This is a genomic window from Pseudomonas sp. GW-45, from assembly GCF_056896675.1.
This window is the reverse complement of record NZ_CM167674.1, coordinates 57672-115342: the sequence shown is the minus strand read 5'-3', so window position 1 is coordinate 115342 and position 57671 is coordinate 57672. Positions and strand designations below refer to the sequence as shown.

General features: G+C 56.9%; 55 protein-coding genes and 1 tRNA gene (1 of these 56 only partly in view). 25 read left to right on the top strand and 31 right to left on the bottom strand.

Annotation, left to right across the window (positions count from 1 at the left end; translation table 11 throughout):
• Nucleotides 1-237: 237 nt before the first annotated feature.
• From AC1XYH_RS00510 to AC1XYH_RS00465, 10 genes are all read right to left on the bottom strand, one after another.
• A complete protein-coding gene (locus AC1XYH_RS00510; RefSeq protein WP_483324728.1) occupies nt 238-1434 on the bottom strand; it encodes a methyltransferase in 1197 nt (398 codons plus the stop codon).
• An 11-nt stretch (nt 1435-1445) separates the two neighbouring features.
• Nucleotides 1446-2150 (bottom strand): ABC transporter permease, encoded by a 705-nt coding sequence (locus tag AC1XYH_RS00505; RefSeq protein WP_483324727.1) that lies wholly within the window; start codon nt 2148-2150, stop codon nt 1446-1448.
• Entirely contained in the window at nt 2147-2839 is a 693-nt protein-coding gene (locus AC1XYH_RS00500; RefSeq protein ID WP_483324726.1) for an ABC transporter permease, read from the bottom strand. Before AC1XYH_RS00500 ends, AC1XYH_RS00505 begins: the two co-directional genes overlap by 4 nt.
• A gap of 42 nt (nt 2840-2881) precedes the next feature.
• Nucleotides 2882-3631: an ABC transporter substrate-binding protein gene (locus AC1XYH_RS00495; RefSeq protein ID WP_483324725.1), complete on the bottom strand. Its 750-nt coding sequence runs from the start codon at nt 3629-3631 to the stop codon at nt 2882-2884.
• A 10-nt stretch (nt 3632-3641) separates the two neighbouring features.
• Complete coding sequence (locus AC1XYH_RS00490) at nt 3642-4409, bottom strand: ABC transporter ATP-binding protein (RefSeq protein WP_483324724.1); 768 nt, start codon at nt 4407-4409, stop codon at nt 3642-3644.
• Between the two features lie 264 nt (nt 4410-4673).
• Nucleotides 4674-4749 (bottom strand) — tRNA-Phe (locus AC1XYH_RS00485).
• Between the two features lie 89 nt (nt 4750-4838).
• Nucleotides 4839-5111 (bottom strand): oxidative damage protection protein, encoded by a 273-nt coding sequence (locus AC1XYH_RS00480; RefSeq protein ID WP_483324723.1) that lies wholly within the window; start codon nt 5109-5111, stop codon nt 4839-4841.
• A gap of 11 nt (nt 5112-5122) precedes the next feature.
• Nucleotides 5123-6181, bottom strand: a complete 1059-nt coding sequence (gene mutY, locus AC1XYH_RS00475) for an A/G-specific adenine glycosylase (protein WP_483324722.1) — start codon at nt 6179-6181, stop codon at nt 5123-5125.
• Nucleotides 6178-8340 (bottom strand): AsmA family protein, encoded by a 2163-nt coding sequence (locus tag AC1XYH_RS00470; protein ID WP_483324721.1) that lies wholly within the window; start codon nt 8338-8340, stop codon nt 6178-6180. Before AC1XYH_RS00470 ends, mutY begins: the two co-directional genes overlap by 4 nt.
• A gap of 68 nt (nt 8341-8408) precedes the next feature.
• The gene (locus AC1XYH_RS00465; RefSeq protein WP_483324720.1) at nt 8409-9518 is read right to left on the bottom strand and encodes an NAD(P)/FAD-dependent oxidoreductase; all 1110 of its coding nucleotides are present in this window, start codon (nt 9516-9518) and stop codon (nt 8409-8411) included.
• A 196-nt stretch (nt 9519-9714) separates the two neighbouring features.
• Here AC1XYH_RS00465 and hisB point away from each other — a divergent pair, with 196 nt between their 5' ends.
• The 4 genes from hisB to hisF are packed head-to-tail and all read left to right on the top strand — an operon-like array spanning nt 9715 to nt 12552.
• Nucleotides 9715-10308: an imidazoleglycerol-phosphate dehydratase HisB gene (gene hisB, locus AC1XYH_RS00460; RefSeq protein WP_483324719.1), complete on the top strand. Its 594-nt coding sequence runs from the start codon at nt 9715-9717 to the stop codon at nt 10306-10308.
• 3 nt (nt 10309-10311) lie between these two features.
• A complete protein-coding gene (gene hisH, locus AC1XYH_RS00455) occupies nt 10312-10953 on the top strand; it encodes an imidazole glycerol phosphate synthase subunit HisH (RefSeq protein WP_483324718.1) in 642 nt (213 codons plus the stop codon).
• Between the two features lie 52 nt (nt 10954-11005).
• The gene (hisA, locus tag AC1XYH_RS00450) at nt 11006-11746 is read left to right on the top strand and encodes a 1-(5-phosphoribosyl)-5-[(5-phosphoribosylamino)methylideneamino]imidazole-4-carboxamide isomerase (RefSeq protein WP_483324717.1); all 741 of its coding nucleotides are present in this window, start codon (nt 11006-11008) and stop codon (nt 11744-11746) included.
• A 32-nt stretch (nt 11747-11778) separates the two neighbouring features.
• Nucleotides 11779-12552, top strand: coding sequence for an imidazole glycerol phosphate synthase subunit HisF (gene hisF / locus AC1XYH_RS00445; RefSeq protein WP_483324716.1), 774 nt, complete (start codon nt 11779-11781; stop codon nt 12550-12552).
• A gap of 14 nt (nt 12553-12566) precedes the next feature.
• On the opposite strand, the gene AC1XYH_RS00440 is transcribed toward hisF, so the two are convergent.
• The 4 genes from AC1XYH_RS00440 to gpmI all read right to left on the bottom strand — a co-directional run bounded on the left by AC1XYH_RS00440 (nt 12567) and on the right by gpmI (nt 17706).
• Nucleotides 12567-13511 carry a divergent polysaccharide deacetylase family protein gene (locus AC1XYH_RS00440; protein ID WP_483324715.1) on the bottom strand — a complete coding sequence of 315 codons (945 nt, stop codon included), beginning with the start codon at nt 13509-13511 and terminating at the stop codon, nt 12567-12569.
• A gap of 27 nt (nt 13512-13538) precedes the next feature.
• A complete protein-coding gene (locus AC1XYH_RS00435) occupies nt 13539-14819 on the bottom strand; it encodes a S41 family peptidase (protein WP_483324714.1) in 1281 nt (426 codons plus the stop codon).
• A gap of 68 nt (nt 14820-14887) precedes the next feature.
• A complete protein-coding gene (locus AC1XYH_RS00430) occupies nt 14888-16138 on the bottom strand; it encodes a murein hydrolase activator EnvC family protein (protein ID WP_483324713.1) in 1251 nt (416 codons plus the stop codon).
• Nucleotides 16139-16170: 32 nt separating this feature from the next.
• On the bottom strand, nt 16171-17706 hold the full coding sequence (gene gpmI / locus AC1XYH_RS00425) for a 2,3-bisphosphoglycerate-independent phosphoglycerate mutase (protein ID WP_483324712.1): 1536 nt from the start codon (nt 17704-17706) through the stop codon (nt 16171-16173).
• A gap of 246 nt (nt 17707-17952) precedes the next feature.
• Between gpmI and AC1XYH_RS00420 the strand changes: the two genes are divergently transcribed.
• The 7 genes from AC1XYH_RS00420 (at nt 17953) to AC1XYH_RS00390 (ending at nt 21527) form a co-directional block, all read left to right on the top strand.
• Nucleotides 17953-18375, top strand: coding sequence for a rhodanese-like domain-containing protein (locus tag AC1XYH_RS00420; protein WP_483324711.1), 423 nt, complete (start codon nt 17953-17955; stop codon nt 18373-18375).
• A 1-nt stretch (nt 18376) separates the two neighbouring features.
• Nucleotides 18377-18634, top strand: a complete 258-nt coding sequence (gene grxC / locus AC1XYH_RS00415; protein ID WP_483324710.1) for a glutaredoxin 3 — start codon at nt 18377-18379, stop codon at nt 18632-18634.
• A gap of 61 nt (nt 18635-18695) precedes the next feature.
• On the top strand, nt 18696-19184 hold the full coding sequence (gene secB / locus AC1XYH_RS00410) for a protein-export chaperone SecB (protein ID WP_483324709.1): 489 nt from the start codon (nt 18696-18698) through the stop codon (nt 19182-19184).
• Between the two features lie 170 nt (nt 19185-19354).
• On the top strand, nt 19355-19864 hold the full coding sequence (locus AC1XYH_RS00405; protein ID WP_483324708.1) for a disulfide bond formation protein B: 510 nt from the start codon (nt 19355-19357) through the stop codon (nt 19862-19864).
• 18 nt (nt 19865-19882) lie between these two features.
• Entirely contained in the window at nt 19883-20404 is a 522-nt protein-coding gene (locus tag AC1XYH_RS00400; RefSeq protein WP_483324707.1) for a DUF3833 domain-containing protein, read from the top strand.
• A gap of 93 nt (nt 20405-20497) precedes the next feature.
• Nucleotides 20498-20971: a sigma D regulator gene (gene rsd, locus AC1XYH_RS00395; RefSeq protein WP_483324706.1), complete on the top strand. Its 474-nt coding sequence runs from the start codon at nt 20498-20500 to the stop codon at nt 20969-20971.
• Nucleotides 20972-20987: 16 nt separating this feature from the next.
• Nucleotides 20988-21527 (top strand): hypothetical protein, encoded by a 540-nt coding sequence (locus tag AC1XYH_RS00390; RefSeq protein WP_483324705.1) that lies wholly within the window; start codon nt 20988-20990, stop codon nt 21525-21527.
• Here the strand turns inward: AC1XYH_RS00390 and AC1XYH_RS00385 are convergent.
• Entirely contained in the window at nt 21508-22002 is a 495-nt protein-coding gene (locus AC1XYH_RS00385) for a TIGR02444 family protein (RefSeq protein ID WP_483324704.1), read from the bottom strand. The genes AC1XYH_RS00390 and AC1XYH_RS00385 overlap by 20 nt on opposite strands.
• A gap of 51 nt (nt 22003-22053) precedes the next feature.
• Here AC1XYH_RS00385 and AC1XYH_RS00380 point away from each other — a divergent pair, with 51 nt between their 5' ends.
• Both AC1XYH_RS00380 and AC1XYH_RS00375 read left to right on the top strand, forming a co-directional pair.
• Nucleotides 22054-23964: an ATP-binding cassette domain-containing protein gene (locus AC1XYH_RS00380; RefSeq protein ID WP_483324703.1), complete on the top strand. Its 1911-nt coding sequence runs from the start codon at nt 22054-22056 to the stop codon at nt 23962-23964.
• Between the two features lie 19 nt (nt 23965-23983).
• A complete protein-coding gene (locus AC1XYH_RS00375) occupies nt 23984-24433 on the top strand; it encodes a YaiI/YqxD family protein (protein ID WP_483324702.1) in 450 nt (149 codons plus the stop codon).
• Here the strand turns inward: AC1XYH_RS00375 and AC1XYH_RS00370 are convergent.
• Both AC1XYH_RS00370 and AC1XYH_RS00365 read right to left on the bottom strand, forming a co-directional pair.
• Nucleotides 24430-25941 (bottom strand): methyl-accepting chemotaxis protein, encoded by a 1512-nt coding sequence (locus tag AC1XYH_RS00370; protein ID WP_483324701.1) that lies wholly within the window; start codon nt 25939-25941, stop codon nt 24430-24432. The genes AC1XYH_RS00375 and AC1XYH_RS00370 overlap by 4 nt on opposite strands.
• Nucleotides 25907-26506 (bottom strand): DUF6436 domain-containing protein, encoded by a 600-nt coding sequence (locus AC1XYH_RS00365; protein ID WP_483324700.1) that lies wholly within the window; start codon nt 26504-26506, stop codon nt 25907-25909. The genes AC1XYH_RS00370 and AC1XYH_RS00365 overlap by 35 nt, the downstream gene beginning before the upstream one ends.
• Before the next feature lie 384 nt (nt 26507-26890).
• On the opposite strand from AC1XYH_RS00365, the gene AC1XYH_RS00360 reads away from it, so the two are divergent.
• From AC1XYH_RS00360 to ppk1, 3 genes are all read left to right on the top strand, one after another.
• Entirely contained in the window at nt 26891-28123 is a 1233-nt protein-coding gene (locus tag AC1XYH_RS00360; protein WP_483324699.1) for a GGDEF domain-containing protein, read from the top strand.
• Between the two features lie 107 nt (nt 28124-28230).
• Nucleotides 28231-29199, top strand: coding sequence for a porphobilinogen synthase (gene hemB, locus AC1XYH_RS00355; protein ID WP_483326426.1), 969 nt, complete (start codon nt 28231-28233; stop codon nt 29197-29199).
• Nucleotides 29200-29210: 11 nt separating this feature from the next.
• Entirely contained in the window at nt 29211-31430 is a 2220-nt protein-coding gene (ppk1, locus tag AC1XYH_RS00350) for a polyphosphate kinase 1 (protein WP_483324698.1), read from the top strand.
• On the opposite strand, the gene ppx is transcribed toward ppk1, so the two are convergent.
• The gene (ppx, locus tag AC1XYH_RS00345) at nt 31409-32914 is read right to left on the bottom strand and encodes an exopolyphosphatase (RefSeq protein ID WP_483324697.1); all 1506 of its coding nucleotides are present in this window, start codon (nt 32912-32914) and stop codon (nt 31409-31411) included. The genes ppk1 and ppx overlap by 22 nt on opposite strands.
• Before the next feature lie 162 nt (nt 32915-33076).
• Between ppx and trxA the strand changes: the two genes are divergently transcribed.
• The 4 genes from trxA to AC1XYH_RS00325 all read left to right on the top strand — a co-directional run bounded on the left by trxA (nt 33077) and on the right by AC1XYH_RS00325 (nt 37534).
• Nucleotides 33077-33403, top strand: coding sequence for a thioredoxin TrxA (gene trxA / locus AC1XYH_RS00340; protein WP_335608179.1), 327 nt, complete (start codon nt 33077-33079; stop codon nt 33401-33403).
• A 210-nt stretch (nt 33404-33613) separates the two neighbouring features.
• Nucleotides 33614-34879: a transcription termination factor Rho gene (gene rho, locus AC1XYH_RS00335; RefSeq protein ID WP_483324696.1), complete on the top strand. Its 1266-nt coding sequence runs from the start codon at nt 33614-33616 to the stop codon at nt 34877-34879.
• A gap of 173 nt (nt 34880-35052) precedes the next feature.
• On the top strand, nt 35053-36519 hold the full coding sequence (gene ubiD / locus AC1XYH_RS00330) for a 4-hydroxy-3-polyprenylbenzoate decarboxylase (RefSeq protein WP_483324695.1): 1467 nt from the start codon (nt 35053-35055) through the stop codon (nt 36517-36519).
• Nucleotides 36520-36550: 31 nt separating this feature from the next.
• Nucleotides 36551-37534 carry a 2Fe-2S iron-sulfur cluster-binding protein gene (locus AC1XYH_RS00325; RefSeq protein WP_483324694.1) on the top strand — a complete coding sequence of 328 codons (984 nt, stop codon included), beginning with the start codon at nt 36551-36553 and terminating at the stop codon, nt 37532-37534.
• Here the strand turns inward: AC1XYH_RS00325 and AC1XYH_RS00320 are convergent, their stop codons facing one another.
• From AC1XYH_RS00320 to AC1XYH_RS00295, 6 genes are all read right to left on the bottom strand, one after another.
• Nucleotides 37535-38767, bottom strand: coding sequence for a heme biosynthesis HemY N-terminal domain-containing protein (locus AC1XYH_RS00320; protein ID WP_483324693.1), 1233 nt, complete (start codon nt 38765-38767; stop codon nt 37535-37537).
• A complete protein-coding gene (locus AC1XYH_RS00315) occupies nt 38760-39986 on the bottom strand; it encodes a uroporphyrinogen-III C-methyltransferase (protein ID WP_483324692.1) in 1227 nt (408 codons plus the stop codon). Before AC1XYH_RS00315 ends, AC1XYH_RS00320 begins: the two co-directional genes overlap by 8 nt.
• An 11-nt stretch (nt 39987-39997) precedes the next feature.
• Nucleotides 39998-40759, bottom strand: coding sequence for a uroporphyrinogen-III synthase (locus AC1XYH_RS00310; RefSeq protein ID WP_483324691.1), 762 nt, complete (start codon nt 40757-40759; stop codon nt 39998-40000).
• On the bottom strand, nt 40756-41694 hold the full coding sequence (hemC, locus tag AC1XYH_RS00305; protein ID WP_483324690.1) for a hydroxymethylbilane synthase: 939 nt from the start codon (nt 41692-41694) through the stop codon (nt 40756-40758). The genes AC1XYH_RS00310 and hemC overlap by 4 nt, the downstream gene beginning before the upstream one ends.
• A gap of 78 nt (nt 41695-41772) precedes the next feature.
• A complete protein-coding gene (locus AC1XYH_RS00300; RefSeq protein ID WP_483324689.1) occupies nt 41773-42522 on the bottom strand; it encodes a LytR/AlgR family response regulator transcription factor in 750 nt (249 codons plus the stop codon).
• 24 nt (nt 42523-42546) lie between these two features.
• Complete coding sequence (locus AC1XYH_RS00295) at nt 42547-43608, bottom strand: sensor histidine kinase (RefSeq protein WP_483324688.1); 1062 nt, start codon at nt 43606-43608, stop codon at nt 42547-42549.
• 87 nt (nt 43609-43695) lie between these two features.
• On the opposite strand from AC1XYH_RS00295, the gene argH reads away from it, so the two are divergent.
• Entirely contained in the window at nt 43696-45090 is a 1395-nt protein-coding gene (gene argH / locus AC1XYH_RS00290) for an argininosuccinate lyase (RefSeq protein WP_483324687.1), read from the top strand.
• Between the two features lie 101 nt (nt 45091-45191).
• Here argH and AC1XYH_RS00285 read toward each other — a convergent pair whose 3' ends face one another.
• From AC1XYH_RS00285 to AC1XYH_RS00255, 7 genes are all read right to left on the bottom strand, one after another.
• Entirely contained in the window at nt 45192-46559 is a 1368-nt protein-coding gene (locus AC1XYH_RS00285) for a hypothetical protein (protein ID WP_483324686.1), read from the bottom strand.
• Between the two features lie 141 nt (nt 46560-46700).
• Nucleotides 46701-47801, bottom strand: coding sequence for an agmatine deiminase (aguA, locus tag AC1XYH_RS00280; RefSeq protein WP_483324685.1), 1101 nt, complete (start codon nt 47799-47801; stop codon nt 46701-46703).
• Nucleotides 47802-47807: 6 nt separating this feature from the next.
• Nucleotides 47808-48686: an N-carbamoylputrescine amidase gene (gene aguB / locus AC1XYH_RS00275; protein WP_483324684.1), complete on the bottom strand. Its 879-nt coding sequence runs from the start codon at nt 48684-48686 to the stop codon at nt 47808-47810.
• A gap of 179 nt (nt 48687-48865) precedes the next feature.
• The gene (locus tag AC1XYH_RS00270) at nt 48866-49639 is read right to left on the bottom strand and encodes a M90 family metallopeptidase (RefSeq protein ID WP_483324683.1); all 774 of its coding nucleotides are present in this window, start codon (nt 49637-49639) and stop codon (nt 48866-48868) included.
• Complete coding sequence (locus tag AC1XYH_RS00265) at nt 49636-50268, bottom strand: TetR/AcrR family transcriptional regulator (protein WP_483324682.1); 633 nt, start codon at nt 50266-50268, stop codon at nt 49636-49638. Before AC1XYH_RS00265 ends, AC1XYH_RS00270 begins: the two co-directional genes overlap by 4 nt.
• Before the next feature lie 11 nt (nt 50269-50279).
• Nucleotides 50280-51560, bottom strand: coding sequence for an NAD(P)/FAD-dependent oxidoreductase (locus AC1XYH_RS00260; protein ID WP_483324681.1), 1281 nt, complete (start codon nt 51558-51560; stop codon nt 50280-50282).
• Nucleotides 51561-51629: 69 nt separating this feature from the next.
• Entirely contained in the window at nt 51630-53036 is a 1407-nt protein-coding gene (locus AC1XYH_RS00255; protein WP_483324680.1) for a glutamine synthetase family protein, read from the bottom strand.
• A gap of 286 nt (nt 53037-53322) precedes the next feature.
• Between AC1XYH_RS00255 and AC1XYH_RS00250 the strand changes: the two genes are divergently transcribed.
• The 4 genes from AC1XYH_RS00250 to AC1XYH_RS00235 form a co-directional block, all read left to right on the top strand.
• Nucleotides 53323-54078 (top strand): gamma-glutamyl-gamma-aminobutyrate hydrolase family protein, encoded by a 756-nt coding sequence (locus AC1XYH_RS00250; protein ID WP_483326425.1) that lies wholly within the window; start codon nt 53323-53325, stop codon nt 54076-54078.
• A gap of 7 nt (nt 54079-54085) precedes the next feature.
• Nucleotides 54086-55432, top strand: coding sequence for a glutamine synthetase family protein (locus AC1XYH_RS00245; protein WP_483324679.1), 1347 nt, complete (start codon nt 54086-54088; stop codon nt 55430-55432).
• Nucleotides 55433-55500: 68 nt separating this feature from the next.
• Entirely contained in the window at nt 55501-56874 is a 1374-nt protein-coding gene (locus tag AC1XYH_RS00240) for an aspartate aminotransferase family protein (RefSeq protein WP_483324678.1), read from the top strand.
• A 108-nt stretch (nt 56875-56982) separates the two neighbouring features.
• Nucleotides 56983-57671, top strand: the 5' portion of a protein-coding gene (locus AC1XYH_RS00235) for a polyamine ABC transporter substrate-binding protein (protein WP_483326424.1). Its footprint extends 406 nt past the window's final position; the window shows 689 of its 1095 coding nt (coding positions 1-689); its start codon is at nt 56983-56985; its stop codon lies off the right edge, out of view.

Genomic DNA, 57671 nt, shown 5'->3' with positions numbered 1-57671 from the left:
CATGACTTTTCTTTAATCACTTGACGAAGCGCTCTTAACCTGTTGTTTTTCCGCACTTATCAACTGTGATCAATTTTCATACGAATCTCGCAAGACCGCGTCAACATTGGCTTTCACCGAGTTACCACCGTGTCATCAACATAGTTATGCACAGAGGGCGTGGATAAGTTAAATCACACCTATTCTGTGGATAAGTCTGTGCACTACCCGTTTATAGTCTGGTGATGACTTGGGGGTCTACTTTTCCGCCAAGAGCAGCAAATTGCGTGGTGTAAGGCTTGTAGCGCAGAATTCCCCAAGCTGGACTCGATAACCGGCCTCTTGCAGATAGAGCGCTCGATCAAGCAGCAACCAGATTTCCAACGGCCGGCGAAAAAGCCCGCGTAGTAATTCAAGGTTGCGCACTTGCGCCAGTCGTTGCCAAGACCGGCCTTCCAATTGCGACCAGCTCGCGGGGTCAATTAGCTGCAGCTGGTGATGCGCGGCTAAGCTGCGACAGAATTCGGTGAAGCCTTGTGCTGTGCCGCCTAGTGGTTTCGATGGCGTCGGCAAGTATTCATTCACCCCGCGTGCTTCGCGCTGCCAAAGATCGAACCCCAAGCGCCAAGCCATTGAGCGATCACGCTGCTCTCGCTCTCTGCGCCCAGCCGTTACCGTCTCTTGCAGCGGCAATGCTAGATCGTCTTTGCTCAGCTGCAACGTCGCCTTGTGGCCCGCCTCAGAAAGTGGCTGATAATGCTCTGAGTCAATTCGGTTGTAACAGCAAGGCGATAGAGCCAGCTGAAGGCAGCCGCTGGCCACCGCGTGCTGCAACAAGCTGATGTGCAACTGGCCGCAGGCGTGCAGCGCCACCAGACTGTCGCGGCTATTGAGATGCAACACGGTGTTGTGAGACAGCACATCCGTCGTTAGATGGCGCGCATCAATGGCTAGCGCATAACTCAACGCTGCACCAGACAGGTTAAGTGCGGGGTTATGCTCCAAGCACGTCAGTGGCTGCCCACCCTGCCACGCCAACAGACGGCCCAAGTGGCCTTTGCCGGCACACCAATCCACCCAGTGCGTGGCCGGCTGTTCAAGACGCGCAATCGAGACGCCAGCAAATGCAGTGATCTGCTGCCATTTGCGGCCAGGGATGTGGCGATACAAGGGTTCGGGAAACTGCTCAGCAGAGTCGGTCCGCCAGCGTGGCAGTTGGCTGAAGTGCTGCGACTCCACCGCTAGTTGAGCAAAAGGTGCTGGGGCGGCCAGTAGCTGCGGCTGGTGATGTGCAGTCTCGGCCTCTGCCAATGTGCGCTGTCGCAACCAACTCGCCAGTTCTGGCCAGTCGGCCTCCCACGCCAGTGTCAGCTGGGTAAAAGGCTTGGGGCGCCAGAGTGACTGGTGGTGATGCAGCCAGTGATCGAGCTCGGCAAAACGCTGCGCGAAGCTCACGCAGGCGTCACTCAGCGCGATTGCCGACTGGCATCAACCTTGAGCCAGCGTTCAACAAGACGGAATAGCTGCGTGAACAGCAACGTGATGATCAGATACATGACGCCCGCTACCATAAAGAACAACTCGTACTCATAGGTACGCGAGTTAATAGTGCGGATCACACCCATGATATCCATCATGGTCACGGTGTAGACCACTGCACTGGCCTTGAGCATCAGAATCACTTCATTGCCGTAGGCCGGCAAACCGATACGAATCGCCCGGGGCAAGATAATGTGCTGCAATGCCTGACGCTTGGACATACCGAGCGCACGCGCCGCTTCCACTTCACCCGGCGGAACCGCTTGAATCGCGCCACGCAGAATCTCGGCAATATAAGCCGCTGTGTGCATGGTCATAGTGATTAACGCACACCAGAATGGCTCACGCAGATAAGGCCAGAGGAAACTGTCGCGTACCGCCTGAAACTGCGAAATACCGTAATACACCAGAAACAACTGCAGCAGCAGCGGCGTGCCGCGAAAGAAGAAGATATAGCTGTAGGGCAAAGCCCGGATATACCAGTGCCGTGACGCACGTGCCAGTCCCAGCGGGATGGCCACGAATAGCCCGATCAGTACTGCTAGTCCAACTAACTGCAGGGTAACCAGGGTGCCATCCCACAACTGCGGCAGAAAACGCTCAATCAGCTCCCACTTCTCGGCCAAAATCATAGCTCCGTCCTTACAAAGCCACGATTGGCGCGATTTTCAAACCAGTGCAGCGCGCCCATGATAAAGATCGTCAAAAACAGGTAAATCCCGGCGGCCAGCAAATAGAAGGTAAAGGGCTCCTTGGTTGCATTGGCGGCGGACTGCGCCTTGCGCATGATTTCATCAAGCGTGATCAGTGACACCAGCGCGGTATCCTTGAGCAATATCAGATACAAATTACCGAGACCCGGCAGCGCCACACGCCAAAGCTGCGGCAAGGTGATGCGATAAAAAATGCGCCAATTGGATAACCCGAGCGCCAGCCCAGCCTCTTTTTGACCGGTTGGAATCGCCAGCAGAGCACCGCGAAACACCTCGGTTGCGTAGGCACCGAAACACAACGCCAATGCCAGAGTACCGGCGACGAAAGGGGTAAGCGAAAAGCGTGGATAACCAAAATAGGCACCCAGCGCGTTAAACGCCGATACCGTACCGAAGTAAATCATCAGCACCCAGACGGTTTCCGGAATACCGCGAACAACCGAGGTGTAGAAACCACCCAGACCGCGCGCGAAAACATTATTGGAAACCTTGGCTGAGGCGCCGAGCAGGCCAAATACCAGGCCTACAGATACCGCGGCAAGGGACAAACGAATAGTCATCCAGGTCCCTTCGAGCAGGGCTGGACCGAAACCTTGTAAATCAGGCATGGGCATAGTTCCAGGCCGGGCTCCGCAGAGCCCGGCTGGTCATCAGTAAATGCTGAAAGGGAAGTACTTGGCGTTGATGTTCTCGTAGCTACCATTGTCGATAATGGCTTGCAGCGCAGTATTCAAGCGCTCACGCAACGGGTCATCTTTGCGCACGGCGATACCGATCTGATCATTATCAAACACCGGCTCACCCTTAAACTCAAAGTTGGCGCCCGCGTCGCTCTGCAGCCACTCGTATTGCACGAAATTATCTGCCAGAACGCCATCAATACGACCGGAGTTCATGTCGAGGTAAGCGTTCTCCTGAGTGTCATACAGGCGGATTTCAATGACGTCAGCCATATTATCTTCCAACCACTGACCAGCGATGGTGGCTCGCTGAGCGCCGATAGTCTTGCCTTTGAGGCTTGCTTCGTCGGTCTTGAAGTCAGATTTCTTCGGCGCTACAAACTGCAGCTTGTTGGTGTAGTAGGGGTTAGTGAAATCCACCGCCTGCTTGCGCTCGTCGGTAATCGACATGGAAGCGACCAGGAAGTCGAACTTGTTGTTGTTCAGCGCGGGGATGATGCCATCCCAGTCAGACGTCACAACAGTACAATCGACTTTCATTTCTTCGCACAGTGCATGGGCGATATCGAGGTCAAAACCCACAACTTCACCGCTGCTGTCTATCAGGTTGAACGGAGGGTAAGCACCTTCGGTACCGATGCGCAGCGTTTCGGCGAAAGCCGGAGCACTCATAAACAACGCCGTGGCAGTTGCCAGCAAAACCTTCTTGTACTGTTTCATGGACCTACTCCTATTTATGGCTTGACATGAACTGTCGGCAGCGTTCGGAACCGGGGTTATCGAACACTTTTTCCGGGGTACCAATTTCTTCGACCATCCCCTGATGCAGAAACACGACTTGGCTGGACACTTGCCGAGCAAAGCCCATTTCATGGGTTACCAACAGCATAGTACGCCCTTCATCTGCCAGCGCTCGAATCACCGTCAATACCTCGTGGACCATTTCAGGGTCCAGCGCCGAGGTGGGCTCATCAAACAAAATCACCCGTGGCTGCATGGCCAACGTGCGAGCAATGGCAGCACGCTGCTGCTGACCGCCAGAGAGCTGGGCAGGAAAGGCGTGGCGCTTGTCGGCAATACCCACTTTTTCCAAAAAAGCTTCTGCCGACTCAACAGCTTCCGCTTTGGATTGGCCCAGCACACGGCGCGGAGCTTCGATGATGTTGTCGATAATGCTCATGTGCGGCCACAGGTTGAAGTTCTGAAAAACAAAACCTACCCGTGCACGCAAACGATTAATTTGTTTATTGTCGGCAGCAACCAACTCGCCGTGGCGACCGGGCTTGAGCTTGAGCTCTTCGCCAGCAACCAAAATCTGGCCTTGATGCGGGTTTTCCAGCAAGTTGATGCAACGCAGTAGCGTGCTCTTGCCGGACCCGGAAGAGCCGAGAATAGAGATGACGTCGCCATCGTTGGCGACCAGGTCAACGCCCTTGAGTACTTCAAGGTCGCCGTACCGTTTGTGCAGGTTGCGCACTTCTAGAGCGGGCGAAGTCACGTATCGTTATCCACTAGGCGTTTAGCCGTCAGGTGTATTACCACCACATTTGTGATGCGGCAGCCGGGACACAGATCCTTCTGCAGACGTCCGGTCGTCATATTCTGGCAAAACTAGCACAGCTGAACTGCATGACCAAGAACCCTGTTTCGGTCACGGCGCTGTAATTACAGGCAAGACTCTTGCCAACGGCCGGGCTAGACAGCTTGCAACCACCAGAAACAAAAAAGCCCGCTGGGGTTGCCAGCGGGCTTTCGAAATAAGTGGTGCCCAGAGACGGAATCGAACCGCCGACACGAGGATTTTCAATCCTCTGCTCTACCGACTGAGCTATCTGGGCATCAAGGGCCGCTATTAAACGGTTTAAGCCTTTTTGTGTCAAGCGCCTGTCGAAAAATATTTTCTACTTATCAGCCGCTTACCCAAACATCATGCGCTCGGGGGTACGTATCCCTCGGCTTGAGCATAATCCTCACCCGCCAAAAACTTATCCATTTCAGCCTGGATAAAGCGTCGATCCTCGGGGTCCATCATGTTCAGGCGACGCTCATTAATCAGCATCGTCTGGTGCGCCTGCCAATCATCCCAGGCCCGCTTGGACACATCCTGAAAAATCGCCTCGCCCTTGGGGCCGGGATAGGGTGGCCGATCGAGGCCGGGCAGCTCTTCTTTATATTTGCGGCACATCACCATGCGTGTCATCGCGGACTCCTTCAAGCAGGGGTTGGAACGTAAGCCTCAATCAACTTCAGCAGCTTTTTAACCGGCGCCGCCAGACCAATGCGGCCAGGTTGGCGCAGGTTATACCAGACCTGGCCTTCTTCGGCCACGCCGGTGCCCGCAGCGACTCGCAGCAAGAGCGGCTGAATATCCAGATGAAAGTGACTGAAAGTGTGCCGCAGAGCCGGCAATGGCTCGCGGCTTTCAATGCGTAGCGCCTGGCTCAACAGCCAACTTTCAAGCTCGGCTTCGCTTTCCAGCTGCGGCGGGCACCAAAGCCCACCCCAAAGCCCGCTGGGTGGCCTGCGCTGCAGCCAGACCTCGCCTTCCTCGTTCATCAGCAAGGGCATCACGCATTGGCGCACCGGCACTACCTTGCGCGGCTTGGAAGTTGGGAATCTGGTCGGCTCGCCCAACAGGCGAGCCTCGCACCCATCCTTGACCGGGCACAGCAGACAGGACGGCTTACTGCGCGTACAAAGCGTAGCCCCCAAATCCATCATCGCCTGAGTGTAGTGCTGCACCCTGTTTTGGGGCGTGTAACGCTCAGCCATGCGCCACAAGCGGTCATGCACTTTCTTCTCGCCTGGCCACCCCTCAACCGCGCCAAAGCGTGCCAATACCCGCTTTACGTTGCCATCCAGAATAGGCGCCCAGATCCCCATACTCAGCGAGGCAACCGCACCGGCAGTCGAGCGACCGATGCCCGGCAACGCCATCAAGCCCTCAATACTGCGCGGAAATTCGCCCGCATGTTCGGCCACCACGTGTTTGGCAGCCTTATGCAGGTTACGCGCCCGACTGTAATAGCCCAGCCCCGTCCAAAGGTGTAAAACCTCGTCGTCACTGGCTGCGGCCAAGGCTTGCACGTCCGGCAAAGCCTCCATAAAACGCTCGAAGTAGGGTATTACCGTGGCAACTTGCGTCTGCTGCAACATGATTTCGGATACCCATACGCGGTAGGGTGTCATACCCTGCTGCCAAGGCAAATCTTTACGCCCGTGCAGGTCATACCAGCCCAGCACACGCTGGGCAAATCCATCCGAATTCAATTGGAAAACAACCCCTTAAGCGCATCACGCAACTCAGGTGCCTTGTCGCCCAGTTTCTCGTCGATACGTTCTTCCAATTTGCGCTTGGCTTCGTTGCCGAGCAGCTGACCAGCCACCTTGGTGACGCCTTCGGTATCCACACCACAGCTACTCGCCGCATTATGCAAGTAACCCTGACAACGCACCGGCCACTCGACGCCCACGTAACGCTCGTTGACCTGGCATGCCTCATCCGGCATATCGCTCTTGTCGCCTTCCAGCAGCAAGCCGATACGGTAATCCAGCCGCTGCTCCGGCAAGTTGACTTCACCGTTACCCTTGGCTGCGATGCCCGGCAAATCAGCCACCAAGTCACGATTACTGATCTGGCCATTACTGATGGTGAAACTGCCATTGAGCTGCTCGAATGGCGTGTCTTCGCTACCGTGCTCTCCGCTTAGCGATTTGCGATTGGCCAACGCGATAGCGCGGCACAACTGCTGCTCCAGGTTAACGCCCAACAGCGCACCGTCTTCGACCTGGAATTTGGCGTTACCGCCGAGGGTATTCATCCAACGGCGCATGCTGTTACCGCGCATACTCAGATCCATAGTCAGATCCAGGTCGCCCCGCACCTGAGCCGACACGTCGTAAGCTTGCTGCGCGACTAGCGAATCGATGCCTTTGATTTGGCTGCTCAGAGTCACTTTGACTGGTGTCTGCCGGGTATCGATCTCGCCCTTGCTGGTAAAGGTGCCAGAGAACACGCCGCCGTCCAGCTGCTTGAGCTGAATGCGTCCGTCGCGCGCACTGACCACCGCCTTGAAAGCTTTGATGTCCTGACCCGTCAGCGTTACCTGTTGCAACTCCAGACTGCCGTCCACATCAAGCGTGGCTAAGCGTTCCAGCGGCAGCACGGACTCATCGCTCCACTCTTGCGGTGCTGCTGTTGATTTGCTGCCACCCGTCTGCTGCGGTGCGGTGCCATCTTTCTCGTCGACCGGGGGCAAGTAGTTGTCCAAATTAAGACTGTCGCCAGCCAGCTTGAAGCGCAACGCTTGGCGCTCAAAGTCCGCCAACCCCAACTGCCCTTTCAAGGTTGCACCATCAACTACCAGATTGAGATCGTTCAGCATCAGGCTGGAAGCAGAGCCAGCCAAGGTGGTTGAAAACGACACCTGCGACAACCCACCAGGATCGGCCATTTCCGGCAGCGCCTGACCCAGATCACGCAACAAATCGCGCGCATCAAAGTCAGCTACATTCAACTGTCCGGTAAATTTGGGCTCTGCATCCAGCGCCGTAGCCTTCAAGGTACCCGTGGCTTTCATATCGCCCAAGGACATACGCAGCTGGTTCAGCTCCGCGACTTGCGCGGTCAGGTCCAACAGACCGTCGCCCTGCAGCTGCAGATTGACTGCGCGCCCTGAGAACGGCTCGCCGCTGGCATCGACTTTCATGTCCAGCCCATCAAATTGATAGCGCTTGAGGCCCAGATCAAACTGGGCAACGGTTTTGAGATCCAGCCGCACCCGCAGGGCGGGCTTGTCGGTGGTCAGCATACCGAGAAAGCTCACATCAAAGGGCTCCCCTTCAATCAGGGCACCGGTGGTCAGGTTGGCTTGATCCAGCGTAAGCACCTGGCCGCTCTGACGATCTTCATAACGCACACTGGCGTTAGTGATCTGCACGCTTTCAACGGCAAAATCCATTTGCTTGTCTTTGGTGGAAGGCGCTGGCTTGGCTTCATCGCCGGAGTCTTTGTCGGCAGCCGTTTTCTGCGGGCCGATATTGGCCCAGTTGCCAGCGCCATCGTCGCCCTTGACCAACTGTAGATGCACGTCATCCAGAATCACATCACTCATACGCAGCTGGCGGCGCAGTAGCGGCAGTACTTTAACGCCTAAACCCAGCGAGCCAACTTGTGCGAGCGGCAGATCAGGTTCTTCAGTTGGCGCAACGCCAACATCTTTTAATTCAATCCCCAGCCAGGGAAATAGCGACCAGCCGATGTCACCGTCCAGGGTCAGCTCAATATTGGCTTGCTCACGAGCCGCCTGCTGAATGTCTTCTTTATAGTCATTCGGATCGAACATCCGAGTGAGGAAAAACAGCACGCCGATAGCCAGCACCACAATGCCGCACACTACCAACCCTAGTACCTTGGCAAAGGCTTTCATCACTTCTCCTTTTGATTCCGACGAAATCGCTCTCGCGGGATAACGCAATATTAACGTCCGCTTTGGTTTCAGCCCGCATCCAGCATCTGCTGCACTTGTTCAGCTATCGCCAAGCTGGCAGTGAGCCCCGGCGACTCTGTGCCGAACAGGCTAATCAAGCCGGCCACACCATGTATTGTCTGATCTTGGAGGACGAAATCCATGGCCGGTTCCCCCGCCCTGCTCAGCTTAGCCCGAACACCAGCATAGGCCGCTTGTAGCCGTTCCGGGTCACAATCTGGCCAATAGCGCTGCACCGCATTGGCGAATGACTGTTTCAGAGTGGCATCCACACGGTAATCAAGCTTATCGATGTAGCGCACATCGGGCCCGAAGCGCAGTTGACCAGCCATATCCAGCGTCGCATGCACGCCCAAACCAGCAGTATCGACCTCGGGCATAGGGTAAACCAGATGTCGGAAGGGCGACGACCCGGCATAGGAAAAATAACGACCCTGACACCAATAGGTTGCCGGAATCTGCTTTGCCCCCACTACTGTTTGCTGTACCTGTGTAGCAAAAATCCCCGCAGCATTGATCACCTGCCCAGCCGTTAACACGAAGGGCTCTGCGTTACTTACGCCTTCCAGGCGCAGATGCGATTCTTGCGGTGCAATGCGCTGCACCTGACTGCGGCAGACAACAGCACCGCCAGCTAACTGCAACGCCGCCTCAAAGGACTGCATCAACGCATGGCTATCGACAATACCGGTCTGCGCAGAGAATAACCCCGCCACCGCGCGCACCTTTGGCTCCAGCTGGTGCACCTGCGCAGCGTCCAGCCACTCCAGCGCAACCCCATTTGCCGTGGCGTTAGCCTGTAACTGCTGCAATGCGGGGATTTCTGCGGCTTCCACCGCGACCAGCAACTTACCAATCCGCCTATGCGGCACACCGTACTCTTCGCACCAGGCATATAGACGGTCACGCCCCTCAACGCATAATCGCGCCTTGAGCGAGCCCGGCGAGTAGTAAATACCGGCGTGAATTACCTCGCTGTTGCGACTCGAGCTGTGCTGACCCATCCAGTCTTCCTGCTCCAAGACCAGCACGCTGCGGCCAGAGCGCGCTGCGCGCTGCGCTATCGCCAAACCGACCACGCCGGCACCGATCACCACCAGATCAAAGTCCGTCGCCATAATCTCCGTCCCTAAGCGCACCATCGAAACCCGCTCCACATTCTGCCGATGCCCTGCCAGTAATGACAGCTCGCCAGGCCAGTTGCGGGCGCACTATCAACACGATCAACAAGCGCAATAAGGCCGCTGTAGCCCAACCGGGCCACAGGCACGTATAATGTCCGCCCTCAACCGACAACTTCAGCGGAGATTTACCATGGCGGAGCGCAAGGCCAGCGTCGCGCGCGACACTTTGGAAACCAAAATCAATGTAGCCATCAACCTCGACGGTACCGGCGAAGCAGACTTTGATATTGGCGTTCCCTTCCTTGAACACATGTTGGATCAGATTGCCCGACACGGCCTGATCGACATGACCATCAAGGCCCGTGGCGACCTGCACATTGACGACCACCACACCGTTGAAGACGTGGGTATCACATTGGGTCAAGCCTTTGCCAAGGCTCTCGGCGACAAAAAAGGCATCCGTCGCTACGGGCACGCCTATGTGCCGCTAGATGAAGCCTTGTCACGCGTGGTGATCGACTTTTCCGGGCGCCCTGGCTTACAGATGCACGTGCCTTTCACCCGTTCCAGCGTCGGCGGCTTCGACGTAGACCTGTTCATGGAGTTTTTCCAGGGCTTCGTCAATCACGCCCAGGTCACTCTGCACATCGACAATCTGCGCGGCGTGAATACGCATCACCAGATTGAAACCGTGTTCAAGGCCTTTGGGCGCGCACTGCGCATGGCCATTGAGCATGATGATCGCATGAGCGGCATTATGCCCTCCACCAAGGGCTGCCTGTAACCGATGTCGAGTCATGTAGCCGTCATCGACTATGGCATGGGCAACTTACACTCCGTCGCCAAGGCGCTGGAGCATGTGGGTGCGCTGCAGGTAGAAGTGACCAGCGACCCGCAGGCGATTCTTAACGCAGACCGCGTGGTGCTCCCCGGTGTAGGTGCGATTCGCGATTGCGTCAGCGAACTGCGTCAACTCGGCCTGGACCAAGTGGTGCAGCAAGTCGCCAAAGAAAAGCCCCTGCTGGGTATTTGCGTCGGCATGCAGATGCTGCTGGAACACAGCGAAGAGAATGGCGGCGTGGATAGCCTTGGCCTGTTTCCCGGTCAGGTGAAGTTTTTTGGTGAAGAGCTGTATGACGGTAACGTGCGCCTCAAGGTGCCGCACATGGGCTGGAACCAGGTACAGCAGACCATAGACCACCCGCTCTGGCATCGCATCGAGCAGGATGCGCGTTTTTACTTCGTGCACAGCTACTACGCCGCCCCAGGTAAAGCAGGCCAACTGGCCGGCCGCTGCCATTACGGCGTTGATTTCGCCGCCGCCTTGGCACAAGACAATGTATTCGCCACCCAATTCCACCCAGAGAAAAGCCACACCAATGGCCTGCAGCTACTGCAGAACTTTCTTGCCTGGGATGGACGCTGGTAACGATCAGAGCGCCAAGCTATCCGCTTGACGCTCTTTTTCCATAGGAAAATTTATGCTCATCATTCCCGCTATCGACCTCAAAGACGGTGCCTGCGTGCGCCTGCGCCAAGGCTTGATGGACGACGCAACCGTCTTCTCCGATGACCCCGTCGCCATGGCTGCCAAATGGGTAGAAGCCGGCTGCCGCCGCTTGCACCTGGTCGATCTGAATGGCGCCTTCGAGGGCAAGCCGGTCAATGGCGCCGCAGTCACCGCGATTGCTAAGCGCTACCCTAACCTGCCAATCCAGATTGGCGGCGGCATTCGCTCGTTGGAAACCATCGAGGAGTACATCAAGGCCGGCGTAAGCTATGTGATCATCGGCACCAAAGCAGTCAAGGAGCCGGCTTTTGTCGCTGAAGCCTGCCGCGCCTTCCCGGGCAAAGTTATTGTTGGCCTCGACGCTAAAGACGGCTTTGTCGCTACCGACGGCTGGGCCGAGGTAAGCGATATTCAAGTGATCGATCTGGCTAGACGATTCGAAGCCGACGGCGTTTCAGCCATCGTCTACACAGACATCGCCAAAGACGGCATGATGCAGGGCTGCAACGTCGAAGCCACTGCCGCACTGGCCAATGCCACATCGATTCCAGTGATCGCCTCCGGCGGCATCCATAACCTGGGCGATATCCAGACGCTGCTGAATACCACCACGCCTGGCATTATCGGCGCCATCACCGGCCGTGCCATTTATGAAGGCACGCTGGATGTTGCCGTCGCCCAAGCCCTGTGCGATGAGCATGCGGCACGCTAATCGCCTTTCCACCTCGTTCTGGAGCTTCTGACATGGCACTGGCAAAACGCATCATCCCCTGCCTGGACGTAGACAACGGTCGCGTGGTGAAGGGCGTTAAGTTTGAAAGCATTCGCGATGCCGGTGACCCGGTGGAAATCGCTCGCCGCTACAACGAGCAGGGCGCAGACGAAATCACCTTTCTCGACATTACCGCCAGCCATCAGGAACGCGATACCACGCTGCACACGGTCGAGCGTATGGCCAGCCAGGTGTTCATCCCGCTGACAGTAGGCGGCGGCGTGCGGACCGTGCAGGACATTCGCAACCTATTAAACGCCGGCGCAGACAAAGTCTCGATCAATACCGCAGCGGTGTTCAACCCCGAGTTCGTCGGTGAAGCGGCGGATCGCTTTGGCTCGCAGTGCATCGTGGTCGCCATTGATGCCAAGCGTGTTTCTGCGCCGGGCGAACCGGGCCGCTGGGAGATTTTTACCCACGGTGGTCGCAAGCCTACCGGGCTGGACGCCGTTGAATGGTCACGCAAGATGGAACAACTGGGCGCCGGTGAGATTCTGCTGACCAGCATGGATCAGGACGGCGTAAAGAGCGGCTACGATCTGGGCGTTACTCGCGCCATCAGCGACGCGCTGCACATCCCCGTGATTGCTTCCGGCGGCGTTGGTAACCTGCAGCATCTAGCTGACGGTGTAACCCAAGGCGGCGCTGACGCAGTGCTGGCCGCCAGCATCTTCCACTTTGCTGAGTTCACCATCGCCGAAGCCAAAGCTTATATGGCCGAGCGCGGTATTGAGATGCGCTTGTAAACAGACGCTTTAGCTTATTGCGCGCGAGACAGCAGCGTCTGCACGCTGACCAGCCGCACCCCTTCTTTTGCTTCCAACTCGGGCAAACGCCGCTCAAGAAAGCGCAGGGTTTCCGGATAGGGATGGCCTATCAGCACCGCTGAACCCTGCTTGCGGGCTCGCGCCAGCACCAGTTTGAACTCGCGTTCCAGGTCAATATCATTGCGCTGGTTATCCAGAAAGATATCACGCGATACGCTCGCCACACCCTTTGCCTGCGCAGCGAAGGCAGCCTGAGTGTCTTTAGTGGTGCGGCTGTCGACAAAAAACAGTTTGCGCTCACCCAGTCGCGCCATCAGCCAATCCATGCGCTCGCGATCTGCGGTTAGCTTACTGCCCATGTGATTGTTGACGCCCTGAATCGGACTGAAAGCATTTAAGCTGGCTTGCAACTGCGCATCAAAACCCGCGCGCTCCATTTGTGTGTTTAAGCCGCCCTCGCCGATCGCCAGTCCAGCCATATTTTCCATCGGCAGATGCAGCATGACCGGTTTGCCAGCCGCAGCGGCCAGCTGCGCCAGCGCCTGCGCATTACGAGTAAAAGGCATAATAGCCAAAGCAACCGGCCCCGGCAGGGCGATCACCCGCTCACCCGCTGCACGGTTGCGACCTATGTCATCAATGATGATGCTGAGTTTAGGTATTTGAGCGGCAGGCGCGGGCGCTTCAGCAAGCGCTTGCTCGGCAGGTTCGAGCACAATGTCTTCAATTACAAGCGGATCAGCTACTGGGACCGGGCACTCCAGCGTTACAGGCAGCGACGGCAAAACCTCTCCCATCGCCCCTGTATCGGTTTGCACCTCAGTCGGAGCCTCAGCCTCGGGTGGTTCTTCTTCCGAACAACCAACCAATAACATAGCGCTCAGCAAGACACCCGCAAAGCCCACGCCCAAGCCGCGCGCGCGAATACGCGCAGCCACCTTAACCAACACCGTCACCCGCAGAACTTACTGCACGCGATCGCGGGCGATATTCAAACCTTTCAACAAGCTGACCGCCTGGCTCAACTGGTAGTCATCGGCCAGTGGACTGTCGCCGTGGCTAGTCGATGACGTGGGCCGCTCATTACCACTAGCATTGTTCAAGTGGCCAGCCAGATCGGCCTCGCGATAGCTGATCTCGCCTTCATCCAACGTTAGGTGCGCACGCTCAACGCGAATATCCGGCACTATGCCCTGCGCCTGAATCGAGCGCCCCTTGGGCGTGTAATAAAGTGCCGTAGTGAGCTTGAGGCCACTGTCGTTGTTCAGCGGCAGCACTGTCTGTACCGAGCCCTTGCCAAAGCTGTCAGTACCCATGATCACCCCACGCCCCAGATCCTGCAGCGCGCCGGCGACAATCTCTGACGCAGAAGCCGAGCCGCCATTGATCAGCACCACCAGCGGAACATCGCCAGAGGGATTGTTGCTGGTTGCGCTGAAGCGCATCTCTGAGTTACTCATGCGACCTTTGGTATAGACGATCAAGCCTTTATCGACGAAGGCATCGACCACTTCAACAGCGGACTGCAGCACGCCGCCGGGATTATTACGCAGATCCAACACCAAGCCTTTGAGCTCACCATCTGCCTTTAAGCGGTTCAGGCTGGTGCGCACTTCGTCACCGGTATTGATTTGAAACTGAGTCACCCGCAGGTAAGCGTATCCGGGCTCAAGTAGCTCGGACTTTACGCTCTTGACCTTAATGATCGCGCGTTTCAGCGTCACCTCGAACGGGCGGCCATTATTGCGCACCAAGGTTAGACGAATACTAGTGCCTGGATCGCCGCGCATTTTGTCGACGGCATCCATCAGGCTCATACCTTTAACCGGCTGATCGTCGATCTTGACGATGAGGTCGCCCGCCTCGATCCCGGCTTCTGCGGCGGGAGTATCATCAATCGGCGACACTACCTTGAGAAAGCCATCCTCCTGCCCCACTTCGATGCCCAAGCCACCGAAATGGCCTTGCGTCGTATCTTGCAGTCCGGCAAATTCCTCCGGCCCCATATAAGCCGAGTGCGGGTCCAGCCCTTCGAGCATCCCGCGGATCGCGTTCTCCAGCAGCGTGGCGTCATCAACCGGCTCGACGTAAGCAGTGCGAATACGCTCGAACACCTCGGCAAAGGTACGTAGATCATTCAACGGCAGGGGTGCGGCAGCCTCCTGTGGTGCCTCTTGCGCATACACAGGGGCCAGACTGAGACTCAGGCTCAAGCCGGCAACTAACAGACTACGCACTGCAATCATGTAACTCTCCCAACGCAAGAAAAGCGGACGGCGACTCGGCTGCAACGCAGCCAAAACCACGCATGGCATCATCCCGACAGCATACACCACGCCAATGGATCGAGCGCCTGACCCTTGTGGCGAATGGCGAAATACAGCGATGGTTCGGATATACCACCACTATTACCGACGGTGGAGATCGGCTCACCTGGCTGCACCATTGCGCCCACGTCGCGCAGCAGCGTCTGATTATGTCCATAAAGACTCAGATAGCCGTTGCCGTGGTCCAGAATCAGTAGCAGGCCTGAGCCCCGCAGCCAATCGGCGAAGACGACACGGCCGCCATGAATCGCATTGACCTGGGTGCCTACCGGCGCGGCAATCAGCAAACCATCCCACTTTAAACGGGAGTCGCCGCCACGCTGGCTGCCATAGCGTGAAGCAATGCGTCCGCGAACCGGCAGCGGCATTTTTCCGCGTGCCTGTGCGAAGGCCAGATTGCCCGCTGTCGGCTGGCCCGGAGTCTGTATTACACCTTGGTTCGCCGTTGATGCTGGCGGCGGGGATGGCATGGCAAGGCTGGTAATAGCTTCATCCAGCTTTTTGATCAGCTTGTTCAAAGCCGCCCGCTCGGCTTCGCGCGCAGAGAGCTTTTCGGCCTGCGAGCGACTACGCCCCTGCAGCGACGCCAGTAGTTGAGTACGTTTTTGCTGCTGGGCTTTAACTGCCACTTCGCGCACCGCCAAATCTTCCCGTGCGCTCTGCAATGCCGCCTGCTCGCGTACTATCTCAGCACTGGCGAGCTGAATCTGCTTGAGGGTATCGTTGAAACGATTGATTTCTTCAACGCGCGCCTGCCCCACGTACTCGTAATAGCGCATCATCCGAGCCATGCGAGCCGGATCGTCCTGATTCAACAGCACCTTGAGATAGCCCTGCTGGCCGGCCATATAAGCTGCCCGCACTTGCTGCGCTATCTGTTCCTGCTGCGCTGCCAATGAGGCCTGAAGTGCTTTGGCTTGATCACGCAGATCAAGCAGGCGAGTTTCACCGTCGCGGATCTGCTGCTCAAGTTCGGAGCTTTCGCGCTTCAAGCGTCCGATATCAGTCTCACTTTCCTTGAGCTCTGACTCTAGCCCCGAAACTTCTGTTTCCAGGCCCTTGAGCATATCCTTGAGGCGCTGAATATCCGCTTGGGTTTTCTCCAAATCAGCTCGTGCCGCACGCGAATCAGTCTGCTGCGCGTGAGCCGGTAGCGCTACGCAGAGCAGCAGCGCGCTGAACGCAGCAGCAGCCAAAGGTCGGCCCATTAACCGCACTCGTGTCAACAGCCACTCCATTGGCCCTGCCCTCCATTCAAGATAAACAAGCTTCAGAGCCGCGTCACAATCGAGCGGCCGGTCATTTCTTCCGGCTGAGGTAAACCCAGCAGCGTCAGTACCGTTGGCGCCACATCGGACAGTATCCCGCCATCACGCAGCTCTACAGCACGCGGGCCTACGTAAACAAAAGGCACCGGCTCGCAGGTGTGCGCAGTGTGCGCCTGGCCGGTTGAGTCGTCTGCCATCTGCTCGACGTTGCCGTGATCGGCGGTAATCAGCGCCTCGCCACCGACCTTATCTAGCGCTGCGGCAATACGGCCGATGCACTCATCCAGGCACTCTACCGCTGCAACGGCGGCGTCGAACACGCCAGTATGGCCGACCATATCGCCATTCGCGTAGTTAACAATAATTACGTCATAACGCTGCTGCTCAATCGCCTCGACAATACGATCGGTCACTTCAGGGGCACTCATTTCTGGCTGCAGGTCATAAGTAGCTACCTGTGGCGAAGGAATCAAAATGCGCTCCTCACCTTCAAACGGCTCCTCGCGTCCGCCAGAGAAGAAAAAAGTTACGTGGGCGTATTTCTCAGTTTCAGCGATGCGCAGCTGGGTTTTACCCTGCTTCGCTAGATACTCACCCAGCACGTTATTGAGTGATTCCGGCGCATAGGCGAAGGGCGCAGGTATAGTGGCAGCGTAGCGCGTTAACATGACGAAACCAGCCATGTTCAGTTCGCGCGAGCGCGCAAAGCCGTTGAAGCCCGGCTCAACAAAAGCGCGGCTTAGCTCACGGGCACGATCGGCACGGAAGTTCATGAACACCACCGCATCGCCATCTTCAACCCGCACAACCTCGCCAATACTCGTCGCTTTAACAAATTCGTCGTTTTCACCGCGCTCGTAGGCTGCATTCAGCGCGTCAGCGGCGGTCGGCGCAGAGAACTCGCCCTGCCCCTCGCTGATCAAACGGTAAGCGGCTTCAACTCGGTCCCAGCGGTTATCGCGGTCCATCGCAAAGTAACGACCAATCAGGCTGGCCGTGCGACCTTTACCCAAGCGGGCGTAGGTGTCTTCCATAAATTGCAGTGACGGCGCAGCACTTCTTGGCGGCGTATCACGCCCATCCAAAAAACCGTGTACATATATGTGTTGAGCACCGCGCTTGGCCGCCAGCTCGACCATGGCCGCCAAATGCTCTTCATGGCTATGCACTCCGCCCGGCGATAACAAACCCATGATGTGCACTGCGCGCCCGGCACTCACCGCGCTATCCACCGCGGCGCAGATAGTTTTATTAGTAAAGAAGTCACCATCAGTGATCGCCTTGGTAACGCGGGTGAAATCTTGATACACCACGCGCCCGGCGCCGAGGTTCATGTGGCCAACTTCGGAATTGCCCATTTGCCCATCCGGCAGCCCCACGTCCATACCCGAGCCTGACACCAGTGTGTGCGGAGCGTTAGCCCACAGCTTGTCCCAAACCGGGGTATTGGCCGCCATGATGGCATTGGATTCCGGTGATTCGCTGTGACCGAAACCATCGAGAATCATGAGCACTACGGGCTTAGGGGCTACTGTCATACTGAATTAACTCACAGGTTGAATTGGGCGAAGAGGACCACAGCCAACCAGGGCTGCGCCAGGCGACAAAATCAGAGCCACAGTTTACTTGTCGAGCCCCCAGCTGTCATGCTCGGCTCCGCCTCAGCCAAACGGAGGCTTAGCGGCACGCCGCAGCCGTTTTTATTTCCGCCGGACCAGCGCTCGCTCCTAGAGGCCAGCCTTGGTGTATACTCGCCCCCTTTATCGATTTCGGAAGCATCTCCAATGCAGTTTCTCCAACACTTGATTGAATTCATCAGCGCCCATTATCTGCTGACCACCGCATTCCTTGTGGTACTTGGCTTGCTACTGTTCACCGAAGGGCGCAAATCCGGCACGGCTGTTAGCACTCAGCAAGCGACTACCATGATCAACCGCGAAAACGCCGTAGTGGTGGATTTGCGCTCAAAGAAAGACTTTGCGACCGGGCATATCGTCGACGCACTTAACATTCCGTTCGACAGCCTCACCACTCGTCTCAGCGAATTGGATAAGCACAAAGGCAAGCCCTTGCTTTTGGTTTGCGCTGCAGGCCAACACGCCGGGGGTTGCGCCAAGCAACTCAAAGCAGCCGGGCACGAGAATGTAGCCCGCCTGTCTGGTGGCATTGGCAGCTGGCGCGCGGACAACCTTCCGCTGGTGAAATAACATGGCCAAAGTCGTTATCTACAGCAGCAATTATTGCCCGTTCTGTATTCGTGCCAAGCAGCTGCTCGACAAAAAGCGCGCGGATTACAAAGAGATCAGCGTCGACGGAAGACCGGCTATTCGCTCTGAAATGACCCGCCTGGCCGGTGGTCGCACGTCGGTCCCGCAAATCTGGATCGGCGACACCTATATCGGTGGCTGCGACGAGCTGTTTGCCTGCGAGCGTGCTGGACAACTGAACGGCCTGCTGGCAGGGTAATCAGCCAGATGTATACAACGCTTTAAACCACACTAACGAGCATTTTAAATAGGGACCGAGCATGGCCGACGAAAACCAGAATAATCAAGCCGCCAACGGCGCAGCCAGCCAGCCGCAGTTCAGCCTGCAGCGCATCTACGTCAAGGATATCTCTTTCGAGTCACCCAAGGCGCCAAGCGTATTCCAGACCCAGTGGAATCCGCAGGTCAATCTCGATCTGAACACCCGTAACACCCAGCTGCAGGAAGGCATGTACGAAGTCGTGCTGACCCTGAATGCGACTGTGACCAACGGCGAAAATGAAACCACCTTCATCGCCGAAGTGCAGCAGGCTGGTATCTTCGCTATCAATGGCCTGGATGAAGCAGCACTGCGTCACACGCTGGGTGCGTTCTGCCCTAACATTCTGTTCCCTTACGCACGTGAGGCTATCGACAATTTGGTTCTGCGTGGCAGCTTCCCTCCGCTGATGCTGTCACCGGTCAACTTCGACGCGCTTTACGCTCAAGCAGAGCAGCGCCGCACCGAAGAAGCCGCCGGTACCGCCTGATCGACTGGGAGTGGTGCTGCCCTACGCCAGCGCGGGGCGCGCCACACCTTTTATCCCCGCTCGCCATCGCCTGCAAAAACCAACTCACAGAAACCGACTTTTGCCTTGTGCCCCATACAGCGCATGCTCTAAGGTAGGCAACCGCAATTTTGCAGAAGACGGAATATCGCATGACCCTGCCTGCCTCACGCCCCCTTTATCTACTTGCTTTCATTGTCTGTGTGCTGCTGATGGGCACTGCCCTGTATCTAGAGCACGTGGTCGGCCTGGAACCTTGCCCCCTGTGCATAATCCAGCGCGTGGCGGTCATCCTGATCGGGCTACTATGCCTGGCCGCAGTGCTGCATAACCCCAAACCCCGCAACGGCAAACGCACCGGAGCCCGCATATACGGGGCCCTTACTTTGGCCCTCAGCCTACTCGGCGGTGTCACTGCCGCACGCCAGGTCTGGCTGCAGCATCTGCCCGCGGATGAGCTGCCAACGTGTATGCTGCCGTTGGATTATATGCTGAAAGAACTGCCCTTTGAGGAGACCCTCAGCTTGGTCTTCAGCGGCACCGCCGACTGTGCTGAAGTGACCTGGACATTCCTCGGTCTGAGCATCGCCGAGGGCACGCTAATCGCATTCGTTTGTTTTGGCGTATTTGGCTTAATGCAAGTTGTCCGCCGAATCGATTGACCCCCAGAGGAGCAGCCCGTGAACAAGCTATTAATCCTGTTGTTATGCTGCACCTTGGCCAGTTGTGCTAGCCCGGACGTTGAGCAATACGCCCAGCAGACGCCAAAACTGTCGATGCAGGATTACCTCAACGGCGACCTAGAAGCCTGGGGTATGTTCCAGGATCGCAGCGGCGACGCCATAAAGCGTTTTCACGTCAAGATGACCGGCACATGGAAAGGCGACACCGGCACACTGGACGAGCGTTTCACCTATTCCGACGGTAGCACCGAACGTCGCGTCTGGACGTTAACCCTTCAGCCAGATGGCAGCTGGCAAGGCACCGCTGATGATGTTGAAGGCACTGCCGTTGGCATGCTCGCCGGTAACGCCTTCCATTGGCGCTACACGCTGCGCCTGCCAGTAGACGGCCGCACTTGGCTGGTCGACCTCGACGACCGTATGTACCTGATCGACGAAAACGTCATGCTCAACCGCGCGGTCATGAGCAAATGGGGAATTAATCTCGGCAGCATTACACTCAGCTTTTATAAACCTTGAAGCACAGCCATCGAGTGGCCTATTCTGTTGCGACAGAGACACCCGATACACCCACATAGCCGGTGCGCCGGCACAAGTACGACGAGGTGGAAGATGCTGGACAGTTGCACAAACTCTCAGGAGCGCTGGGGCGGCGTTCACCAGCTAATAGACCGCTGGCTTGCCGAGCGCAAGCAGCTAGTAGTCACTCACACCCAGCTGCGCAAGCGCCAAGCGCCAACCAGCGCCCCAGACAACGAACTCGCTGCGTTCTGCGATGCCTTGGTCGACTACCTTTCGGCTGGGCACTTTGAAATCTACGAGCAGCTGATGCGTGAAGCGGAAGACTTTAAGGACCAGCGGGGCATTGACCTCGCCCACCAGGTTTACCCGCGCATCGAAACCATTACCCGTGAGGCGGTCACGTTCAACGATACCTACGGCCAGCCGGATTGCGGCGTCGAAGAAGACACCATGCAAACTCGCCTACAGCACCTTGGCGGCCTGCTGCATGAGCGCTTTGAGCTGGAAGACTGCCTGATCGAAGTACTGCACACCGCTCACAAGGACATGCTCAGCACCGTCTGAGCCACAGGAAACGCCAGTGACCAGCACCGACAACAGCACCAAGGCTCCCAAAGCCGGCGACAAAGTATCCAATCCTCTGCACCTGCTGCAGACCCTGACCAGAACACTGAATGAGCATCTCGCCAGTGCCTGCAACCAGGCCGAGCAGGATGCACAAAAAGTAATGGACAAGCTGCAGCGCCAGCAGGAAAAGCTTGAGCTCAAGCTCAGCCAGACGCAGCAAAAACTGGCTGCCCGTGAGACCGAGCAACCCGACAAGCCCGCTAACAAAACGCGTAAGAAATTAGGCGAACTGGAAGCCGCGAAACTCGAACTGCATGAAGCCCGCCAGAAGGCAGAAAGCTACATCAAGCAGTTAAACAGCGACGTGCGCCAGACACTGCGGCTAGCCAAAGGACTGGAGCGTATTGACAGCCAGGTCGGCCAAGCCCTGGAGAAACGCGATACCCCCGCACCAGCGGCCAAACCGCGCGCCCGTCGCCCCGCGACGCCACGCAACAATACAAAACCCACGCGCGCGCGCAAGCCGAAAACCACTACACCGCCGGCGAACTAAAACAAGTAATCGCGGCTGCATACTGCTCTAGCAGGCTCTGCAGCCGCGTATCCGCCTCGATACCTCTCTGCGCCACAGACAACGCCCACAGTTGATCCAGCAGTGCCACCGCCTGCGACGCAGATAGATCCTCTGCGTATTTCTGCAAACGCCCCAACTGCAATAACTCAGCGTCCAACTCAACCGCTTTAACCTGTTGGTATAGCGTTTGGGCTTCAACATCCGGCTTTAGATTGCGGCGCACCAGGCGCAAAGGTGCAACTATCTGCTGCTGCCAAGGCAACTGCTGCGCCACCAAGCGAGGCAGCTGCCCAGATGGCAAACTACGCCCGCACGACCAAAGCCAGCCTGTCGTCAGCAATAGCAAAACGTCCAACTCAAACTCATCTTGCAGGGCCAGCAGGCTCGGCATTACGCCGGGCTGGCGATAACAATCCAGCGCCCACTCAGTCAAGCCGTTACGATCTTCACTCATTCATCTCTCCCGCTGCTCACAGCAGCATGGCGCGCTGATATACTCCGCCGCATGATCACTATCGAATCGCTTACGTTACAACGCGGCCCCCTGCGGCTGCTCGACAATGCCAATCTTACCCTGCATTCCGGCCAGAAGGTCGGCTTGCTGGGCACCAATGGCGCCGGCAAATCAAGCTTGTTCGCACTCCTGCGCAGTGAGCTGGAGCCGGACTCCGGCACCTGCAGCTTGCCTGCAGACTGGCGCATTGCCCACATGCACCAAGAGATCGAGAACCTGGACCGGCTAGCGGTCGATTACGTACTCGACGGCGACTTGCGCCTACGCGACATTCAGCACCGCCTGCAGCAAGCAGAGGCGCAACAGGCCGCTGAACAACTTGGCATCATCTATGGCGAGCTGGAAAGTCACGATGGTTTTACCGCAGACAGCCGCGCACGCACGCTATTAGCCGGCCTCGGTTTTACCAGCGAGCAATGCGATCGCCCAGTGGGCGACTTTTCAGGCGGTTGGCGCATGCGTCTCAATTTGGCCCAAGCGTTGATGCGACCATCAGATCTGCTATTGCTTGATGAGCCTACCAACCACTTGGATCTGGACGCTATTCTCTGGCTGGAAGATTGGCTGCGCGGGTACCCCGGCACCCTGCTGTTGATCTCCCACGACCGTGATTTTCTCGATGCGGTAGTCGAGCATATCGTGCATGTTGAAGGCCAGAAGCTAAACCTCTATCGCGGCGCTTACAGCCAGTTTGAGCGTACCCGCGCCGAGCGTTTGGCACAGCAGCAGTCGGCTTTTGAGAAGCAGCAGGCACAGCGCGAGCATATGCAACGCTACATCGCCCGCTTTCGCGCGCAGGCCACCAAGGCCAAGCAGGCGCAAAGTCGCCTGAAAGCGCTTGAGCGCATGGAAGAATTGGGGCCTGCACACATCGACTCGCCGTTTTCTTTCAGCTTCCGTGAGGCAACCAATCAGTCTACCCCGCTGCTGGATCTGGACAAAGCCCAGCTAGGCTATGAAGGCAACGGCATACTCGCGAACGTTAAGCTGCAGCTCGCCCCAGGGGCACGTATCGGCTTGCTCGGCCCGAATGGCGCGGGCAAGTCGACGCTGATCAAGTCTCTCACCGGTGATCTGCCGTTGATTGCCGGCGAGCTAAAAACCGGCGAGCACCTGTCCATTGGTTACTTTGCCCAGCATCAGCTCGACAGCCTCGACGCCGCGGCCAGCCCTCTGCTGCATCTGGCGCGGCTGGCGCCGGACGAGCGCGAGCAAACGTTGCGCAACTTCCTCGGCGGCTTTGCCTTTCAAGGGGATCGCATAGATCAAGCGGTTGAGCATTTCTCTGGTGGTGAGAAAGCTCGCTTGGCGTTAGCGCTCATTGCCTGGCAAAAACCCAACCTGTTGCTGCTGGACGAGCCAACCAACCACCTTGACATGGAAATGCGCCACGCCCTGACCATCGCCCTGCAGGCCTTTGAAGGCGCCATGCTGCTGGTATCGCACGACCGCGCGCTAATTCGCGATACCACCGATGAGCTTTGGCTGGTTGCCGACGGTAAAGTAATCAATTACAACGATGATCTGGACAGTTATACCCGTTGGCTAGCCCAGTTCCGACAACAACAGGCGGCTGCAGCGCAGCCAGAAACCAGCAACGCTCCCAAAGTGGATGCCAAAGCTCAACGCCGCGCCGCGGCGGAGCTGCGACAGCGCTTGGCGCCGCTGAAAAAGGCGGCAGATAAACTGGAGCAGCAGCTGGCCAGCGCCAATCAAGAACATGCAGGAGTGGAAGCAGAACTCGGTGATCCCAGCGTTTACGAGGCCAACAACAAGGATAACCTCAAGCAATTGCTGGCCCGACAAGCGAGCTGCCAACAACGCATCGACGAGCTGGAAGAGTCGTGGCTGCTAGCCCACGAAGAACTGGATAGCCTGCAGTCTGAGTTGCAGGACGAATGAGCGCACAGCGGAGTTCAGTATGATTCTCTGGATTGACGCCGACGCCTGCCCCAGACCGGTACGCGATGTGGCGGTTAAGGCTGCACGTCGTAAGCAAATCGAATTGGTATTAGTCGCCAATAGCGCTCAACAATTGCCGCCCGGGCCTGGCATACGCCAGGTCACCGTCTCCGCCGGAGCGGATGCCGCCGACCATTACATCATCGAGCAATCACGCCCCGGCGACTTGGTAATTACCGCCGATATTCCCCTGGCAGCGGGCCTGGTCGACCGCCATGTGACCGCGATAAACCCACGCGGCCAAATCTATGACAAAGCCAGCATCGGCGACCGCCTAGCCATGCGCAACCTGATGGATGAGCTGCGCGGCGCTGGTCTGGCCGGCCGCGGCGGTCCTGCCCCCTACAGCGACAAAGACAAACAGGCGTTTGCCAATGCTCTTGATCGACTGCTGACGCGCGGGAGCTAGCCGCGCTTGGTAATAAACCGGCTAACCTCGCCGTTCAATTGCCCACGAACGGCCTCCAACTCACTCGCCAGGCCCGCCAATTCGACCGCCTGATCCGCGTTGGCAATGGCGATGTCGCCAATGCCCTGTAGATGCTTGGCCACATCATCACCAACGGTAGCCTGCTCATGGGTAGCTGCCGCGATGGTGCTATTGAGACTGGCGATATTGGCAATCTCGGCAACTATGCCGGAAAGAATTTGTGCACTCTGTTCGGTAACCGAAAGACACCGATCAACCGACGCCTGACTGCGCTGCATGGCGCCGCGCGCCTCTTCTGAGGCGTGCTGCAAACGCGACATAAAGTCCTGGATTTCGGCAGTCGAATGCGCCGTACGCTGCGACAGGTTACGCACTTCATCGGCCACTACAGCAAAGCCACGGCCCTGCTCTCCCGCACGCGCTGCTTCGATGGCCGCATTCAATGCCAGCAAATTGGTCTGCTCGGCCACGCCCTTAATGACATCAACCACTTGGTCAATATCGATCGCCAATTGCGCGGCGCCATTAACTGCAGTGCTGGTAAGACGAATATTTTCTTCCAGAGAACCCACTTCCTGACGGATGTCCAGCATTGCCCTATGCCCCTGCTGGGCATGGCCATCGGCATCTTCAGAGGCTTTCGCCGCATCTGCGGCGTTGCGTGCAACGTCGGCAGTTGCATGACTAAGCTCCTGCATCGCTTGGACCATGTATTGGGTTTCATCTTGCTGGCGCTCGGCACTTTGACGAACCACGTCAGATTTCCCGGTAACCGCCTGACCCACATCGCTCAAGCGCTGCAGGCTATCGCCTACATCCGCCACCATCAGATCCAGCCCGTCGACAAATCGATTGAATGAGTCAACCATGGGAGTGCGCATCGGTACCCGATAAGTCAGGTCTACTCGCTCCCCCTCGGCCATCATCATCGCCGTTGCGCGGCCCATGGCCTCACCCTCCAGCGCATCGCGATAGCCCAGTTGCGCCAAATAAATCAGCACCGCTGCCTCCACCACCACATAGCCTGCGTGCACAAATACCAGGCCAAAGGTCACCCCTTGCGCCAGCCAAACGCCCTGCTGCTGTGATTGCAGATAGAAAAACATGAAATGGTGAATCGCAATGACCAGCGTCGCCACCAGAATTGGCAGCCAGTCTCGGTAATAAATAAGAAAAGCCAACAATACGAAAATGGAAAAATGCATTTCCAACGTACCGTGGCTTTGATTGATATGCAGTGCGGCCATCACCATAAAAGCAGCGCCCATCGCACAGCGAAACAGCCGGCCACCCTTGCCTAGCGCATGCAAGCCATGCATAGCCAATAAAGTGCCGCCACCGACGACTAGCGTCTGAGCCCAGGTACCATACCAGGAGGCCAAGGCCAAGGACGCGAGCATACATAGCCAGAGCACACCCAGCATGACACGGTCAGCTTGCAGGTAATGGGCATCAAGGCTCAGAGACTGGGGTACTGTTGGATTCATCGATAGACCCCTCACCAGGATCAAGATCACACAAACAAGCCACCGCATCCTGGCGAGTGATTGCTACCTTGCGTCCTGCTAGCAGGGCTTGCACCACTGGCTCGACAAAACTGCTGTCGGTTGTACAGTGCGCTCCGTCACTGTAGGGGCCTACATAGGCCAGATTTCCTTCGGCATCCCAAATGGCGATAGACGGGGCGCCAGGCCAGTCGGCCCATAACTCGGGTATCGGCCAATAAGGCAGCGCCTTGAGGCCATCGGTCAGACCCTCAACGGTAGCCTGACCGGAACGCGCGAACTGTACGCCCTGCGCAGCAAAGCGTTGGGTCATTTCGTCGACATAATCTTCATGCCCTGCGCTGCACGGACAGACCGCTTGCCAAACATGCAAAACTTGTACATGCCCCGGCGCGAAAGGTGGCTTCACGGCCTCACCTTGAAAAAACACCGGCCGCTCAAACGACTTAATATAGCGCGCTTCAAACCACCAAAAAGCCCACACCAGCCCGCCCAGCCAAACCAGTAGCAACAACAGGGTCAAGAAACGGCGCGGCCAGACAGTCATAGGTCAAATCCAGAAAGTAGAATGCTCACCGCATTTTGCCACAGACTTTCCATCCCGTTTGGCGCCGCGAACATTAGCACAACACAAGCTATCAACGTACAGCTTATGTATAAGAATTATTGTCACACCCGAGATTACTGCAATGCAACTGCAAGATTTACATCAATTTGTGCAAACTCTTCCACAACTTTGGCCATCACTCCGCCAGCACTCTTTGCAGTCACGGGCGCTTGGTTTACCGTTACAACAACCTGAGATAGCTACCCTGATGATCCTCCACGGGTAACGCGGTTCGCCATAGATGGCAAATCGGACCTCGCCACCCCATGGATGACCACGCAATGCGCCGGCAGCAACATCGCCGCGCAAGGACGATCTCTGCACATGCTCGCCTCCCTCGATCTCACTACCCTAACCGTTACCTTGACGCTGGTAACACTCAGCATGACGCTGCTACTTGCACTAGCAGCTTGGCATGCCGGCACCGAACAAGGCTTGCGGCATTGGGCGCTGGGCAACTGCGCACTCATGCTCGGACTGTTACTCAACGTCAATCAACAACATTTGCATCACAGCCTCTCAATCATCCTCGCAAACGGCTTAATGACCCTCGGACTCGGCGTCATCTGGCTTGGCGTGCGGGCATTCAAAGGCCGCAGTCAGCCACAGTGGGGACCCATTCTGGCTGCCGCAACGGTCATGTTGCTGCTTTGGCTTTTCCGCTTTCAAGTTGATCGGCTGGATATTCGCTATGCCATAAGCTCGGCAACGCTCGGCGGCCTGTGCTTGATGTGTGCCAAGGAGTTATTGATCCGCGCTGCCCAGCCGCTACGAACCGCCTACTGGTTCAGTGGCGGCATTGCGCTGCTATACGGTTTTTGCCTGATCGCCCGCCCCCTCGCAGCGCTATTTGGCTGGCAAGGCGACTTCCCGCTGCTCAACGGCCCACTGCAAAGCCTCACGCTACTCGGCGCCATGGTGGCGCAGATAGGCATGGCCAGCGGCTTCATCCTGATGACCCACTACCGCACCGCCGAAGCTCTGCATCGGCTATCCGAACGCGATGCGCTGACTAATACGCTGAACCGCCGCAGCCTGCAGGAACAGGCCAAGGTACTATTGCAACTGATGCAGCAGCGCGATCAGCCGATCACGCTGATCATGGTCGATGCCGATCACTTCAAACGCATCAATGATGAATTTGGCCACCAAACCGGTGACGCCGTGCTCTGCCATCTGGTAGCAAGCATTGCTCAATATTTACGCAGTGATGATCTATTGGGGCGCTTTGGTGGTGAGGAATTCACCCTGCTTCTGCCCGGTCTGGATACCGAACGTGCGGCGCAGGTGGCGGAACGAATCCGTCAGGGACTTTGCAGCCACCCTTGGGAGCAGGACGCCAAACCCGTTTGGCTGAGTGCTAGCTTGGGCGTTGCTTGCTCAGAGCATCACGGCTACGACTTCAACACCCTGTTAGGCGCTGCAGACGCTGCGCTGTACCGCGCTAAAGCACTGGGCCGCAATCGCGTCGAGCTCGCACCAGCACCTGGAGCAGACCTCGAAGACCAAATGGCATTACGCCTATTGTCACAATTCCGTCATAATCTGGACGTATAAACGTCAACCAGATAGGTGCATAGTGGATCGTATTCCACCGCACTAATGGAGTTTTTGTGAGCCAGTCTTTTGTTCCACGCCCGTACCCCTTGAGCCGTCCCCGCCGTATGCGCCGTGATGACTTTTCACGTCGCCTGATGCGCGAGAATACCCTGACCACCGATGACTTAATCTATCCGGTTTTCGTGCTGGAAGGTGAGGGGCAACGCGAAGCCATCGCCTCCATGCCCGGCATCGAGCGGCTGTCCATCGATCTGTTGCTCGAAGAGGCAGCCGAACTGGTGGAACTAGGGATTCCAGCGATCGCTCTATTTCCGGTTACACCGCTGGATAAAAAGTCACTGGACGCCGCTGAAGCCTACAATCCCGAAGGCCTGGCTCAACGCGCCACCCGCGCTCTGAAGGCGCGCTTCCCCGAGCTAGGCATAATCACCGACGTTGCCCTCGATCCTTTTACTACCCACGGACAAGACGGCATCATCGACGATCAAGGCTATGTGATGAATGACATCACAGTCGAGATTCTAGTCAAACAAACCCTGTCGCATGCCGCCGCCGGCGCCGATATTGTTGCGCCCTCAGACATGATGGACGGCCGAGTTGGCGCTATGCGCCAGGCGCTAGAAGACGCAGGGCATATTCATACCCGCATCATGGCCTACTCTGCCAAGTACGCCAGCGCTTATTACGGTCCGTTCCGCGATGCCGTCGGCTCTGCTGGCAACCTCGGCAAAAGCAACAAATCCACGTACCAGATGGACCCGGCCAACGGCAACGAAGCGCTGCAGGAAATCGCGGCGGACCTCGCTGAGGGCGCAGATATGGTGATGGTCAAACCCGGCATGCCCTATCTGGACATAGTCCATCGCGTTAAAGAAAGCTTTAAGGTCCCCACTTTCGTCTATCAGGTGAGCGGCGAATACGCTATGCACTGCGCTGCCATTAACAATGGCTGGCTCAGCGAAGCGGTCATTCTCGAATCCCTCATTGCCTTCAAACGTGCCGGCGCCGACGGCATTCTCACCTACTTCGCCAAAACCGCTGCGCGCCAATTGCGCGAGCGACAACCAAACTGAACGAGGCCCCCATGCCAGAGCTCAACAGCAGCCGCGACAACAGCCAGCCCGAAGCGACAACCAGCAACGTCGAGATAGCACCCAAAGTCGAGCTGCTGCCGCGTCCGGCAGCCGTCAGCGAGAAGCCAGTGGAAGCTACGCCGCTGGCTGACACCAACGCACCGGAGCTGTATATCCACCGGGAGTTGTCGCAGCTGCAATTCAACATCCGCGTGCTGGAGCAAGCATTGGATGAATCCTATCCACTGCTTGAACGCCTCAAGTTCCTGCTGATTTTCTCCAGCAACCTTGATGAGTTTTTCGAGATCCGCGTGGCCGGCTTGAAAAAGCAAATTACCTTCGCTCGCGAGCAAACCGGCCCGGATGGCCTGCAACCGCAGCAGGTCCTGAGCAAAATCAGCGAAATTGCGCACCATCACGTCAGCCGCCAATACAGCATTCTGAATGACATCCTACTGCCCGCGCTGAGCGAGAAAGGTATCCGCTTCGTGCGCCGTCATCAGTGGACGCACAAACAGACCCTGTGGATTCGCCGTTTCTTCCGCCAGCAAGTAGCCCCGGTCATCAGCCCTATCGGGCTGGACCCGACGCACCCGTTCCCGCTGCTGGTGAACAAGAGCCTCAATTTCATCGTGCAGTTGGAAGGTATCGACGCTTTCGGCCGCGACTCGGGACTAGCAATCATTCCGGCACCGCGTTCACTGCCGCGCTTGATCCGCTTGCCAGACGAGCTATGCGACGGTGGCGACAACTTTGTATTTTTGTCATCGATGATTCATGCACATGCTGACGATCTGTTTCCCGGCATGAAAGTACTGGGTTGCTACCAGTTTCGTCTGACCCGCAACGCCGATCTGATTGTTGATCCAGACGAAGTCGATGACTTGGCTCGCGCCTTACGTGGCGAGCTGCTTTCACGCCGTTACGGCGACGCAGTGCGTCTCGAAGTAGCGGACAATTGCCCGAAACCATTGACCGACTTCCTGCTACGCCAGTTCGGCCTGAGTGAAGCTGAGCTGTATGAGGTCAACGGCCCGGTCAACCTGACTCGCTTATTTTCCATTACCGGACTGGAAAACCATCCCGAGCTGCAATTCCCCACTTTCAGCCCAGGTATACCCAAGCTGCTGTCGAGTGCCGACAACCTGTTCCAGGCCATCGGCAAACAGGATATTTTGCTGCAACATCCGTACGAATCTTTCAGCCCAGTGGTCGACCTCTTGCGTCAGGCCGCGCAAGACCCAAATGTGCTGGCGATCAAACAGACGCTGTATCGCACCGGCGCCAATTCCGAGATCGTCAATGCACTGGTAGAGGCTGCGCGTAACGGCAAGGAAGTTACAGTAGTGATCGAGCTGCGGGCGCGCTTTGATGAGGAATCCAACCTGCAGTTGGCCAGCCGCCTACAGCAGGCCGGTGCCGTGGTGATCTACGGCGTAGTTGGCTTCAAGACACACGCCAAGATGATGCTAATTCTGCGCCGCGAAGAACAGACCTTGAAACGCTACGTGCACATGGGCACCGGCAACTACCACGCCGGCAACGCCCGTCTGTATACCGACTACAGCATTCTTACCTCGGACCTGGCGCTCACCGAAGACGTGCACAAGCTGTTCAACCAATTGATCGGCATGGGTAAGACCCAGCGCATGAAAAAGCTGCTGCAAGCACCTTTCACGCTGAAAAAGCGCATGCTAGAACTGATCAATCGCGAGACTCTAAACGCGCTTGCTGGCAAGCCCGCGCACATTATTGCCAAGGCCAACTCGCTGACCGACGCCAAGATCATCAAGGCGCTGTACAAAGCTTCGCAATCCGGCGTCAAAGTGGACCTGATTATTCGCGGCATGTGCTGCCTGCGGCCCGGCATTCCCGGCGTGTCGCACAACATAACGGTGCGTTCAATCATAGGTCGCTTTCTGGAACACAGCCGCGTGTATTACTTCCTCAACGACGGCCAGGATCAGGTATGGATGTCCAGTGCCGACCTAATGGAACGTAACCTCGATAAACGCGTGGAGACTTGCTTCCCACTGGAAGGCAAAAAACTGGTGACGCGTGCGAAACAGGAGTTGCAGGTATTTCTGACTGACAATACGCGTAGTTGGATACTGCAGAGCGATGGCTCCTACGTACTCAGTTCACCCAGCGGCAACCAGAATGCCCGCAGCGCACAAAATACGCTGCTGGAAAAGCTGGCTAACTCGCCTCAGCGTACCGTCAACCTGTAATCGGCCTTGGCCCAGTACAGGGCTTCTTGATCGAAGTCAGCCTGCGTCAGCGGGTTGGCTTCAAGCCAGCCGTCAGGAAAATACAGAATCAGGTAATCCTGCCCTGCCTCTACTGCCAGCTCCGGCATATCCTGATTGCCTCGAATGTGGTGATAGAGAATCGCCAGTCGAAGAATCATACAAAGCCGCAATAAAGTGCCCGCCTCCTCGCCAAACTCACCCAGCCGTTCAGCATTCGGCAAGTTCCGTCTATGCCCACGCACCAGTAGCGCCAGCGCTTGCTGGTCTTGGCGGGAAAAGCCAGGCAAGTCTGAGTGTTCAATCAGATAAGCACCGTGCTTATGGAACTGGTGATGAGCAATGTCCAGGCCTACCTCGTGCACTCGCGCTGCCCAGGTCAACAGGTCCACTTGTTTACTGATGGACAGGTGCCACTGCCCTTCGACCTTGCGCATCAAACGTTGCGCCTTAGCCTCGACCCGCGCCGCCTGCTCCGAATCCACATGATAGCGCTCCATCAAGGCGCTGAGAGTGCGCTCACGCACATCCTCGTGTTGTTGGCGGCCTAGCAGGTCATAGAGCACGCCCTCACGCATGGCGCCTTCGGAGTGCGCCATATTTTCGATACCCAGAGCATCAAACATCGCTTCCAAAATGGCCAGACCGGCCGGCAAAATGGGTTGGCGATCTGCTTTCAGGCCTTGAATATCCAGCTTGTCGACATGCGTCGCTTTCAACACCTTACGCTTGAGCCATTGCAAACCTTCACGGCTCACCTCCCCCTGCCCCTTGCCGGCAGCCTGAATGCATTGCCCGATAGCGCGAATCGTTCCCGACGCACCCACAGCTTCAGTCCAGCCCAGCCGGTGGATAGCTTTTTCGATATTCATCAACTCCAGCCGCGCGGCGGTATAAGCCTGGCTATAGCGCGCTGCCGTTATCTTGCCGTCGGTAAAAAACTTACGACTGAAAGACACACAGCCAACACTCAGACTCTCACGCAGCAGAGACTCAAAGCGCTCACCAACAATGAATTCAGTGCTGCCGCCGCCGATGTCAGCCACTAACCGACGGCCGCTGTCGTCAGCCAGCGTGTGCGCCACGCCGAGATAAATCAGACGGGCTTCTTCACGGCCGGAAACCACCTCCGTACGGTGGCCAAGAATCTGCTGTACCTGACGGATAAACTGACCTCGATTGCGCGCCTCGCGCAACGCGTTAGTACCGACAACGCGGACCGCGCCCTGCGGCAGGCCGTTGATCAATTGAGCAAAGCGGCGCAAGCAGTCAAGCCCGCGCTGCATAGCCTCGTCGCTGAGCATGCGATTCTCGTCCAGCCCTGCGGCCAACTGCACCTTCTCGCCCAAGCGCTCCAGAATACGTATCTCACCCTGATCAACCCGCGCCAGCACCATGTGAAAGCTGTTGGAACCCAGGTCAATCGCCGCCACTAGCGAGAGGTCGTTCTGTTGTGAGTCAGCCATGCAGTCGTCCCTTCATTCGATTATCCCTCGATTCTAGCACCCGAAAGGTGACAGTTGTCTGCTGCACTTGCGCGCTTTGACCTACAGTCCACCTGCTTCCGCTTCGCTGTTGGGTGGTGCTATGATGTTGCGATTCCGTATTTGAAACCCTTGGAGAAACGCATGAGCGATTTGATTGTGCATGTCACAGACAGCAGCTTCGAAGAAGAAGTGCTCAAGTCCGACACCCCCGTTCTGGTTGATTACTGGGCTGAATGGTGCGGTCCCTGCAAAATGATTGCCCCGGTTCTGGACGAAATTTCCAAGGACTACAACGGCAAGTTGAAAATCTGCAAGCTGAACATCGACGAGAATACCGACACGCCACCTAAATATGGCGTACGCGGCATCCCGACTTTGATGTTGTTCAAGGACGGTAATGTTGAAGCGACCAAGGTCGGCGCCCTGTCTAAGTCGCAGTTAGCGGCGTTCCTCGACAGCAACATCTGATGCTGCTGCCCCGGCTACTGTGAGCCGGGGCTCACTTTTTCTGCCAAAACCTAGACTCAGCGACTCAGCGGTGCTAGATTTGCTTTCCAACTCCTGGTCGCCCCCTGCGACAGTGGCTAATATTTACTGCAGCCAGCTCATCGCCCCATTCCTATATGGCGGCCGAAACCCAACCCTATCCTGCCGACACTACTATTGCTCAACGACCCTATGAACCTGACCGAACTCAAACAAAAACCTATTACCGAACTGCTTGAAATCGCCAACCAGATGACCCTGGAAAACATGGGTCGCTCGCGTAAACAGGATGTGATTTTTGCCATTCTGAAAAAACACGCGAAAAGTGGCGAAGATATCCATGGCGATGGTGTCCTGGAAATCCTGCAGGACGGTTTTGGTTTTCTCCGCTCAGCTGACTCTTCTTATCTCGCTGGTCCTGACGATATCTACGTCTCGCCTAGCCAGATCCGCCGTTTCAACTTGCGCACCGGCGATACCATTGCCGGCAAAATCCGCCCACCTAAAGATGGTGAGCGCTACTTTGCGCTGTTGAAGGTCGACTCGATCAACTTCGATCGCCCTGAAAACACCAAGAACAAGATTCTCTTCGAGAACCTGACACCGCTGTTCCCGGATGATCGTCTGGTGATGGAAGCTGGCAACGGCTCCACCGAAGACCTGATGGGCCGCATCATCGATCTATGCGCGCCTATCGGCAAAGGTCAACGCGGCCTCTTGGTAGCTCCGCCAAAAGCGGGTAAGACCCTGATGTTGCAAAACATCGCTTCCAACATCGCTCGCAACAATCCCGAGTGTCACTTGATCGTACTGCTGATCGACGAGCGTCCGGAAGAAGTGACAGAGATGCAGCGCACCGTACGCGGTGAAGTGGTTGCTTCCACCTTCGACGAGCCGCCTAGCCGCCACGTTCAGGTCGCTGAAATGGTGATTGAGAAGGCCAAGCGTCTGGTTGAGCACAAGAAAGACGTGATCATCCTGCTCGATTCCATTACGCGTTTGGCGCGTGCCTACAACACCGTTATCCCTAGCTCCGGCAAGGTGCTGACCGGTGGTGTCGATGCCCACGCCCTGGAAAAGCCAAAGCGTTTCTTCGGCGCCGCGCGCAACATCGAAGAGGGCGGCAGCTTGACCATCATCGCGACCGCGCTGGTAGATACTGGTTCGAAGATGGACGAAGTAATCTACGAAGAATTCAAAGGTACCGGCAACATGGAGATCCACCTGGATCGAAAGATTGCCGAAAGACGTACCTTCCCAGCGATCAACATCAACCGTTCCGGCACGCGCCGCGAAGAGTTGCTGACCAGCGAGGAAGAATTGCAGCGCATGTGGATTTTGCGCAAAATTCTGCACTCAATGGACGAAGTTGCCGCTATCGAATTCCTTTTGGATCGTCTGAAGGACAGCAAGACCAACGACGAATTCTTCCAGTCAATGAAGCGCAGCAAGAACTAAGCTGCAAGCGACAGGCCTCAAGCTGCAAGCTCGCCCCAGGCGACTTGCAGCTTTTTGCAATCTACGCCACCCGACAGGCGTCTTTGTCGGCATAATGTGCTTCTGACCAGACACCCCAGGCCGCAGCATGCTTTTTACTGCCTGCAGCCTGCCGCTTGAGGCTTGAAGCTGAAATGCAATACTCCGATTTACGCGACTTCATCAAGGGACTGGAACAGCGCGGCGAACTCAAGCGCATTCAAACCCCTGTCTCGCCCATTTTGGAAATGACCGAAATTTGCGACCGCACGCTACGCAAGGGCGGCCCCGCCCTGCTTTTCGAGAACCCTACAGGTTATGACATGCCGGTACTCGGCAACTTGTTTGGCACGCCCGAACGGGTCGCCATGGGCATGGGTGCGGAAAGCGTCAGCGAGTTGCGAGAGATCGGTAAGCTACTGGCTTTTCTGAAAGAGCCTGATCCGCCGAAGGGCTTGAAAGACGCCTGGTCCAAGCTGCCGATCTTTAGAAAAATCATCAACATGGCACCTAAAGTGGTACGGGACGCGCCTTGCCAAGCCACCATTTTCGAAGGCGAAGATGTCGATCTCAGCCGCATACCGGTACAAACTTGCTGGCCCGGTGATGCTGGCCCACTGATTACCTGGGGGCTGGTGATCACCAAAGGACCGTACAAAGAGCGCCAAAATCTAGGTATCTACCGGCAGCAAGTGATTGGCCGCAACAAAGTGATCATGCGCTGGCTTAGCCACCGTGGCGGGGCACTGGACTTTAAGGAGTGGCAGGAGAAACATCCTGGCGAACCTTTCCCCATTGCCGTCGCACTAGGCGCCGATCCGGCCACGATTCTCGGCGCCGTGACCCCGGTACCCGATAGCCTTTCGGAATACGCCTTCGCGGGCTTGCTGCGCGGCCAGCGTACCGAGCTGGTCAAGTGCCGCGGCAGCGATTTGCAAGTACCTGCCAGCGCTGAAATCGTGCTGGAGGGCGTTATACATCCGGGCGAAATGGCAGCTGAAGGCCCTTTTGGCGACCATACCGGTTATTACAACGAGGTGGACAGCTTTCCGGTCTTCACCATCGAGCGCATCACTCAACGCGAAAAACCTATCTATCACAGCACCTACACCGGCCGGCCGCCGGATGAACCTGCAGTGCTGGGCGTCGCGCTGAATGAGGTTTTTGTGCCGTTACTGCAAAAACAATTCAGTGAAATTACCGACTTTTATCTGCCGCCGGAAGGCTGCTCTTATCGCATGGCAGTGGTGTCGATAAAAAAACAGTATCCGGGTCACGCCAAACGCGTGATGCTTGGAGTCTGGAGCTTTTTACGCCAGTTCATGTATACCAAATTCGTGATAGTGGTGGATGACGATATTAATATCCGCGACTGGAACGACATCATCTGGGCCATCACCACACGCATGGATCCCAAACGCGACACCGTGATGATCGATAACACCCCTATCGACTACCTCGACTTCGCCTCCCCCGTGTCCGGCCTCGGCAGCAAGATGGGTTTGGATGCCACCAATAAATGGCCAGGGGAAACAACCCGAGAGTGGGGCACCGCCATCCACCAAGACGAGGCCGTCAAACAGCGTATAGACGCGCTTTGGGCAGAGCTGGGTATCGATTGATGAGCGTTGCTGATAATTTGCTGAGGCTTTAATGATAGTTACGCTAAAACCTTCCGGTTTGAAGCTGGATACGCAACCCGGCGAGCGCATTCTGGATGCCGCCCGCCGTCTAGGCTTTGATGCTCCGCACAGCTGCCGTAATGGCAACTGCCATGTCTGTGACGCTACTTTGCTGAGCGGCAGCGTCAGCCTCGCTGACGGTACGCAAACAGAGAGTGGTGACATCTACACCTGCGTTGCTGAGCCCCTGACCGATTGCGAGCTGCAGTGGGAAGGCATTCTCGCTCCCGGCGAACTGCCGGTCCGCGAGTTAGCCTGCCAGGTCATTGAATGCAGCGATATCGGCGGCGATGTTTGGCGTGTTCGCCTGCGACTACCGGCGGGGAAAACGCTACGCTACCACCCCGGTCAATACCTACTTTTGGAGCGTGAAGGCGCTGACCCTGCAGCGTTTTCCATCGCTTCAGCACCGCAAGAAGGCCGCACGCTCGAGCTTCACATTTTGACACGCGATCCCATCACCCAAGCGGTAATCGACTACCTTCACAAGCACCGCATAGCGCGAGTTCAAATTCCTTTTGGGGACGCTTGCGCCCGTGAACTACCGCAACAACCCTTGGTGCTGATTGCCGCAGGTACCGGGCTGGCGCAGATGCAAAGCTTGATTGAGTCCTGCCTGGCGCAGGGCTTCAGCCAGCCGATACACTTGTATTGGGGCGTGCGCCACAGCGACGATTTTTATAAGGCACCGCATTGGGCACATTGGCAGGCGCAGCCTAACCTGTACCTGCATCAGGTAGTCAGCGATGAGGCCGAATGGCAAGGACGCGAGGGATTACTACACCAAGCTGTCTGTGAAGACCTTACCGACCTGGCGGACTACCGTTTTTTTGTCAGCGGCTCACCACCCATGGTCTACGCCACGCTGGACGCTTTGGTGGCAGCCGGCATGCCTGCCGAGCAGATGCATGCCGACACCTTCGCTTACGCGCCGCGTGACCCAGTCATTGGTTAATCAGCGACTGGGCAGTGGCAGGCTCGGCAGGCTTTCTTCCATCAAATCAAAGCCATCGTTAAGGACCGCGCGCGAGGCCTGCTGATCGCCCATGCGATCCAGCAACCGAGCCAACTCAGCACAGGTCTGAATGTCGCGCTTACTGGAGAAGCTGGCTTCTAGGTAGTCTCTGGCCTTACCCCAGAGGCTGTTGCGCTGCGCCAACCGACCTGCTGCCAAGAGCAGAGTGGCATTGTTCGGATGAGCCTGTAGCCACTGCTCTGCCGTCGCTAGCTGGCGCGCCGGATCACGACCCTGCACCAAACCGTACAAATGCACCAGACGGTCGTTGTAGTTGGCTTGCAGCACATTACGCAAAGCCTCCTCGGCCAAGATCTCACGACCTTTAGCGCGCAGCTGCAGGCAGTAAACCTCAACCACCAGCGGGTCGTCGCGCATGCGCTTGGGTATGTTTTCCCACGCGGCGATCACCAAGCTGGCCGGATCTACATCCGCTGGCGCAGTGCGTTGACCTGCTTGCAGCAGGAGAGCGTTGTGTACTTGGTACTCCAAGGCATCCTGCTCTGCTGGGTGAAGCACTTGCTGCTTACGCAGCTCCGGCAACAGAGCCAGCAGGCTGGACCAATCCTCAAGCCGCAGATATACCTGACTCATCAACTTAAGTGCATACAGATGCTTGGGATGCTCTTTGCGCAACCGCGTGAGAGTCGCCAAGGCTTGCTCAAGCTGACCACGACCGATCTGCAGCTGCGCTTGGGTAACAGCAATGGCAACATCCGCCTTGGGCGTGGTTTCATAGGCCTCACGCAGCAGGTTGTCGCACTCGCTGTAGTCTTCCAGTTCGTTCGCAGCTCTGGCAGCGGCCAGATAGTTGATCAGCGGTAACTCAGCATGCGGCGCTGATTTTTTCAGCAGCCGTAAAGCCGACTTCCAATGTCCTTCGGCAAATTCCAGCAGACCACGGGTGGCCACCACATTTGCACGCTGCTGCAGATTGCGGCGTGACCAAGGATTGATCCTGCGACCCGAAGCGTTTAGCACCCGCACCAGCGCTCGTACCAACAGCAACAGCAACCAAAACGCCAGCAGCAAGCCAACCCCGACCCAGACACTGGTCTCAATCGAGAAGTTGCGCCAGGCAATTAATATGTAACCCGGGTCTTCCGCCACTGCCATACCCAACAGCGCCGCCACCAACAACACGGCGAGAATCGCGATATAGCTTTTACTCATCGTCGGCCTCCGGTTGCTTGGCTGCAGAGGCGGAGCGTCGATTTTGAATATACGTAGCTAAACTCTGTTGCAGCGGCGCTAGATCCGGTGGATTCAAGCTGACCGCTTCGTCGTGCAGCGCCTGCAGTTGTTTCTGCATGCCCTCCACTTGCGGGTTTTCCAGCTCGAAATACTGCGCTAGGATTTTTTCAGCCTGCGTCAGGCTAGCCTGATATACCTGCTCTTCACCGCGCAACGCGGCCCACTGGGCCTGCTCCATAGTCAGCTGCAATGTGCGTTGTACCCGCTGCATTTCAGCTTCATCCAGCAGTGGTGTAATGACTTTGCCACGCTGAAAATCGACGCGCACATAACGCTCAAGGCGCATCAAAACCCGGTCCCAGCGGTCGCGGCGTTGCAAACGATCGGCATACTCTTCTTCGGTCGTCACTTCATCGGGATCGAACTCGGGCACGGGCAGCAGCACTAGACGCTTGACCTGATCATGCAGCGCAGCAAGCCGCAAAAAAACACCGGGCCGATCCAGTTCCGGCAAACCATCCAGCTCTGTCTTAAATTGCGCCAGTTGTTCACGCACGCCATACAGGCCACTGTCCGGCATGGACTTGAGGATACCGTCAACCGTGCTCAGCAGCTCGCGGGCCGCACTAACATCCTGCACCGCCAATAAACGCAGTGATGCCAGACGCAACAGATACTGCGCCTCGGCCAGCTTCCAGTCTTCACGGCCGTCGCCCTGGAGAATATCCAGGCGCTCGCCAACCGCTTGTTGGCTACGCTGCATCTCCGCCACTAAGCGTTGCATCGCTTGCCAGTCGTTACCCTGCGGCACGCCTTCCAGGCGGCCATTGAGCTGCTGTTGGCGCTGCTCACCGCCAGCCTGCATCTGCTCGAGCAACACCCGCAATTGTGCTTGCTGTTGATCTTGTTGCACCTGCCGCTGCTGCCATTGCCAAAGACTGAAACCCAGCGCCAGCAAAGCGATTAATAAAGCCAGCCAAACCAACCAGCGACCACCGCCGGCACTTTTTGGGCGCGCGGTGGCACCCGGCTCCGGCGGTTTGCCTGGTTTATTTGAAGAATCCGGCTTGGCACTTGGCTTGGTGGCCGCTGCTTGCGGCTTTGCTTTGTCACCCGGAATAGCAGTATTCGGCGACTGTTCGGTCGCACTCGGAGCTACTGCGCTGTCCGTGTTCTTGTTCGGTTCTGTTGGTTCCACGCCTATCCCCTTTAGTCCTTCAGCGGGTGCGCCTGCACAGCCTCGATAATGGCTGCATCATCCGCACCCTCGCAGATTACTACATCGTGACAACCAAGGTCTGCGGCTTGCGCCGCAACCCGTGCGCTCGGCACCCAGCAGCGCCAATCGCGCTGGCGTTGCCAGTCAATGCCAGCAGCCGCATGCCAGTACTCCAGCGCCTGGCTGCTGAGCACTACAATACCCTTTACCCCGCGTGCCGCCACCGCCGTCAGCGCAACGGGCAAGCCCGCCGGCGACCGTCGCTCATAAAGCTCAAGATAGTCGACCTGGCCACCGGCCGCGCGAATCTGATCCGCGAGATGCTCGCGACCACCCAAGCCGCGCCAGATCAAAACTTTGAGATCAGCCCGCGCGAAATGCGACTGCCACAACGGCAAACGCAGCAGTGCTTCGCTGTCTTGCCCATCAATCGGAAGCTGAACCGGCAAGCCAATATTCTGCAACGGCTCGGCACTACCGGGTCCCACTGCCAGCCAATCGATACCCACTGGCGTTTGCGGCCAGTATTGATCCAGCCGGTCCAGGCCAAGCTTAGCGGCCAACCGGCTGACCACAATGACCGCCTGATAACGATCCAGCTCCAGCATCAACCTACGTTGCGCTCCTGTCTCATCAACAGGCACAAGCTCCAGCAGGGGGAGGCTTTCACAGCCAATACCCAAAGCCTCCAGCTGCCGCGCCAAACGTTGATTATCGGCTGGCTGACGCGTGAGCAGTAGCGCGTTGCTCACCGCGGCGGCTCACCTTCATATACAGCATCAAGAATGGTTTGAGCACCCTGGCGCAGCAGATCTTCAGCAACCGATACCCCCAAAGCTTCCGGGTCAGATTCCGCGCCACGCGCCTCTGCGCGCAGCATGCACTTGCCGTCGGGATCACCGACCAAGCCACGCAACCACAGCTCGCCGTTGGCGCGCTCGGCATAACAGGCGATAGGCACCTGACAACCGCCGTTCAAATGCGTATTCAGTGCACGCTCGGCCCGCACGCGCAGGGCGCTGTCCTCATCATTCATCTGCGCCAGCAGCGCGTGCAGCTCGGTGTCACTGTTACGGCACTCAATACCCACCGCGCCCTGCCCACCTGCCGGCAGACTCTCTTCCGGCGGCATCGCGTAGCGAATACGTTTATCAAAGCCCAGCCGCAGCAAGCCGGCCGCGGCAAGAATAATGGCGTCGTAGTCTCCGGCGTCCAGTTTGGCTAAACGGGTATTCACATTGCCGCGTAGAAAGCGCACGTGCAGGTCAGGTCGGCGTGACATCAGCTGTGCTTGGCGGCGCAAACTCGAGGTGCCGACCACACTGCCCGGCGGCATGCTGTCGACTTTGTCATGGTGGTTGGAGACAAACGCATCACGCGGATCTTCACGCTCGCAAATGGCATAAAGACCCAGCCCCTCGGGAAACTGCATGGGCACGTCTTTCATCGAGTGCACCGCCAAGTCGGCCTCATCGTTGAGGATCGCGGTCTCCAGTTCTTTGACGAACAGCCCCTTGCCGCCAATTTTGGCCAGAGGCGAGTCAAGTAACTGGTCACCACGGCTAACCATGGGCACCAGGCTAACGTGTACTGAGGGGTCGAGTTGTTCCAGGCGCGCCTTAACGTATTCGGCCTGCCACAGGGCCAAAGCGCTCTTGCGGGTGGCAATTCGCAGATGTCGAGTCATGGGATTCTCATTCAAAACCAACCTGCATGATACGCGATGCCTTTGCGGGCATCCATGCGAGCGGGCGTCGCACTCGCCTCACAGGCGATCCATCAAACGGCGCACCCCCGGCACGTGGCGGCGACTCACGGTCAAGGTTTCACCCTCAAGGTCCTTGAGACACAGCTCAAAATGGCCCATGGCGGTGCGCTGCAGGCACTCGATGCGGTGACGCGCCACCAGTGCGTTGCGATGAATACGCACAAATTCGTCGCCAAACTCATCTTCCAGCGACTTCAGCGGCTCGTCCAACAGAACTTCGCCACCGACGTGGCGCAGGGTCACGTATTTATGGTCGGCAATGAAATAAAGCACATCTTCAATCGGGATCAGCTCGATACCTTTTCGGGTTCGCGCACTGATATGGCTGCGCGCCTGACCGGTGTCAGCCTGGTTTCCAGCCTTACCGAGGCTCGCTAACTGCATGCGATTGGGACGCTGCGCTTTGGCTAGAGCATTAGCCAAATCCTCGCTGCGCACCGGCTTAAGTAAATAGCCCACTGCGCTCACAGCGAAGGCATCCAATGCATATTCGCCATGCGCGGTACAGAAAACCACGGCCGGCGCATCGCTGCTTTCACACAACTTCGCCGCCGTTTGCAGGCCATCCAGGCCTGGCATGCGAATATCCAACAGGACAATGTCAGGTCGTAACTCTTCCACCAGACGCAGTGCTTCATGGCCGTTGCTGGCCATATCCGGTAGCGCCTTGTAACCGGGCAACGCAGAGACCAGTCGAGCCAGGCGCTCTCGTGCAAGGGGTTCATCGTCAGCGATCAGTACTTTCATACTTCAATGACTTCTCTGCTGTAGTTAGGACGTTTGCCTACAAGGATAGACCAGCCTGCTGAAGAAGCATGCGTCTTCACGCCAGAGCTCCACACGCGACTCCTCACCAAACAGGGCCTGTAACCGCGCGCGCGTATTTTCCATCGCCATGCGCGCACCCTGATGGTTGTCCATCTGATCAGGACAGGTATTGCGCACCATAAGTTCAACCAACTGGTTCGAATAGTGCGCGGTAATAACAATTTCACCACCGTCAAGACGCGGTTGCAGACCATGCAAAATGGCATTTTCCAGCAGTGGCTGCAGGGTCAACAGCGGCATGGGCGTGCTATCGGGCAAGCCTTTTACCTGCCAACTGACGCGCATGCGCTCGCCAAGACGATACTGCTCTATGCGCAAATAGCCCTCGCATAGGCGCCGCTCTTCAGCCCAGGTTGCCAGACTTTCGGCACTGCCCAGGTTGGCGCGAAAAAGATCGGACAGATCCAATACCGATTGCTCAGCTTTAACCGGATCGGAAGCAATCAGGCTGACGATACTGTTGAGACTGTTGAATAAAAAGTGCGGACGGATACGCGACTGTAATGCCTGCAGACGCGCGCGCAACTCCGCTTGATTCTGTCGCTGCCATTGCTGCTGCAGATAGAAATAACGCAGCAGCAGGCTGGTCATGATTAGCGCGATGACGCCATGTCGCAGTAACTGCTCGCTTTGCCAATGCAACGCGCCGGTCATGCCACGATAAACAATCCAGTCGCCGATCACGGTAAAGCCCAGCGTCAGCCCAACCACAACCGCGAAGCAGGCGGCGATTGCCAGCCCTAGGGGACGGCGCTGCATCCAGCTGCGCAGGCGACACAGTAAAGCCGCAGAGAGCAGTACAACCCACTGCACAAACAACGAGGCCATTGCCAGCCCAAGCCAGTTGAAACCTTCTGCCGCCGGTTGCGCTAACACCCAAACCAGCACCACTAATTGCGCCAATACCACCAGGGTAAATACAGCAACAGACGAGCACAGGTCGGGGAGGAAAAAATCCTCACCAGCGTAGGGATGTTTAAGCAACGACCAGAATCCATTCTTCATTGCACAAGTGTCCGCCAGCCGGGCGCCATCGCGCAAGCGTGAAATGGTATGCTATTGGCTTTTACTCGCAGCGGAACAGTCCGACACATGAGCCAAGACCAGACAACCAATCAATCCTGGGGTGGCCGGTTCAGCGAACCGGTTGATGCCTTCGTCGCCCGTTTCACCGCCTCGGTGGACTTCGACAAGCGTCTTTACAAACATGATATTCAGGGCTCCATCGCCCACGCCACCATGCTCGCCAAGGTTGGCGTACTGAGTGATGCGGAGCGCGATACCATCATCGAAGGCTTGCACGCCATACAGCTCGAGATTGAGGCCGGCGAGTTCGCCTGGAGCGTCGAGCTGGAAGACGTGCACATGAATATTGAGGCACGCTTAACTGCTCGCATCGGCGTGACCGGCAAAAAACTGCACACCGGGCGTTCACGTAACGATCAAGTCGCCACCGATATCCGCCTATGGCTGCGTGAAGAAATCGACGTCATTCTGGTCGAGCTTCAGCGTTTACAAAGCGGCCTACTGGGTCAGGCGGAAAGCCACAACTCAGTGATCATGCCCGGCTTTACGCACCTGCAGACCGCGCAACCAGTGACTTTTGGTCATCACCTACTGGCTTGGTTCGAGATGCTACAACGCGATCGCGAACGCCTGCTCGATTGCCGCAAGCGAGTCAACCGCATGCCTCTCGGCAGCGCCGCGCTGGCGGGCACGACTTACCCGATCGACCGTAGCATCACCTGTGAGTTACTGGGGTTTGATTCTATTTCCGGCAATTCGTTGGACGGCGTTTCTGATCGTGATTTCGCCATCGAATTCTGCGCTGCTGCGGCATTATCGATGATGCACCTGTCGCGCTTTTCTGAAGAGCTGGTGCTATGGACCAGTGCCCAGTTCAACTTCATCGAGCTGCCCGACCGCTTCTGTACCGGCTCGTCGATCATGCCGCAGAAGAAGAACCCCGACGTACCTGAACTGGTGCGCGGCAAGTCGGGCCGTGTTTACGGCCACCTGATGGGCTTGCTAACGCTGATGAAAAGCCAGCCGCTGGCCTACAACAAAGACAATCAGGAAGACAAAGAGCCGCTGTTCGATGCAGTCGATACTCTGCGCGACTGTCTGAGAGCTTTCGCTGACATGATCCCCGCCATCCAACCGCGCGTGGATGTGATGCGTGCAGCAGCACTGCGTGGCTTCTCTACTGCAACCGACCTGGCTGACTATCTGGTTCGCAAGGGCCTGCCGTTCCGTGACTGCCACGAAATTGTTGGCCACGCGGTGAAGTACGGCGTAGATAACAAGAAAGACCTGGCCGAAATGAGCCTGGATGAGCTGCGCCAATTCAGCGATCAGATCGAACAGGATGTGTTTGAAGTGCTGACGCTGGAAGGCTCGGTAAACGCCCGGGATCACATTGGCGGTACTGCTCCCGCGCAGGTCTTGGCGGCGGTACAGCGTGGCCGAAAGCTGCTCGACTGCTGAGTCAGCAACGCGGCAGAGCAGCTGCCAACAAGCCTGTAGACAATAAAAAACCCGCCGAACACTAGCTGTCCGGCGGGTTTTTTATTAGACAGTGCGCTAGCTTAGCCTTCGTCAGACAACTCAACAGAGAGCACGTAATTACCCGTGCTGCCGCCATCGTAGTCTTTGCTGGTCAGACGATAACTACCGCTATCCAGATAACGCCCGATACGTGCGTTAGTACCGCCAGCGCTATCGTCATCTTCCACATCCAAACCGCCACCTTCAAGGCTCAGAAAGGCGTCAAAGTCAGATGAAATCAAATCGACGTGGTAGAAACCGGGCTCGCTGATCACCAACGTAGTCTGACTGCCTTGCTCACTGCTTATGCGACCGGCGACGACCTCTCCCGGGCGCACGCGGTTGCTGTTACTACTGACCGGCTGTAGTGAGCTGGTCAAAGTGAACAACCCGGCGCTACCGTCTGCCGTCGTAGCTGATACCCGGTAGGTGCCAGGCTGCACTAGCGCGGTGATCAGGGCATCCAGATTCTCACCAGCGCTATCGTCATCCTCGGTATCCACGCCAGGCCCCTGCAGATTAAGGTAGCTGTCCACCTCGCTGGAGCTCATGCGTACCCGCAAAAGCGCGCGCTCGGGCACTACCAACTGATATTGCCTGGGGCTGCTATCCGCCAGACCAGTGATGGTTTGGCCAATACTGAGCTCGCCACTGTCGGTCAGCTCAATACCTTGCGGCATGGCCCGGCGGCTTACCTGCAAGTCGTAAGTGCCCTCAGCGGGCTGATCCAGTGCAGTAGCCGTGACCTGATACTCACCAGGCTGTAACTGCGCAACCAATAGCGAGTCGGTGGACTGGCCAGAGTCATCGTTTTCCAGGCTCAGTCCGCCGCCGCCACTGAGCTTGAGCACAGTATCCAGCTCTTCAGAGGCCATGCTGATCTGGTACAGACCCGGCTCACCGACACTCAGCTGATAATTATTTGAGCTCTGAGTGCGGCTCAGCAACCCGTAGATGGCATCGTCTAACTCCAATACACCGCTGTTCTGCACAGTGATCTTGTCGAGCTCAAGTTCAAAAGGACCGTAACCGGTTCCGGCACTACCACTCACGCCGAGCCGATAACGCCCACTGGTCTCTGGCGCGAGGTGCAAGACACCCTGGCTAGGACCGCTGACCAACTGACCACGCTCATCCGTAAGGGTCAAAGTAGCGTCTTCCAGCGCGCCACTCTGGCGCACTCGAATCAAGTCGCCCTGGTTCAGATTCAACTCAAATACCTGGTAATGCGACCCATCGTTGATATTGACCGGGCTGGAGCTGGTTATTTCGCCCTGCAAACGCTTGCCATCGTTGCTCACCAGGTCACTAGCAGGCTGCATGCCAACGCAACCAGACAGAGCAACGGTGAGACCAAGGGCGAGAGCAGAACGGGAAAAAGGTGTGATAAAAGCAAAAGAAGACCGCATGCAAAATCCTTCTGGAAGTTGAAACATCCTGAGCCGGTGCAGCATGAGCACCTTAACTACGCGTGTGGTACCCAGATTATGCCCTACCAACGGACAGCGCCTCCAGTACCCGTTTCGGGTATGTGCGCTGCGACCGTTTTTTTAGCCTGCCAGCGGCTGCTGTTGGGTAATACAGTGAATATTGCCGCCGCCTAGCAAAATCTCGCGGCCGGGCACGGTAACTACCCTTCGATCCGGAAAAATACGCTGCAGAATTTCCAGTGCTACTGCGTCCTGCGGATCATCGAAAGCGGGGGCAACCACACCGTCATTGACGATCAGGAAGTTGACGTAAGATCCCGCCAACTGAATTGAAGGATCACGCGGCTGGCTGCCCGCTACAACCGCCACACCGGCGCATTCTTCTGCAGTAGCAAACAACGGCCCGGGAATAGGAATGCGGTGTACCAAGAGTTCACGGCCCTGAGCGTCACGCTGACTCTCCAGCACCTGAGCCGCAGCCTGACAGCGTGCATAGTTAGGGCTGTGCTCGTCATCGGTCCAGGCCAACAACACCTCGCCGGGACGCACAAAACAACAAAAGTTGTCGACGTGACCGTCAGTTTCGTCGTTATACAGCCCGGAGGGCAGCCAGATCACTTTGCTGATGCCCAAGTGGTCCGCCAGCATCAGTTCAATTTCTTCGCGTTGCAGGTGCGGATTGCGGTTGGCGTTGAGCAAACATTCTTCCGTGGTCAGCAGTGTGCCTTCGCCATCCACATGGAATGAGCCACCTTCCAGTACGAAGCCTTCGGTGCGATAACGCGGGCATCGTTCCATGGCAAGAATTTTGTCTGCCACTTGGTCGTCCAGCGCCCAGTCGGCATAAAGCCCACCGTTGTCACCGCCCCACGCATTGAACGTCCAATCGACGCCGCGCAGGCTGCCCTGACCATTAATTACAAAGCTGGGCCCAGTGTCGCGTACCCAACCATCGTTGCTGCTCAACTCAATCACGCGGATACCGGGATGGTCGAGTATGGCAGCGGCATTTGCATACTGCCCTGCGCTGGCACAGACAGTCACTGGCTCAAAGCTGGCAATCGCCTTGGCCACTTCAGCGAAAGCAGCCTGTGCAGGCACCGCCTGATCGCGCCAGTTATCCGGGCGCTCGGGCCAAACCATCCAGGTCTGGCTGTGAGGCGCCCATTCGGCGGGCATAAAATAACTATCCTGTCGCGGTGTGCTGTGCAGCGTATACATGGGTAATCAGGATTCCTGTGAACCATCCAATGTTTTGATCGGACCGTAAAGGTTCGGGCGTCGGTCGCGGAATACCCCCCAAGCGCTGCGGATATGTTCAAGCGCGTCGAGGTCGAACTCTTGTATCAATACACCGGTTTCCGTCTCATTCAGTTCCTGCACTTTTTCACCGAACTGGTTGGCAATGAAAGACGAGCCGTAGAAAGTAATGTCGTAGTCGCCCTGCTCTTCCTTGCCAATGCGGTTGCTGGCCACCAGCGGCATCAGGTTGGCGCCGGCGTGGCCCTGCTGAACACGCTGCCAATGATCACGCGAGCTGATACCGGGATCATGCGGCTCGCTGCCGATCGCCGTTGGATAAAACAACACTTCGGCGCCCATCAGCGCCATGCTGCGGGCGCATTCAGGGAACCATTGATCCCAGCAGATACCAACGCCGATTTTCGCGTAACGGGTCTGCCACACCTTGAAACCGGTATCACCCGGGTTGAAGTAATACTTCTCGTGATAGCCGGGGCCATCCGGGATATGGCTCTTGCGGTATACGCCCAAATTACTGCCATCAGCATCAATGATGACGATGCTGTTGTAGCGCGCACGGCCAGCCAATTCGAAGAAACTGATCGGCAACACCACGCTCAGTTCTTTGGCCAACGCCTTGAAATGGATGATGGCCGGATTGTCATCAACAGGGGTAGCCAACTGCAAGTAATCGGCGTTCGGCTTCTGACAGAAATAGGGCGTCTCAAACAGCTCTTGAATAAGGATGATCTGGGCGCCCTGCCCCGCCGCTTCGCGCACCAGCTTTTCGGCCTGTGCAATATTGGCTTCACGATCCCACGAACAGCTCATCTGAGTTGCAGCTACGGTGACGGTACGGGCCATGGTTCACTCCTGACAGGTAAGTAACTTTCGACTTTATATTCGATAAATATCGGCAAATCAACGAATGAATAACAGATAAAAACAGTTAATCCGACAAAGTGTCGAATTTAATCGACAACAAGCCCATCGATAACGGCCTGATTTTTTAAACATTAACTACCATCAGTCGGCGGAGAGTCTCAACCGTCCGAAGTGAGCGGATTCTGCCGATAAAAATCGGCCAAATGCTGATACACCTCTGGCCAGGTGTGCTGCAGCATGGCCGGGCGCTCGAAGAAGGTCTCGGACAGTACCGCAAAGAACTCAGCCGGTGCCTCGAGTGCATAGGCGTCGATAGGCAGTTTCTCACCAGCGGCGGCACGACGCCCCAGGTCATCCCAAGCGGCACTCATGTCGCGCTTCCAGTCAGCGGGGCTCATGCCGTGATGTAGCGGCGGAGCACCATTGGCGCCGTCGTGCCGCATATCCAGCGTGTGCGCCAACTCGTGGATGACCACGTTATAACCATCGCGTTGACCGGATAACTGCACATCCGCGAGCGATAGCACCACGGGGCCACGTAACCAGGCCTCACCACTCAAGTTACGACCACCCTCATGCACCACGCCGGCCTCGTCTTGCCAGCTGTGCTCCGCATGAAAAGGGCCATCGTATAGAATCAGCGTTTTCCAGCGGTCATACCAATCCAGCCCCAGTTCAAGCACTGGCACTACCGCCATGCCCGCAATCCGCAAACACAGCTCGTCACTGGCCTCAGCATCACCCGCCGCGTGCAGATTCTTGCGCAGCAATAATCGCAGCGCCATATCCTGCAGTTTAGTGCGTTTAGCATCGCCAAGGCCTTGATACACAGACCAGTCGCCCAGAGCCTGTTGCCAAAGCTCAGGACTGATATCCAGCTCCGCCAACTGACGATCTTCCCGCCATTCGGCGAAACGTTTGAACAAGCTCATACCAACTCCTTGTCAGCCGGTGTCAATAATGGGGGTAAGTAGAGACCAAGGTAAGCAGTCATCATGCGCGTAGCCTCGCGGCACAGAACCGGGGTTAGCTGGCCATGTTGCTGATAATCAACAGCCAACAACTTATCTGCCGCCTGCATGGCCAGCGTAAATATATCCACTTCATGGGGCAGCGGCGGCAACTGGAAAAATGCCTCCAGGCAGCCACGAAAGCGCAGCCCCAGCTGGCGATCATGCAACCGATCAGCCTGGCGTACGGCACTCAGCTCATGCGCGCCCAGCAGTAACTCGCGGGCAGCCGCATTGCTCTGATAATAATCCTGAAAACGCTGCTCCAACTCTGCCACCAAAGCCATCCAGCTAACCGGCGGGGGTGTCACCGGCAACTGCAGCACTGCGTCGAGCTCAGCGAACACTTGCTGCGCCAAGGCGCTCAGCACATCACCAGTCTGCGGAAAAAAATGATAGACCGAGGACGGTGGAATCTCGGCTTGCTCGGCAATCGCATAGATGGACAGATCGGCCAGCCCCTGTTGATCGAGCAATAGGCGCGTCGCTTGCAGGATGCGCGCTATGCGCTCCTGACTGCTGGCTCGGTGCTTAGGGGTAGATCGGCTCATGTTAATCTCGTTCAACGGCTATCCTGCAGACGATACCATAGCAGCGCCAGCGCTCGGATGGCGGTTTGCAGCGGCGCTCCCGGTGGCACCGGCCAATGCCGCGTGCGCGCCAGCAGGTCGAAACCAGCGGCATCGCCGAACACGGTTTGCGCCATCAACTTGCCAGCCATGCCCGCCAACGCCACGCCTTGTCCTGAGTAACCCTGAGCGTAAAGCGTACGTTCCCCCAAGCGGCCAAACACCGGCGCCTTGTTCAGCGTCATCGCTACTTGCCCACCCCAGAGATACTCAAAGTCCTCCTCAGCCAACGCAGGAAACACCCGCGCCATCCGTTGACGCATGGTCGCACGCAAGGCATCCGGCTGCGCATCACGTGCGCTGGCACGACCGCCAAACAGCAAGCGGCTATCGGCACTGAGGCGGTAATAGTCGATCAAGGTATTCATATCGCAGACTGCGGCACGCGAGGGAATCAGCTGCGTAGCCAACTCTCCCAGCGGCCGGGTTGCGCCTATATAGCTACCAATCGGCATAAAGCGTTTACGGTGCCAAGGCAGCAGCTTGCCAAGATAAGCGTTACCCGCCAGCAACAAATGCTGGGCGCGGACCTTGCCATTAGCCGTGCGAACCTCAATTCCTGTGCCCGACCCGGCACGGCTCAGTTCGGAATAATCCAGCACGGCAGAACTCTCAAATATCTGCGCCCCGGCAGCCTCAGCGGCTAGCGCTAACCCATGCGCGTATTTCAACGGGTGCAGGTCGCCGCCACCCATGTCCATTACGCCAGCCTGATAATCGGAGTGCAGTAATGCCTGCAAAGAATTCCGCCCATGGAAAGCCAACTGGTCATAGCCAAGCGACTCCAGCTCCTGTTGCCAGGCCTGCAACTCAGGAACGTGCCGCGGCTTATTGGCTACCAGCAGGATGCCTGCCTTCAGGTCACAATCGATGTTGTGGCGCGCAACACGATTGCGCAGCAGCCCGACACCGTCCAGCGTCAGCTGCCAGACCTTGCGTGCGTCCTCTACGCCCAACTCGGCGACCATACGGCCGTGATCACACGCTAAACCCGGATTGATTTGTCCACCATTACGGCCTGAACAACCCCAACCAACCTGCTCAGCTTCCAGCACTATCACTCGCAAGCCGGCCTCCGCCAGCTCCAGCGCCGCAGATAAACCCGTAAAACCCGCACCCACCACGCATACGTCTGCCTTTAACTCACCGCGCAGCGAGTCTCGCTGTGCAGCCGTGCCCATGCTGGCGCGATACCAGGAATCATTCATCGACATACTTTTACTCCTGCACACAAACAAATCCCGCCAAACGGCGGGATTGTCTTGAGCTGTAGCGCCGGTGGGTTAGACCGTATGCAAATACCACATATATTCCAGATCGGAGATGGTCTTCTCAAACTCTTCCATCTCGCTTTCTTTACAGAGCACAAATACGTCGAGGTACTCTTCGCCGATGTACTCTTTCATCACTTCCGAGGTTTCTAACGCGCGCAGAGCGTCACGCAGGTTAGTCGGCAGTGAGGCCTCATGCTGGTCGTAAGCATTGCCCTCGGTCATTGGCGGCGGCTCGACCTTGTTGCTGATGCCGTAGTGAATCGCCGATAACAGTGCAGCCATCAACAGGTAAGGGTTGGCATCCGCGCCAGCCAGGCGGTGCTCGATACGCATCGCGTCCGGGTCGCCGCCCGGCACTCGCACGGCAACGGTCCGGTTATCGACACCCCAGGTCGGTGCGCAAGGCACAAAGAAGCTGGGGCTGAACCGACGATAGGAGTTCACGTTCGGACAGAGAAACGCCATATATTCGGGTAATGTCTTCAGCAGACCACCCACCGCCCAGCGCAGGTTGTCGCTCAGGCTGCCATCCGCATTGGAAGCAAAAATATTAGCGCCCAGTTCGTCAAGCAAACTGATGTGCACATGCATGCCGTTGCCTGCCTGATCGTAATAAGGCTTGGCCATGAATGTGGTGTCCATTTCATGGTCATAGGCGACGTTCTTGATTACACGCTTGAGCAGTACGTTGTAATCGCAGGCAACCACCGGGTCATCCACGTGATGCAGGTTGACCTCAAACTGGCCCGGCGCTGATTCTGCTACGATGGCGTCAGCGGGGATGCCCTGTTCGTGGGCAGCTTCGATGACGTCCTCAAGAAACTCAGCGTACTCATCCAGATCATCCATCGAGTAGACCTGAACCGAGTTCGGGCGCTTGCCAGACATAGGTGAGCGCGGAGGCTGCGGACGGCCGGTAAGGTTCTCCTGGTCAATCAGGTAGAACTCCAGCTCAAAAGCAGAAACCGGGGTCAGCTTGAGGTCCTTGAAGCGTTCAACGATACGTTGCAGAACATAGCGGGGATCAGCGAAGAAAGGGGTCTTGCGGTCAAACTCATACATGGTCATCAATAACTGACCCGTTGGCCGCTTCTGCCAGGGCTCTATATTAAGCGTGCCCGGGATCGGCAGGCAGATCCGGTCGGCATCGCCGATTTCCAGCCCCAGACCGGTTTCTTCTACTGTTGTACCTTGAATGTTCAGGGCGAAGACAGAGGCTGGTAGTGCGATACCTTTTTCAAAGGCTTTGGATAGTGCGGATCGGTCGATTCGCTTGCCGCGCACGATGCCGTTCATATCGGCAATCAGCAGGTCAATAAAATGTATTTCCGGATGCTCGGCCAGAAAGGCCTCCGCTTCCTGGACGCTAGCGGGCTGAATGGCTGCCGCAGCACCCGCTCCGGGTTGGGCTTGCATGGGTTGTCACCTGTTGTTTGTAAAATATATCAATCACGAAAGTCGTAAGTGCAGAGTTAATCCGAAAGGCTTCATGGAGTCAATAGAGTAGCATCCGCACACTATAGGTGCGCACTGCACCAATTAAGGCCGTCAGAGCCATTTTTAGCGTCCATCTCAACGCGATTCGATCCGCGATTTTGGCGTTTTGTGTTAATTATTTTTTATTGCTATTGTATAAAAAATCGAACAACAATGGCTTCGCGTAAGTTATTCACCACAGCCTTCGGACCCTCCATCTATGTCCATCAAACGCAAACCTTTAATAGGTGTTCCCTGCTGTACTGAGCAAGTCGGCCTGCATCCTTTCCATGTTGTGGGCGAAAAATACATCCTCGGCGTAGTAGAGGGTGCCAAGGGATTGCCGCTACTGATACCGGCGCTGGGTAGCGCGCTGGATACAGAGCAATTGCTGGAGCTATTGGATGGCATTATGTTCACGGGCTCCCCCTCCAACGTCGAGCCGCGCCATTACAACGGCCCCGCCAGCGCCGAGGGCACCAAACATGACCCCAAGCGCGACGCCACTACGTTGCCGCTGATCAAAGCAGCGATTGCGCAGGGTGTGCCGGTGTTGGGCATTTGTCGCGGCTTTCAAGAAATGAACGTAGCCTTTGGCGGCAGCCTGCATCAACGGCTGTATGAAGTCGGTGGATATATTGAACACCGCGAGCCAAAAGACCAACCGGTTGCCATTCAGTATGGTTTATCCCACGAGGTTCAGGTGGAACCGGGAGGATTGCTCTACGATATATCAGGCTGTAGCTCGGCTCAGGTCAACTCTCTGCATACGCAGGGCGTAGATCAGTTAGGGCCGGGGCTGCAGCCTGAAGCCAAAGCGCCTGATGGACTGATCGAGGCCTTCTCGGTCAGTCATGCATCCAATTTCGCCCTTGGCGTACAGTGGCATCCAGAATGGCAGGTGAAGGACAACACCTTCTATCTGTCGATTTTTCAGGCGTTTGGTGACGCCTGTAGAGCCCGTGCGTCGCGGCACTCCTGAGGCTGTTATGAACAAGATTGAAGCGTGGTTGAAAGAACACAAAATTACCGAGGTTGAGTGCATGGTCAGCGACCTGACCGGCATTGCCCGCGGCAAGATAGCTCCGACGATGAAGTTCATCTCAGAAAAAGGCATGCGCCTGCCCGAAAGCATCTTGCTGCAATCGGTGACCGGCGACTATGTCGAAGACGAGATCTATTACGACCTGCTCGACCCGGCGGATATCGACATGATCTGCAAGCCGGATGAAAACGCCATTTATCTAGTCCCGTGGGCGTTGGAGCCAACCGCGCAGATCATTCATGAGTGCTTCGACAAGACCGGCACCCCGATTGAAATGTCGCCGCGTAACGTGCTCAAAACAGTACTCAAGCTATATGAAGAAAAGGGCTGGCAGCCGATCGTTGCGCCTGAGATGGAGTTCTACCTGACCAAGCGCAATGAAGACCCTGACCTGCCGTTACAGGCACCGATAGGTCGCTCCGGACGTCAGGAAACCGGACGGCAATCATTTTCTATTGATGCAGCGAACGAATTCGACCCGCTGTTCGAGGATATGTACGACTGGTGCGAGGCCCAAGGCCTGGATCTGGATACACTGATCCACGAAGAAGGCACCGCGCAGATGGAGATCAACTTCCGTCACGGCGACCCATTGCACCTGGCAGATCAAATTCTGGTGTTCAAGCGCACCATGCGCGAGGCCGCGCTCAAGCACGACATCACCGCTACCTTTATGGCCAAGCCGATTACCAATGAGCCGGGCAGTGCGATGCACCTGCACCAGAGCATCGTTGATCGCAAGACCGGCGAAAATGTCTTCTCAAACGAAGATGGCAGCATGAGTGAGTTGTTCTTGCATCACATCGGCGGTTTGCAACGCTACATCCCCGAGATACTGCCGCTATTCGCTCCCAACGTGAATTCTTTCCGCCGCTTCCTGCCCGATACCTCGGCGCCGGTGAACGTGGAGTGGGGCGAAGAAAACCGCACAGCGGGCCTGCGCGTGCCAGATTCAACCCCGCAGAACCGCCGCGTGGAAAACCGTCTACCGGGCGCCGATGCCAACCCGTATATCGCGATTGCCGCCAGCTTGCTGTGTGGCTATCTCGGCATGGTCGGCAAGATGTCGCCCTCAGCACCGGTCAAGGGCCGTGCCTATGAACGGCGCAACCTACGCCTGCCCTTTACCCTTGAGGCCGCGTTGGAGCGTATGGAACAGTGCAAGGACGTAGAGGCCATATTAGGCAGCAAGTTCTGCCGCGGCTACGTAGCCGTCAAACGCGCCGAGCACGAAAACTACAAGCGAGTAATCAGCTCCTGGGAACGTGAGTTCCTGCTGCTGAGCGTGTAACCCCACACAATGGCATAACCTCCTGAGCAGCCTCGGCCGCTCGGGAGTCCGGAGATCAGGAGTACCGAATGACCAGTCAAAGCAAACTCAACACCGCCGAGCTGCAAGCCATGGATGCGGCGCATTATCTGCATCCGTTCACCGACCACAAGGAGCTGGGCGAGCGCGGTGCGCGCATCATTGAGCGCGCCGAAGGCGTTTACCTGTGGGACAGCGAAGGCAACAAGGTACTCGATGGCATGGCTGGCCTGTGGTGCGTCAATATTGGCTACGGTCGCAAGGAGTTAGCGGAGGCAGCCTATAAACAGATGCTGCAGCTGCCCTACTACAATAGTTTCTTCCAGTGCGCGAATCCGCCAGCAGTACAGTTGGCCAAGGCGATTGCCGACATTGCGCCGGAGCACATGAACCACGTGTTCTTCACTGGTTCCGGCTCAGAGTCCAACGATACCGTGCTGCGTATGGTGCGTCGTTACTGGGATCTGAAAGGCAAGAGTGGCAAGAAGACCATCATCAGCCGCATCAACGGCTACCACGGCTCCACCGTCGCTGGCGCCAGCCTGGGCGGCATGTCGGTCATGCATGAGCAGGGCGATCTACCGATCCCCGGCATCGTGCATATCGCGCAGCCTTATTGGTACGGCGAGGGCGGCGACATGAGCCCCGACGAGTTTGGCGTCTGGGCCGCGCAGCAGCTGGAAGCCAAGATTCAGGAGTTAGGCGAGGACAAGGTCGCCGCCTTTATTGCCGAGCCTATTCAAGGCGCCGGCGGGGTGATCGTTCCGCCGGATACCTACTGGCCCGAAATTAAGCGCATTTTGGCCAAGTACGACATTCTGCTAGTGATCGATGAGGTCATCTGCGGCTTTGGCCGTACCGGCGAATGGTTCGGCAGCCAACACTATGATCTAAAGCCCGACTTTATGCCGATTGCCAAAGGTATGACCTCAGGTTACTTGCCCATGGGTGGCGTGATCGTCAGTGACCGCGTAACCGAGACACTGGTTGAGCATGGCGGCGAGTTCTTCCACGGCTATACCTACTCGGGTCATCCGGTCGCTGCCGCAGTCGGCCTGGAAAACCTGCGCATTATGCGTGAAGAGAAGCTGACCGATTACGTGAAACAAGAAGCGGCACCGTATTTGCAAAAGAAAATTGCCGAACTGGCGGAGCACCGTCTGGTCGGCGAAGTGCGCGGTGTCGGATTGCTAGGCGCAATCGAGTTGGTAAAAGACAAAGCGACCCGTGAGCGTTTCCCGGACAAGGGCACCACGGGCTCTTTGTGTCGCGACTTCTGTGTCAGCAATGGCCTGGTTATGCGTGCGGTAGGAGACACCATGATCATGTCGCCACCGCTGGTCATCAGCAAGACAGAGATCGACGAAATGGTCGGCAAGATCTGGACCGTACTGGACCAGACCGCGGAGCAACTGGGCGTATAAGCGCCCTCCTGCACCACTGACTATGCTTGCCAAGGGACGTTTTACCCAGGGGCGCTTAGGCTACCCGATACTGCATTTCCAAAAAAATGGATGGAGAGCTGAAAGATGATGAAACATCTGGGCAAGACACTGCTTGCAACCGCTACCGCTGTATCCATAAGCGTCGCGGCTCAGGCAGAGGGCGTAGTCAACGTCTACAACTGGTCGGACTATATCGCCGAAGACACGCTGGATAACTTCCAGAAAGAAACCGGTATTCGCGTGGTCTACGACGTATTCGACAGCAACGAAGTGTTGGAAGCCAAGCTGCTGTCCGGCAGCTCCGGATTCGACATCGTGGTGCCGTCCAACCAGTTCCTCGGCAAGCAGATCAAGGCAGGCGCTTTTTCGCCGCTAGATCGCAGCAAGCTGCCTAATTGGGAAAACCTGGACCCGACACTGCTCAAAGCATTGCAGACCAACGACCCCGGCAACCAATACGCTTTCCCTTACCTTTGGGGCACGACTGGCATCGGCTACAACGAAGCCAAGGTCAAAGCCGTACTGGGTGATGACGCAGCGATCAACTCTTGGGATCTGGTTTTCAAGCCCGAGAACATGGAAAAGCTGGCCTCATGCGGCGTAGCCATTCTGGATGCGCCGGCGGAAATCATTCCCTCCGCGCTTTTCTACCTGGGACTGGACCCGAACAGCACCAATCCCGACGACTATAAAAAGGCACAGGAACTGTTGATGTCGGTGCGCCCGTACATCACCTATTTCCACTCCTCCAAGTTCATCACCGATCTGGCCAACGG

Coding starts and splice junctions, on each gene's coding strand:
- hisH (WP_483324718.1), top strand. CDS start 10,312: ATGTCGAGTCATGTAGCCGTCATCGACTATGGCATGGGCAACTTACAC.
- AC1XYH_RS00360 (WP_483324699.1), top strand. CDS start 26,891: ATGCTCGCCTCCCTCGATCTCACTACCCTAACCGTTACCTTGACGCTG.
- AC1XYH_RS00285 (WP_483324686.1), bottom strand. CDS start 46,559: ATGCGGTCTTCTTTTGCTTTTATCACACCTTTTTCCCGTTCTGCTCTC.
- aguA (WP_483324685.1), bottom strand. CDS start 47,801: ATGTATACGCTGCACAGCACACCGCGACAGGATAGTTATTTTATGCCC.
- aguB (WP_483324684.1), bottom strand. CDS start 48,686: ATGGCCCGTACCGTCACCGTAGCTGCAACTCAGATGAGCTGTTCGTGG.
- ubiD (WP_483324695.1), top strand. CDS start 35,053: ATGCAATACTCCGATTTACGCGACTTCATCAAGGGACTGGAACAGCGC.
- hisF (WP_483324716.1), top strand. CDS start 11,779: ATGGCACTGGCAAAACGCATCATCCCCTGCCTGGACGTAGACAACGGT.
- AC1XYH_RS00245 (WP_483324679.1), top strand. CDS start 54,086: ATGAACAAGATTGAAGCGTGGTTGAAAGAACACAAAATTACCGAGGTT.
- ppx (WP_483324697.1), bottom strand. CDS start 32,914: ATGGCTGACTCACAACAGAACGACCTCTCGCTAGTGGCGGCGATTGAC.
- hisB (WP_483324719.1), top strand. CDS start 9,715: ATGGCGGAGCGCAAGGCCAGCGTCGCGCGCGACACTTTGGAAACCAAA.
- AC1XYH_RS00260 (WP_483324681.1), bottom strand. CDS start 51,560: ATGTCGATGAATGATTCCTGGTATCGCGCCAGCATGGGCACGGCTGCA.
- AC1XYH_RS00420 (WP_483324711.1), top strand. CDS start 17,953: ATGCAGTTTCTCCAACACTTGATTGAATTCATCAGCGCCCATTATCTG.
- hisA (WP_483324717.1), top strand. CDS start 11,006: ATGCTCATCATTCCCGCTATCGACCTCAAAGACGGTGCCTGCGTGCGC.
- AC1XYH_RS00270 (WP_483324683.1), bottom strand. CDS start 49,639: ATGAGCTTGTTCAAACGTTTCGCCGAATGGCGGGAAGATCGTCAGTTG.
- AC1XYH_RS00495 (WP_483324725.1), bottom strand. CDS start 3,631: ATGAAACAGTACAAGAAGGTTTTGCTGGCAACTGCCACGGCGTTGTTT.
- AC1XYH_RS00465 (WP_483324720.1), bottom strand. CDS start 9,518: ATGGCGACGGACTTTGATCTGGTGGTGATCGGTGCCGGCGTGGTCGGT.
- gpmI (WP_483324712.1), bottom strand. CDS start 17,706: ATGACAGTAGCCCCTAAGCCCGTAGTGCTCATGATTCTCGATGGTTTC.
- secB (WP_483324709.1), top strand. CDS start 18,696: ATGGCCGACGAAAACCAGAATAATCAAGCCGCCAACGGCGCAGCCAGC.
- AC1XYH_RS00500 (WP_483324726.1), bottom strand. CDS start 2,839: ATGCCTGATTTACAAGGTTTCGGTCCAGCCCTGCTCGAAGGGACCTGG.
- AC1XYH_RS00505 (WP_483324727.1), bottom strand. CDS start 2,150: ATGATTTTGGCCGAGAAGTGGGAGCTGATTGAGCGTTTTCTGCCGCAG.
- AC1XYH_RS00480 (WP_483324723.1), bottom strand. CDS start 5,111: ATGACACGCATGGTGATGTGCCGCAAATATAAAGAAGAGCTGCCCGGC.
- hemB (WP_483326426.1), top strand. CDS start 28,231: ATGCGCCGTGATGACTTTTCACGTCGCCTGATGCGCGAGAATACCCTG.
- AC1XYH_RS00430 (WP_483324713.1), bottom strand. CDS start 16,138: ATGGAGTGGCTGTTGACACGAGTGCGGTTAATGGGCCGACCTTTGGCT.
- AC1XYH_RS00470 (WP_483324721.1), bottom strand. CDS start 8,340: ATGAAAGCCTTTGCCAAGGTACTAGGGTTGGTAGTGTGCGGCATTGTG.
- AC1XYH_RS00320 (WP_483324693.1), bottom strand. CDS start 38,767: ATGAGTAAAAGCTATATCGCGATTCTCGCCGTGTTGTTGGTGGCGGCG.
- rho (WP_483324696.1), top strand. CDS start 33,614: ATGAACCTGACCGAACTCAAACAAAAACCTATTACCGAACTGCTTGAA.
- AC1XYH_RS00255 (WP_483324680.1), bottom strand. CDS start 53,036: ATGCAAGCCCAACCCGGAGCGGGTGCTGCGGCAGCCATTCAGCCCGCT.
- AC1XYH_RS00385 (WP_483324704.1), bottom strand. CDS start 22,002: ATGAGTGAAGATCGTAACGGCTTGACTGAGTGGGCGCTGGATTGTTAT.
- ppk1 (WP_483324698.1), top strand. CDS start 29,211: ATGCCAGAGCTCAACAGCAGCCGCGACAACAGCCAGCCCGAAGCGACA.
- AC1XYH_RS00240 (WP_483324678.1), top strand. CDS start 55,501: ATGACCAGTCAAAGCAAACTCAACACCGCCGAGCTGCAAGCCATGGAT.
- argH (WP_483324687.1), top strand. CDS start 43,696: ATGAGCCAAGACCAGACAACCAATCAATCCTGGGGTGGCCGGTTCAGC.
- AC1XYH_RS00405 (WP_483324708.1), top strand. CDS start 19,355: ATGACCCTGCCTGCCTCACGCCCCCTTTATCTACTTGCTTTCATTGTC.
- AC1XYH_RS00375 (WP_483324702.1), top strand. CDS start 23,984: ATGATTCTCTGGATTGACGCCGACGCCTGCCCCAGACCGGTACGCGAT.
- AC1XYH_RS00295 (WP_483324688.1), bottom strand. CDS start 43,608: ATGAAGAATGGATTCTGGTCGTTGCTTAAACATCCCTACGCTGGTGAG.
- AC1XYH_RS00325 (WP_483324694.1), top strand. CDS start 36,551: ATGATAGTTACGCTAAAACCTTCCGGTTTGAAGCTGGATACGCAACCC.
- trxA (WP_335608179.1), top strand. CDS start 33,077: ATGAGCGATTTGATTGTGCATGTCACAGACAGCAGCTTCGAAGAAGAA.
- AC1XYH_RS00265 (WP_483324682.1), bottom strand. CDS start 50,268: ATGAGCCGATCTACCCCTAAGCACCGAGCCAGCAGTCAGGAGCGCATA.
- AC1XYH_RS00365 (WP_483324700.1), bottom strand. CDS start 26,506: ATGACTGTCTGGCCGCGCCGTTTCTTGACCCTGTTGTTGCTACTGGTT.
- rsd (WP_483324706.1), top strand. CDS start 20,498: ATGCTGGACAGTTGCACAAACTCTCAGGAGCGCTGGGGCGGCGTTCAC.
- AC1XYH_RS00370 (WP_483324701.1), bottom strand. CDS start 25,941: ATGAATCCAACAGTACCCCAGTCTCTGAGCCTTGATGCCCATTACCTG.
- AC1XYH_RS00435 (WP_483324714.1), bottom strand. CDS start 14,819: ATGATTGCAGTGCGTAGTCTGTTAGTTGCCGGCTTGAGCCTGAGTCTC.
- grxC (WP_483324710.1), top strand. CDS start 18,377: ATGGCCAAAGTCGTTATCTACAGCAGCAATTATTGCCCGTTCTGTATT.
- AC1XYH_RS00380 (WP_483324703.1), top strand. CDS start 22,054: ATGATCACTATCGAATCGCTTACGTTACAACGCGGCCCCCTGCGGCTG.
- hemC (WP_483324690.1), bottom strand. CDS start 41,694: ATGACTCGACATCTGCGAATTGCCACCCGCAAGAGCGCTTTGGCCCTG.
- AC1XYH_RS00300 (WP_483324689.1), bottom strand. CDS start 42,522: ATGAAAGTACTGATCGCTGACGATGAACCCCTTGCACGAGAGCGCCTG.